The organism is Streptomyces sp. NPDC033178, from assembly GCF_055577685.1.
Genome location: NZ_JBVIPT010000023.1, coordinates 8,482 through 65,569, shown reverse-complemented (window position 1 = coordinate 65,569; position 57,088 = coordinate 8,482). Strand labels below are relative to the sequence as shown.

At 71.2% G+C, this 57,088-nt stretch carries 46 protein-coding genes and 1 pseudogene (1 of these 47 cut by a window edge); 33 read left to right on the top strand and 14 right to left on the bottom strand.

The window, feature by feature from the left end:
• The 6 genes from ACZ5VQ_RS41480 to ACZ5VQ_RS41455 form a co-directional block, all read left to right on the top strand.
• Positions 1-992 carry the 3' portion of a cytochrome P450 gene (locus ACZ5VQ_RS41480; protein WP_469109529.1) on the top strand. 253 nt of this gene lie to the left of the window's left edge, so the window shows 992 of its 1,245 coding nt (coding positions 254-1,245); its start codon lies off the left edge, out of view; its stop codon occupies positions 990-992.
• 57 nt (positions 993-1,049) lie between these two features.
• A complete protein-coding gene (locus ACZ5VQ_RS41475) occupies positions 1,050-1,247 on the top strand; it encodes a ferredoxin (RefSeq protein ID WP_362078206.1) in 198 nt (65 codons plus the stop codon).
• Positions 1,244-2,446, top strand: coding sequence for an NAD(P)/FAD-dependent oxidoreductase (locus ACZ5VQ_RS41470; RefSeq protein WP_469109528.1), 1,203 nt, complete (start codon positions 1,244-1,246; stop codon positions 2,444-2,446). Before ACZ5VQ_RS41475 ends, ACZ5VQ_RS41470 begins: the two co-directional genes overlap by 4 nt.
• A 57-nt stretch (positions 2,447-2,503) precedes the next feature.
• Positions 2,504-3,346 (top strand): SDR family oxidoreductase, encoded by an 843-nt coding sequence (locus ACZ5VQ_RS41465; protein WP_469109527.1) that lies wholly within the window; start codon positions 2,504-2,506, stop codon positions 3,344-3,346.
• Between the two features lie 45 nt (positions 3,347-3,391).
• Complete coding sequence (locus ACZ5VQ_RS41460) at positions 3,392-5,221, top strand: flavin-containing monooxygenase (RefSeq protein WP_469109526.1); 1,830 nt, start codon at positions 3,392-3,394, stop codon at positions 5,219-5,221.
• A gap of 84 nt (positions 5,222-5,305) precedes the next feature.
• Entirely contained in the window at positions 5,306-6,934 is a 1,629-nt protein-coding gene (locus tag ACZ5VQ_RS41455; protein ID WP_469109525.1) for a hypothetical protein, read from the top strand.
• Positions 6,935-6,958: 24 nt separating this feature from the next.
• On the opposite strand, the gene ACZ5VQ_RS41450 is transcribed toward ACZ5VQ_RS41455, so the two are convergent.
• Positions 6,959-7,639: a TetR/AcrR family transcriptional regulator gene (locus tag ACZ5VQ_RS41450; protein WP_469109524.1), complete on the bottom strand. Its 681-nt coding sequence runs from the start codon at positions 7,637-7,639 to the stop codon at positions 6,959-6,961.
• Positions 7,640-7,805: 166 nt separating this feature from the next.
• Here ACZ5VQ_RS41450 and ACZ5VQ_RS41445 point away from each other — a divergent pair, with 166 nt between their 5' ends.
• A complete protein-coding gene (locus ACZ5VQ_RS41445; protein WP_469109523.1) occupies positions 7,806-9,599 on the top strand; it encodes an ABC transporter ATP-binding protein in 1,794 nt (597 codons plus the stop codon).
• 92 nt (positions 9,600-9,691) lie between these two features.
• Here the strand turns inward: ACZ5VQ_RS41445 and ACZ5VQ_RS41440 are convergent, their stop codons facing one another.
• Positions 9,692-9,955: a hypothetical protein gene (locus ACZ5VQ_RS41440; RefSeq protein ID WP_469109522.1), complete on the bottom strand. Its 264-nt coding sequence runs from the start codon at positions 9,953-9,955 to the stop codon at positions 9,692-9,694.
• Between the two features lie 296 nt (positions 9,956-10,251).
• On the opposite strand from ACZ5VQ_RS41440, the gene ACZ5VQ_RS41435 reads away from it, so the two are divergent.
• Both ACZ5VQ_RS41435 and ACZ5VQ_RS41430 read left to right on the top strand, forming a co-directional pair.
• The gene (locus ACZ5VQ_RS41435; protein ID WP_469109521.1) at positions 10,252-12,114 is read left to right on the top strand and encodes a S8 family peptidase; all 1,863 of its coding nucleotides are present in this window, start codon (positions 10,252-10,254) and stop codon (positions 12,112-12,114) included.
• 224 nt (positions 12,115-12,338) lie between these two features.
• The gene (locus ACZ5VQ_RS41430) at positions 12,339-13,016 is read left to right on the top strand and encodes an AIM24 family protein (protein ID WP_143638556.1); all 678 of its coding nucleotides are present in this window, start codon (positions 12,339-12,341) and stop codon (positions 13,014-13,016) included.
• Positions 13,017-13,105: 89 nt separating this feature from the next.
• Here the strand turns inward: ACZ5VQ_RS41430 and ACZ5VQ_RS41425 are convergent, their stop codons facing one another.
• The 3 genes from ACZ5VQ_RS41425 to ACZ5VQ_RS41415 all read right to left on the bottom strand — a co-directional run bounded on the left by ACZ5VQ_RS41425 (position 13,106) and on the right by ACZ5VQ_RS41415 (position 16,584).
• Positions 13,106-14,578 (bottom strand): hypothetical protein, encoded by a 1,473-nt coding sequence (locus ACZ5VQ_RS41425; protein ID WP_469109520.1) that lies wholly within the window; start codon positions 14,576-14,578, stop codon positions 13,106-13,108.
• 32 nt (positions 14,579-14,610) lie between these two features.
• The gene (locus ACZ5VQ_RS41420) at positions 14,611-15,168 is read right to left on the bottom strand and encodes a hypothetical protein (RefSeq protein WP_469109519.1); all 558 of its coding nucleotides are present in this window, start codon (positions 15,166-15,168) and stop codon (positions 14,611-14,613) included.
• A gap of 108 nt (positions 15,169-15,276) precedes the next feature.
• Positions 15,277-16,584 carry a cytochrome P450 gene (locus ACZ5VQ_RS41415; RefSeq protein ID WP_469109518.1) on the bottom strand — a complete coding sequence of 436 codons (1,308 nt, stop codon included), beginning with the start codon at positions 16,582-16,584 and terminating at the stop codon, positions 15,277-15,279.
• Between the two features lie 155 nt (positions 16,585-16,739).
• On the opposite strand from ACZ5VQ_RS41415, the gene ACZ5VQ_RS41410 reads away from it, so the two are divergent.
• The 5 genes from ACZ5VQ_RS41410 (at position 16,740) to ACZ5VQ_RS41390 (ending at position 22,063) form a co-directional block, all read left to right on the top strand.
• Complete coding sequence (locus tag ACZ5VQ_RS41410; protein WP_469109517.1) at positions 16,740-17,729, top strand: ABC transporter substrate-binding protein; 990 nt, start codon at positions 16,740-16,742, stop codon at positions 17,727-17,729.
• Between the two features lie 41 nt (positions 17,730-17,770).
• Positions 17,771-18,550, top strand: a complete 780-nt coding sequence (locus tag ACZ5VQ_RS41405) for an ABC transporter permease (protein ID WP_469109516.1) — start codon at positions 17,771-17,773, stop codon at positions 18,548-18,550.
• Positions 18,551-18,836: 286 nt separating this feature from the next.
• A complete protein-coding gene (locus ACZ5VQ_RS41400) occupies positions 18,837-19,601 on the top strand; it encodes an ABC transporter permease (RefSeq protein ID WP_469109515.1) in 765 nt (254 codons plus the stop codon).
• Positions 19,598-21,307 carry a benzoylformate decarboxylase gene (gene mdlC / locus ACZ5VQ_RS41395; protein WP_469109514.1) on the top strand — a complete coding sequence of 570 codons (1,710 nt, stop codon included), beginning with the start codon at positions 19,598-19,600 and terminating at the stop codon, positions 21,305-21,307. Before ACZ5VQ_RS41400 ends, mdlC begins: the two co-directional genes overlap by 4 nt.
• 9 nt (positions 21,308-21,316) lie before the next feature.
• Entirely contained in the window at positions 21,317-22,063 is a 747-nt protein-coding gene (locus ACZ5VQ_RS41390) for an ABC transporter ATP-binding protein (protein WP_469109513.1), read from the top strand.
• 176 nt (positions 22,064-22,239) lie between these two features.
• Here the strand turns inward: ACZ5VQ_RS41390 and ACZ5VQ_RS41385 are convergent, their stop codons facing one another.
• Positions 22,240-23,532, bottom strand: a complete 1,293-nt coding sequence (locus tag ACZ5VQ_RS41385) for an endonuclease/exonuclease/phosphatase family protein (protein ID WP_469109512.1) — start codon at positions 23,530-23,532, stop codon at positions 22,240-22,242.
• A 309-nt stretch (positions 23,533-23,841) separates the two neighbouring features.
• Between ACZ5VQ_RS41385 and cyc2 the strand changes: the two genes are divergently transcribed.
• Both cyc2 and ACZ5VQ_RS41375 read left to right on the top strand, forming a co-directional pair.
• Entirely contained in the window at positions 23,842-26,028 is a 2,187-nt protein-coding gene (gene cyc2 / locus ACZ5VQ_RS41380) for a germacradienol/geosmin synthase Cyc2 (protein WP_469109511.1), read from the top strand.
• 227 nt (positions 26,029-26,255) lie between these two features.
• The gene (locus tag ACZ5VQ_RS41375) at positions 26,256-26,804 is read left to right on the top strand and encodes a PDZ domain-containing protein (RefSeq protein ID WP_469109510.1); all 549 of its coding nucleotides are present in this window, start codon (positions 26,256-26,258) and stop codon (positions 26,802-26,804) included.
• Positions 26,805-26,891: 87 nt separating this feature from the next.
• Here ACZ5VQ_RS41375 and ACZ5VQ_RS41370 read toward each other — a convergent pair whose 3' ends face one another.
• Complete coding sequence (locus tag ACZ5VQ_RS41370; RefSeq protein WP_469109509.1) at positions 26,892-27,647, bottom strand: phosphodiesterase; 756 nt, start codon at positions 27,645-27,647, stop codon at positions 26,892-26,894.
• Positions 27,648-27,777: 130 nt separating this feature from the next.
• Here ACZ5VQ_RS41370 and ACZ5VQ_RS41365 point away from each other — a divergent pair, with 130 nt between their 5' ends.
• From ACZ5VQ_RS41365 to ACZ5VQ_RS41355, 3 genes are all read left to right on the top strand, one after another.
• Positions 27,778-28,401, top strand: coding sequence for a LysE family translocator (locus ACZ5VQ_RS41365; protein WP_469109508.1), 624 nt, complete (start codon positions 27,778-27,780; stop codon positions 28,399-28,401).
• A gap of 124 nt (positions 28,402-28,525) precedes the next feature.
• A complete protein-coding gene (locus ACZ5VQ_RS41360) occupies positions 28,526-29,650 on the top strand; it encodes an aminopeptidase P family protein (RefSeq protein ID WP_469109507.1) in 1,125 nt (374 codons plus the stop codon).
• 44 nt (positions 29,651-29,694) lie between these two features.
• Positions 29,695-30,624: an aminoglycoside phosphotransferase family protein gene (locus ACZ5VQ_RS41355; protein WP_469109506.1), complete on the top strand. Its 930-nt coding sequence runs from the start codon at positions 29,695-29,697 to the stop codon at positions 30,622-30,624.
• Positions 30,625-30,741: 117 nt separating this feature from the next.
• On the opposite strand, the gene treZ is transcribed toward ACZ5VQ_RS41355, so the two are convergent.
• A complete protein-coding gene (treZ, locus tag ACZ5VQ_RS41350) occupies positions 30,742-32,487 on the bottom strand; it encodes a malto-oligosyltrehalose trehalohydrolase (RefSeq protein WP_469109505.1) in 1,746 nt (581 codons plus the stop codon).
• Positions 32,488-32,668: 181 nt separating this feature from the next.
• Here treZ and ACZ5VQ_RS41345 point away from each other — a divergent pair, with 181 nt between their 5' ends.
• The 3 genes and pseudogenes from ACZ5VQ_RS41345 (at position 32,669) to ACZ5VQ_RS41335 (ending at position 35,339) form a co-directional block, all read left to right on the top strand.
• Positions 32,669-33,226, top strand: coding sequence for a DUF1707 and FHA domain-containing protein (locus tag ACZ5VQ_RS41345; protein ID WP_362086070.1), 558 nt, complete (start codon positions 32,669-32,671; stop codon positions 33,224-33,226).
• Between the two features lie 277 nt (positions 33,227-33,503).
• A pseudogene (locus ACZ5VQ_RS41340) lies at positions 33,504-34,917 on the top strand (M14 family zinc carboxypeptidase).
• The gene (locus tag ACZ5VQ_RS41335; protein ID WP_469109504.1) at positions 34,914-35,339 is read left to right on the top strand and encodes an SSI family serine proteinase inhibitor; all 426 of its coding nucleotides are present in this window, start codon (positions 34,914-34,916) and stop codon (positions 35,337-35,339) included. Before ACZ5VQ_RS41340 ends, ACZ5VQ_RS41335 begins: the two are co-directional and overlap by 4 nt.
• Positions 35,340-35,507: 168 nt before the next feature.
• On the opposite strand, the gene ACZ5VQ_RS41330 is transcribed toward ACZ5VQ_RS41335, so the two are convergent.
• The 3 genes from ACZ5VQ_RS41330 to glgX all read right to left on the bottom strand — a co-directional run bounded on the left by ACZ5VQ_RS41330 (position 35,508) and on the right by glgX (position 41,661).
• Positions 35,508-36,758 carry a M14 family zinc carboxypeptidase gene (locus ACZ5VQ_RS41330; protein ID WP_469109503.1) on the bottom strand — a complete coding sequence of 417 codons (1,251 nt, stop codon included), beginning with the start codon at positions 36,756-36,758 and terminating at the stop codon, positions 35,508-35,510.
• Between the two features lie 173 nt (positions 36,759-36,931).
• Positions 36,932-39,343 carry a malto-oligosyltrehalose synthase gene (gene treY / locus ACZ5VQ_RS41325; protein WP_469109502.1) on the bottom strand — a complete coding sequence of 804 codons (2,412 nt, stop codon included), beginning with the start codon at positions 39,341-39,343 and terminating at the stop codon, positions 36,932-36,934.
• Positions 39,344-39,537: 194 nt separating this feature from the next.
• Complete coding sequence (glgX, locus tag ACZ5VQ_RS41320) at positions 39,538-41,661, bottom strand: glycogen debranching protein GlgX (protein WP_469109501.1); 2,124 nt, start codon at positions 41,659-41,661, stop codon at positions 39,538-39,540.
• 179 nt (positions 41,662-41,840) lie between these two features.
• Here glgX and ACZ5VQ_RS41315 point away from each other — a divergent pair, with 179 nt between their 5' ends.
• From ACZ5VQ_RS41315 to ACZ5VQ_RS41300, 4 genes are all read left to right on the top strand, one after another.
• Positions 41,841-42,656, top strand: a complete 816-nt coding sequence (locus ACZ5VQ_RS41315; RefSeq protein WP_469109500.1) for a Tat pathway signal sequence domain protein — start codon at positions 41,841-41,843, stop codon at positions 42,654-42,656.
• Positions 42,657-42,756: 100 nt separating this feature from the next.
• The gene (locus tag ACZ5VQ_RS41310) at positions 42,757-44,076 is read left to right on the top strand and encodes a copper amine oxidase (protein ID WP_469109499.1); all 1,320 of its coding nucleotides are present in this window, start codon (positions 42,757-42,759) and stop codon (positions 44,074-44,076) included.
• A gap of 102 nt (positions 44,077-44,178) precedes the next feature.
• Positions 44,179-45,411 (top strand): SAV2148 family HEPN domain-containing protein, encoded by a 1,233-nt coding sequence (locus tag ACZ5VQ_RS41305; RefSeq protein ID WP_055616093.1) that lies wholly within the window; start codon positions 44,179-44,181, stop codon positions 45,409-45,411.
• A 93-nt stretch (positions 45,412-45,504) separates the two neighbouring features.
• The gene (locus tag ACZ5VQ_RS41300) at positions 45,505-46,227 is read left to right on the top strand and encodes an exonuclease domain-containing protein (protein ID WP_469109498.1); all 723 of its coding nucleotides are present in this window, start codon (positions 45,505-45,507) and stop codon (positions 46,225-46,227) included.
• Positions 46,228-46,301: 74 nt separating this feature from the next.
• Here the strand turns inward: ACZ5VQ_RS41300 and ACZ5VQ_RS41295 are convergent, their stop codons facing one another.
• Positions 46,302-46,853, bottom strand: a complete 552-nt coding sequence (locus ACZ5VQ_RS41295; RefSeq protein WP_469109497.1) for a YbaK/EbsC family protein — start codon at positions 46,851-46,853, stop codon at positions 46,302-46,304.
• Positions 46,787-47,755, bottom strand: a complete 969-nt coding sequence (locus ACZ5VQ_RS41290; protein WP_469109496.1) for a DMT family transporter — start codon at positions 47,753-47,755, stop codon at positions 46,787-46,789. The genes ACZ5VQ_RS41295 and ACZ5VQ_RS41290 overlap by 67 nt, the downstream gene beginning before the upstream one ends.
• Before the next feature lie 128 nt (positions 47,756-47,883).
• Here ACZ5VQ_RS41290 and ACZ5VQ_RS41285 point away from each other — a divergent pair, with 128 nt between their 5' ends.
• Entirely contained in the window at positions 47,884-48,786 is a 903-nt protein-coding gene (locus tag ACZ5VQ_RS41285) for a LysR family transcriptional regulator (protein ID WP_469109495.1), read from the top strand.
• A gap of 55 nt (positions 48,787-48,841) precedes the next feature.
• Here the strand turns inward: ACZ5VQ_RS41285 and ACZ5VQ_RS41280 are convergent, their stop codons facing one another.
• Positions 48,842-49,693 carry a phosphotransferase enzyme family protein gene (locus ACZ5VQ_RS41280; RefSeq protein WP_469109494.1) on the bottom strand — a complete coding sequence of 284 codons (852 nt, stop codon included), beginning with the start codon at positions 49,691-49,693 and terminating at the stop codon, positions 48,842-48,844.
• 235 nt (positions 49,694-49,928) lie between these two features.
• On the opposite strand from ACZ5VQ_RS41280, the gene ACZ5VQ_RS41275 reads away from it, so the two are divergent.
• The 6 genes from ACZ5VQ_RS41275 (at position 49,929) to ACZ5VQ_RS41250 (ending at position 56,969) form a co-directional block, all read left to right on the top strand.
• Positions 49,929-50,900 carry a carbohydrate ABC transporter permease gene (locus ACZ5VQ_RS41275; protein WP_469109493.1) on the top strand — a complete coding sequence of 324 codons (972 nt, stop codon included), beginning with the start codon at positions 49,929-49,931 and terminating at the stop codon, positions 50,898-50,900.
• Positions 50,897-51,730 carry a carbohydrate ABC transporter permease gene (locus ACZ5VQ_RS41270; RefSeq protein WP_469109492.1) on the top strand — a complete coding sequence of 278 codons (834 nt, stop codon included), beginning with the start codon at positions 50,897-50,899 and terminating at the stop codon, positions 51,728-51,730. The genes ACZ5VQ_RS41275 and ACZ5VQ_RS41270 overlap by 4 nt, the downstream gene beginning before the upstream one ends.
• A complete protein-coding gene (locus tag ACZ5VQ_RS41265) occupies positions 51,730-53,022 on the top strand; it encodes an ABC transporter substrate-binding protein (RefSeq protein WP_469109491.1) in 1,293 nt (430 codons plus the stop codon). Before ACZ5VQ_RS41270 ends, ACZ5VQ_RS41265 begins: the two co-directional genes overlap by 1 nt.
• Before the next feature lie 479 nt (positions 53,023-53,501).
• A complete protein-coding gene (erm, locus tag ACZ5VQ_RS41260) occupies positions 53,502-54,281 on the top strand; it encodes an ErmE/ErmH/ErmO/ErmR family 23S rRNA (adenine(2058)-N(6))-methyltransferase (RefSeq protein ID WP_469109490.1) in 780 nt (259 codons plus the stop codon).
• A gap of 65 nt (positions 54,282-54,346) precedes the next feature.
• The gene (gene mgt / locus ACZ5VQ_RS41255) at positions 54,347-55,564 is read left to right on the top strand and encodes a macrolide-inactivating glycosyltransferase (RefSeq protein WP_469109489.1); all 1,218 of its coding nucleotides are present in this window, start codon (positions 54,347-54,349) and stop codon (positions 55,562-55,564) included.
• Positions 55,565-55,892: 328 nt separating this feature from the next.
• Positions 55,893-56,969 carry a CDP-alcohol phosphatidyltransferase family protein gene (locus ACZ5VQ_RS41250; RefSeq protein WP_469109488.1) on the top strand — a complete coding sequence of 359 codons (1,077 nt, stop codon included), beginning with the start codon at positions 55,893-55,895 and terminating at the stop codon, positions 56,967-56,969.
• Positions 56,970-57,088 lie beyond the last annotated feature (119 nt).

Here is a 57,088-nt window from a genome sequence, read left to right as displayed (position 1 = left end):
TCGTCACGGCGTACCGGCAGCAGATCGCCAAGTACACCCCGGAGCTCATCGTCAACACGGACGCCCCCGAGCACACCCGGCTGCGCCGGATGGTCAACGGGCCGTTCCTCGTCAAGCGGATCGAGGCCATGCGGGCTCCGATCCAGAAGATCGTCGACGGTCTGATCGACGACATGCTGGCCGGGCCGAACCCGGCCGACCTCCTGACGGCGCTCGCGCTGCCCGTGCCCTCGCTGGTGATCAGCGAACTGCTCGGAGTGCCGTACGCGGACCACGAGTTCTTCCAGGAGAACAGCAGCCTCGCGCTCGACCGTGCCGCCGCGCCCGAGGACTCCCGCGCGGCGAGCACCGCGCTCTCCACCTACCTCGACGACCTGCTCGGCAAGAAGCTCACCGACCCCGGTGACGACGTGCTGTCCGAGATGGCGGGGCGGGTCACGGCCGGCGAGATGAGCCGGAGCGAGGCCGTCCACATGGGCGTGGCGATGCTCATCGCCGGCCACGAGACCACCGCCACGATGATCAGCCTCGGCACGCTGGTCCTGCTGGAGAACCCCGAGCAACTCGCCCTGGTGCGCGACTCCGAGGACCCGAAGGTCGTCGCCGGCGCGGTGGAGGAGCTGCTGCGCTATCTGAGCATCGTCCAGGTCGGTCTGCGCCGCGTCGCCACCGAGGACATCGAGATCGGCGGCCAGGTCATCCGCGCGGGCGACGGCCTGATCGTGGATCTGCACGCCGCCAACTGGGACCCCGAGGCGTTCCCCAGCGCCGACCAGGTGGACGTCACCCGGCCCGCGCGCAAGCACAACGCGTTCGGCTACGGCCCCCACCAGTGTCTGGGCCAGTCCCTCGCCCGCCTGGAACTCCAGGTCGTCTACGGCACCCTCTACCGGCGCGTTCCCACGCTGCGCCTGGCGGCCAGGGTCGAGGATCTCGAGTTCGACCACGACGGCACCACGTACGGCGTCGCCTCCCTGCCCGTCACCTGGTGACGGCCCGCACCGGTGAACGCAGTGAGTGAACGTACCGAAGGAGCAAGGAAGAAGACCATGCGTGTGGAACTGGACGAACCGAAGTGTGTGGCGGCGGGTCAGTGCGTGATGGCCTCCCCGGAGGTCTTCGACCAGCGTGACGACGACGGGGTGGCGATCCTGCTGGAGGAGGAGCCCGGCGACGAACTCCTCGACGGGGTGCGCGAAGCCGTGGCGATCTGCCCGGCGGCGGCGATCCGGCTGGTCGACCAGTGAGGCGGATTCTCGTCGTGGGTGCCTCGGCGGCCGGACTCTCGGCCGTCGAGACATTGCGCCGGGAGGGGTACGACGGCACGCTCACCCTGGTCGGCGACGAGCCGCACCCGCCGTACGACCGGCCGCCGTTGTCCAAGCAGATCCTGGCGTCCGAGTGGGAGCGCGACCGACTGACGCTGCGCTCGACCGCCGAACTGGACGCCCTGAAGCTGGACTTGAGACTCGGCAGCGCGGCCACGGGCCTCGACCTCGACGGGTGTGAGGTGCTGCTAGCGAACGGGTCGCGGGTCGCGTACGACGGACTGGTCGTGGCCACCGGGGTGCGTCCGCGACGGCTGCCCGGTGACGGGCACGCGCATGTGCTGCGCACCCTGGACGACGCGCTCGCACTGCGGGACCGGCTGGGGGAGGGACGGCGGCTCGTGGTCGTCGGCGCCGGGTTCCTGGGCGCCGAGGCCGCCGCCGTGGCCCGGGGTCTCGGCTCCGAGGTCACCCTTCTGGAACCGGCTCCCGTGCCACTCGGCCACGCCGTCGGCGACGAGGTCGGACGGGTGCTGTCGGCCGCCCACCTGGAGCACGGGGTGGACCTGCGCACCGGGGTCACCGTCCGCGAGGTGACCGGGGGCGGAGTGCGGCTGGCCGACGGTGAACTGGTCGAGGGCGACGAGGTGTTGGTGGCCGTCGGCTCCCTTCCGAACACCGAGTGGCTGGCGGACAGCGGCCTCACCGTGGGCGACGGCCTGGTCTGCGACGAGTACTGCGAGGCGGTCCGCGAGTCCCCCGGGCCGGCCACCGGGGGTGTGTACGCGGCCGGTGACGTCGCCCGCTGGCACAACCCGCTGTTCGGGGCGCCGATGCGTATCGAGCACCGTACGAACGCCGCCGAGCAGGGCATGGCCGCCGCGCGGAACCTCCTGCACCCGCAGGCGCGCAAGCCGTTCGCGCCGGTGCCGTACTTCTGGTCGGACCAGTACGGCATGAAGGTCCAGGCGTTCGGCTTTCTGCGCGGGCACGACGAAGTCGCCGTCGTTGAGGGGGACTTGTCCGAGCGTCGCTTCCTGGTCGCCTACCGCAGGGGTGACCACCTGACCGGGGTTCTCGCGGTCGGTATGCCACCGAAGGCGATACGCGGCTGGCGGCAGGCCGTGGCCGTGCGCTCCACGTGGCACGACGCCGTACCGGTCACTGGCGTGTTGTAGCCCTCGCGCGCAACCGGGCGCCGCGAAAGGGTAGTTCAACGATCAGGGAGGTTGTTCATGGTCGACCGTCCGAACGAGGAGCGTCGTGACGTGGTCGTGGTCACGGGGGCGGGAGGGATGGGCGTCGCGGTCGCGCGCCGGCTGGGCAACGGTCGGAGCCTGCTCCTCGCCGATGCGTCGGCTCAGGGGCTCGACCGGGCCGTCGCCGCGCTCACCGACGAGGGCTACGTGGTGCGGGGCATGGTGACCGACGTGTCCGACCGTGCGGCGGTGCACAAACTCGCGGAGGCGGCGGCCGCGCAGGGGCGGGTGGCAGCCGTCGTGCACACCGCGGGAGTCTCGCCCGCGACCGGGTCGGCCAAGGCGATCGTCGACGTCAACCTGCTCGGCACGGCCCATGTCATCGACGCGTTCGAGACGGTCGCCACCCGCGGTACGGCCTTGGTGGTGATCTCCAGCATGGCCGGTCATGTCGCGTCCCTGAGCCGCGAAGAGGAGGCCGCCCTCGCGACGACCGCCACCGAGGACCTCCTCGGCCTCGACGTCGTCACCGCCATCGGCGACGACGCGCAGACCGCGTACATCGTGACCAAACGGGCCAACCACGTACGCGTGCAGGCCGCCGCGCTCGCCTGGAACCTGCGGGGCGCCCGGGTGAACAGCGTCAGCCCGGGCGTCATCGCCACCGCGATGTCCCGGGCGGAGGCCGCGTCGCCGTCCGGGGCGCACATGATGGACATGCTGGACGCGAGCGGATCGGGCCGCGTCGGGACGCCCGGGGAGATCGCCGACGCCGTGGCGTTCCTGACCGGCCCCGAATCGTCGTACATCACCGGGACCGACCTCCTCGTCGACGGCGGACAGGCCGCCTGGCTCCGCCTCCACTTCCGCCCGCAGTAGCGACCGGGCGACGACCGCACCCCCTCCACAACAGAAGGGACACGCATGACCACCCCCCACACCCCGTCCGCCGCACCCGAATTCGACCCGCAGGAGCTCGGGTTCGACCCGGAGGCCCTGCGCGCTCGCTACCGGGCCGAGCGCGATCGGCGGATCCGCCCCGACGGCAACGCGCAGTACCACCGCGTCGCCGGTGAGTTCGGCTACTACGCCGACGATCCGTACGTGGAGGAGCCGGAATCCGGCAGAGAGCCGCTGACCGACCGGGTGGAAGTGGTGGTCGTCGGCGGCGGGTTCGGCGGTCTGCTGGCCGGGGCGCGCCTGCGGCAGGCGGGGGTGCGGCGCATCCGGGTCGTCGAGCAGGCCGGGGACTTCGGCGGGACCTGGTACTGGAACCGGTACCCGGGAATCCACTGCGACATCGAGTCGTACGTCTACATGCCGCTCCTCGAAGAGATCGGCTACGTACCTCAGTGGAAGTACGCGCCCGGCGAGGAGATCAGGCAGCACGCACGGGCGATCGGACGGCACTTCGGCCTGTACGAGGACGCCTGCTTCCGGACCCGGGCGACCGAACTCCGGTGGGACGACACCGAGTTGGAGTGGATCGTCACCACCGACCGCGGCGACCGGATGCGGGCGCGCTTCGTGGTGGTCTCCAGCGGCACGCTCAGCCAGGCGAAACTCCCGGGCATCCCCGGCATCGAGAACTTCAAGGGCCACACCTTCCACACCAGCCGCTGGGACTACGCGTACACCGGGGGCGACGCGAACGGGAACCTGCACCGGCTCGCCGACAAGCACGTGGCCGTCATCGGCACCGGCGCGACCGCCATCCAGGTCGTGCCGCACCTCGGCCGCGACGCCGAGCGCCTGTACGTGTTCCAGCGCACGCCCTCCTCGGTCGACGTACGCGGCCAGCGGCCCACGGACCCCGGGTGGGCCGAGTCGCTCGAACCGGGCTGGCAGCGGCGTCGCAGGGACAACTTCCTCAGGACCGTCACCGGGTCCCACGCGGACGAGGACCTGGTGAACGACGGCTGGACCAGCAGTGCCAGGCTGCTCCAGAACCTCATCCCGACCAACAACTACGCGGACCTCCCACAGGCGGAACGCGACCGTGTGAACGAACTCGCCGACTTCCAGAAGATGAACGAGATCCGCGACCGCGTGCACACCGTGGTCAAGGATCCCTCGACGGCCGAGGCGCTCAAGCCCTGGTACCGCTACATGTGCAAGCGGCCCACGTTCAGCGACCACTACCTCGACACGTTCAACCGGCCCAACGTGACGCTCGTCGACACGGCCGACCACGGGGGCGTCGAGCGCATCACCGAGGACGCCGTCGTCGTCGGCGGGGCCGAGTACGAGGTCGACTGCGTCATCTTCGCCACCGGATTCGAGGTGGGAGTCTCGGGGATCCTGTCCGGTCAACTCCCCGTGTACGGAAGGGACGGCGCCACGCTGCCGGGGGCCTGGATGCAGGGCGGCCCGAAGACACTCCACGGCTTCTACAGCCACGGCTTCCCGAACCTCTTCCAGCTCGGCCCGCTGCAGAACGCCAGCGCCGTGAACTACGTCCACATCCTCGACGAACAGGCCGGCCACGTCGCCGAGGTGGTCGCCGAGGCACGAGGGCGCCGCGCCCGGTACGTGGAGCCGTCCCCCGAGGCCCAGGACGCCTGGGTGGCGACGATCCGTCAGAAGGCCGCGGACCTCTACAAGTTCCAGGCCGAGTGCACCCCCGGCTACTACAACAACGAGGGCAGGCCCAGGAAGCGCAGCGAGTCGTACGGCGACGGACCGGTCGCGTTCCACGAACTGCTCAGGCGCTGGCGAGCGAACGGCGGCATGAACGACGTCATCGTCGAGTGATCCGCCCGGGGCGTCGGCGCAGGGCGCGCCGACGCCCCGACCGCGTGAGCGACCATCACCGGACCCAGGGACGGGGAAGCGACGATGCGGCCCAGCCGATACGACGAGACAGGCAACACGCGGCCCACGAGCAGGCGTTGGGACCTGCGCAGACTCAACCCGCCCAACCGGCTGTGGGGTTCGAACGGCGTCACCTTCGGGCCCGACGGACGGCTGTACGTGGCACAGTTCCTCGCCGGGCAGATCAGCGCCGTCGACACGGCCTCGGGGGACGTCGACGTGGTGGTGCCGCTGGACGGTCCGGTGCAGGCGCCCGACGACCTCGCCTTCGGGGCGGACGGCTCCATGTACATCGCCGACCTGACGCCGGGGCGGGTCTGGCGGCGCAGCCCCGAGGGCGCGTACAGCCTCGTCTCCGACCAGGTGCAGGTACCCAACGGCATCACCTGCGTAGGAGACCGGCTCTTCGTCAACGAGATGAAGATGAACGGCCGCCTGCTGGAGCTGTTCCCTGACGGCGGCGACCCGGTGGTGCTGACCGACGGGCTGGCCCTCGGCAACGCGATGCAGCTCGGCCCGGACGGCTGTCTGTACTACCCGCACATGATCGGCAACCAGGTCTGGCGGATCCCGCCGGACGGCGGCACACCCGAACTGTTCGCCGAGGAGGTGGACGACCCGGTCGCGGTCCGCTTCGACAAGGGCGGCGTCCTGGTCGTCCTGTCGCGGGGCCCGGCCGGCATCGTGACCCGCATCGATCTCGCCACCGGAGCGCGGTCGGTGGTCGTCAGCGGCGTCCTCGGGCTCGACAATGCGGCCTTCGACGCGGAGAACCGCATGTTCGTCTCCAGCTTCGGCAGCGGCGGGGTCACGGAGATGCGCGAGGACGGCCGGACCAGGGAGATCGTTCCCCGCGGGCTCAGCGGCCCCTTCGGGGTGACCGTCGACCTCGGTGGCACGGTCTACGCGGCGGACCACTACCGCCTGGTGAGCCCCGGCGACTCCGGGGAACACGACTCCAGCGGCGTGATCACCCACGAACTGCAGCCCTTCATCCACGGCATCACCGCGGACGACGGACTCCTGCACTTCGCCTCGGAGTACGGCGACGTCTGTACGTACGATCCCGTGCGGAAGACCACGCGGGTACGGGTGCAGGGGCTGAACGAGCCCACCGGAATCGAGCGCTCGCCCGACGGAGCCCTCGTCGTGGCCGAGTCGGGCGCAGGCCGCGTCGTACGGATCGACGGGCGGATCGACGGGGCGGACACCGTCACCGTGCTCGCGGAAGGGCTCCGGCACCCCGTCGACGTCGCCTTCGACGCCGAAGGACGCTGCTACGTCAGCGACGACGAACTCGGGGCGGTGCTACGGATCGACGACGGCGAGGCGGTGGCCGTCGCGGAAGGCCTCGGCGCGCCGCAGGGGCTGGCCGTCCGCGGGGACGAACTGTTCACGGTGGACGTCGAGCACCGGTGCCTGCGGGCCGTGTCCCTCACGACGGGGGAGACCCGGATCGACGCCGAGGACCTCGCGGTCGGCCTGCCCCCGGGCATCACCCGTACCGAACCCGCCCTGTTCGCCGCGGGCATGCCCGGCTCGCCCCACCGCTTCGCGGGCCTCGCCGTGACCCCGGACGGCTCCCTCCTCCTCTCGGCGAACGGCGAGGGAAGCGTCCTGCGCCTGTCGGCACGATCGCCTTCGGAGGGGTGAGGAACGCGGTGTCGAACCCGGCCGTCAGGCCGTGGCCGGCCTGCCCGCCGTCGGCGGGGGGCCGGAGATGCCGCCCAGACAGAACCGCCAGACCTCCTCGGAGGTGACCGGCTCGGCGTGACCGTCGGCGGGCGCACCATGGGCCTGCGCGGCGAACATGACGGTCTGCAGGACGAGCGCGGCCTGACGGCGGGGCCGCCCGGCCGAGATGACGCCCGCGTCGGCGGCCCGCTCGATGAGCTCCGCGAACACCATGAGCAGCGGCCGGTGGGCTGCCGCCACCTGGGAGGGGTGCTTCACCAGCAGTTGCAGGGCGAAGCCGCCGAACAGCTGCCGCGGCACGTCGGGGCCCGGCCGCGCCCGCTCGTGGAGCATCTCCACGGCCAGACGCAGCGCCCGGAGCGGATCGCTCTTCGACGAGGCGGCTTCCCTGATCTCGTTCGCCGACTTGGCGAGCGTGTCCTCGAACAGGGCGAGCAGCAACTCGTGCTTCCCGTCGAAGTACTGGTAGAAGCTGCGCAGCGACTGCTTCGAGCGGTTGACGACCTCCTGGACGGTGAAGTCCGTCGTGCCCTTCTCGGCGATGAGCTCGTAGGCCGAGTCCAGAAACCTCTGTACGCGTTCCTCCGCGCGCAGCTTCGCGGCCCGGGTGGATCGCTCGACGGCACGCCGGCGCCACGCCGGTTGTTCGGGGGCAGCGGTCATTCATCGAACGTTACTCGACGGGTCTGTCCGGAGAACGCCGGTCGAAATCCCCTTCGGCACTGTCAGTGGCATCGGCGATACTTCATCGATCCCCCCTCGCTCCGGACGAGGCCCCGGAGAAGACTTCGGTCGAGCGCGGGAGGGGAGCCGATCGAGGGGGAGCACCGTGCCACAGCCCGACCCGTCCGAAACACCGTCCACACCGCCGTGGCGGCTCCTGCTCGGTTACGTACGCCCGTATCGCTGGACGCTGCTGCTCGGGGCCGTGCTGTCGCTGCTGACCGGCGCCGCCGGGCTCGCGCTGCCGCTGGTCGCCCGAACGCTCATCGACGACCTGGGGCACGACCGGGCGATCACCGGCGCGCTGCTGGCCATGTCGGGTCTCGTGGTCGCCAACGCCGCGATCGGGGCGCTGGGCGGGTACGTGCTGCGGTACACCGCCGAGTCCGTGGTGCTCGGCGCGCGGCGGGGCCTGGTCTCGCATCTGCTGCGGCTGCGCATATCCGCCGTCGACCGCAGCGAGCCCGGCGATCTGATGGCCCGGATCACCTCGGACACCACACTGCTCAGGGAGGTCACCACCGACTCGCTGGTCGGACTCGGCACGGGCGGGCTCACCCTGGTGGCCACGCTCGCGATGATGGGGTTCGTCGATCCGGTGCTGACGGGCGTCACCCTGGGCGTGGTCCTGGCCGCGGGCACGGTGATCGGTGTGATCGTGCCGCGGATCAACCGCGCCAGCAGGCGCGCGCAGGACGCCGTCGGAGCGATGGGGGCCTCGCTGGAGCGGACCCTCGGCGCGCTCAGGACCATCAAGGCCTCGGGCGCCGAGCACCGCGAGGAGCAGGCCGTGCACGCGGCGGCCGAGGAGTCGTGGCGCCAGAGCGTACGGGCCGCCAAGTGGTCCGCGCTGGCGGGGAACACGGCCGGCCTCTCTATGCAGGTCGCCTTCATCACCGTGCTCGCCGTCGGTGGCGCACGGGTCGCGACCGGGGCGGTCGACATCGGCACCCTCGTCGCGTTCCTGCTGTACGTCTTCTACTTGATGGCGCCGATCCAGCAGGTCGTCGGAGCCGTCGCCCAGTACCAGACCGGCTCGGCCGCCCTGGCCCGGATCGAGGAGGCCAGGCTGCTGCCCGCCGAACCGGCCGCCGAGCCCTCGCCGCTGCCTCAGCCGGGCTCCGAGCCCGCCGCGATCGCCTTCGAGGACGTCCGCTTCCGCTACGACGACGACCTGCCGTACGTGCACCACGGCGTGACCTTCGCCGTCCCGCCGCGCGGCATGACCGCCTTCGTCGGCCCGTCCGGCGCCGGGAAGACCACGGTGTTCTCGCTCATCGAACGGTTCTACGACCCGGAGGAGGGGACCATCGCGCTGGACGGCCGCGACCTCACCGACTGGGAGGTCTCCGCGCTCCGGTCCGCCATCGGCTATGTGGAGCAGGACGCGCCCGTCCTCTCCGGCAGCCTCCGCGACAACCTCCTGCTCGGCAACCCCGACGCCGACGACGGCGAGGTGCTCCGCGCGCTGAAGACCACCCGCCTCGACTCCCTCGTCGACCGGCTGCCGAAGGGGCTCGACACCCTCGTCGGCCACCGCGGCACCAAACTCTCCGGCGGTGAGCGCCAGCGCGTCGCCATCGCCCGCGCCCTGCTCAGGCGGCCCCGGCTGCTGCTGCTCGACGAGGCCACCAGCCAGCTCGACGCGGTCAACGAAGCCGCGCTGCGCGACACCGTCGCCGATGTCGCCCGCACCACCACGGTCCTGGTCGTCGCCCACCGGCTGTCCACCGTGACCATGGCCGACCGGATCGTCGTCATGGACGCGGGGCAGGTACGGGCGGTGGGCACCCATCGCGAACTCGTGGCCGGCGACCCGCTGTACGCCGAACTCGCCGCCACGCAGTTCCTCGCGGCCACCGACGACGGCCTGAAGACGCCCGAGCCCGTCGACAGCTGAGCCCAACGGCTGAGCCCGACGACTGCGCCTGACGACTGCGCCCGGCGGCAGGCTCAGCCGACGTCAGCCGAGCCCCTCGCGCGGAGCGCCGGTTACGAGGTCGCGGGCTCCAACTGCCGCAGCGCCGCCGCCAGTTGCTCGATGCGCGGTGCGTACCCGGCGTGGCTGTACCGCTCCTCGACGGCCCACGGGAACGTCCGGTCCGCCCGTACGGCGGGCAGCCGGGCCCAGGTCGGCTTGGTCTTCTTCAGGTCGGCCGGCTGGAGGCTGCCGTCGCGGTTGTCGACGAGGATCGTGCACTCGATGCCGAGGTCGTGCAGGGCGGCGGCCGCGCGGACGAAGGCGACCAGGGGCATCGGCGTCCGCTCCGCCTCGGCCTTCGTGCCGCGGTCGTCCTTGAACCGCCAAACGTCCGGAAAGGGTGCTTTCCCGCCAACTGGGCGGTCCCCATAGGGGGTTCTCGGCCATGGATCGAGGGTTTTCCCCGTATCCGCGGGACAAGGGCTCCGCCTAGTGTTCGACCACAGCCGAACCACAGGTAACCCCTGATTGGAGGCTCGCGCACGGCCGGCCCCAGCGCCCTCTCGATTGCACCCCCGCCGCTTCGACGACGAAGCGAATCGAACTGCTGCTCCGCACCGCACGGCACCGCATGCACCGCATCGCACCGCCCGTTTCGCGCTGCCCGGAGCCGGCCACGAAAGGCACTCACTTGCGTACTCCTCGACCCGCGAGACGGAAGCTGATATCCGTCGCCGCGATCTCCGCGACGCTGCTGACCGGGACCGCCACGTCCCTCGCGCTGGCCGGTCCCGCCACCGCCAAGGTCCCCGCCGAACAGGCCGCGAAGACCGCCGCCGCTGCCGTGTCCGCCCCCGCCGAGCGACTGATCGTCGGCTACAAGTCGGGCGCCACCGAGGCCAGGTCGAACAAGGCCGCCTCCGCCGACGCCGAGGCCAAGGGCAAGGAGGCCGGCGAGAGCCTGGACTTCCAGCGCCGCCTCGGCACCGGTGCCGCGCTGGTCGACCTCGGCGAGCAGCTGAGCAAGGCCGATGTCGCCGACGTCGTCGCCGAGTACCAGGCCGACCCGCAGGTCGCGTACGTCGTGCCGGACCGCCTCAACAAGCCGCAGGCCGACCCGAACGACACCGAGTACAGCAAGCAGTGGGACCTCTTCGAGACCACCGCGGGCATGCGCGTGCCCGGCGCCTGGGACACCGCGACCGGCAGCGGCGTGACCGTCGCCGTCATCGACACCGGTTACGTCACCCACTCCGACCTCGCCGCCAACGTCGTCGCGGGCTACGACTTCATCTCCGACACCGCGGTCTCGGTCGACGGCAACGGCCGTGACAGCAACCCGGCCGACCCGGGCGACTGGTACGCCGCCGGCGAGTGCGAGCAGACCACGGGCAGCTCCTCCTCCTGGCACGGCACGCACGTCGCGGGCACCATCGCGGCCGTCACCAACAACAGCAAGGGTGTCGCGGGCATCGCGTACAACGCGAAGATCTCCCCGCTGCGCGTCCTCGGCAAGTGCGGCGGCTACGACTCCGACATCATCGACGCCATCACCTGGGCGTCCGGCGGTACGGTCTCCGGCGTCCCGGCCAACGCCAACGTCGCCAAGGTCATCAACATGAGCCTGGGCGGTGGCGGTGCCTGCACCACGGCCACCCAGACCGCGATCAACAACGCGGTCGGCCGGGGCACCACGGTCGTCGTCGCGGCCGGCAACAGCAACGCCAACGCGGCCAACTACTCGCCGGCCAGCTGCAGCAACGTCATCTCGGTGGCCGCGCTCAACCGCACGGGCGCCAAGGCCAGTTACTCCAACTACGGCTCGGTCGTCGACATCGCGGCACCCGGTGGCCAGACCAGCACCGGTACCGCCAACGGCATCCTGTCCACGCTGAACTCCGGTACGCAGGGCCCCGGTTCGGAGTCGTACGCCTACTACCAGGGCACCAGCATGGCCGCCCCGCACATCGCGGGTCTCGCCGCGCTCGCCAAGTCGGCGAACTCCGCGCTGACCCCGGCCCAGATCGAGTCCGCGATCAAGACCAACTCGCGTGCTCTGCCCGGTACTTGCTCGGGCGGATGTGGCGCGGGCCTCGCGGACGCGGCCAAGACGGTGCAGGCGGTGAGCGGGTCGGGAGGCTCCACGGGGGGCACCACCTTCACCAGCACCACGGCCGTCTCCATCCCGGACGCCGGTTCGGCCGTCGAGTCCTCGATCGCCGTCAGTGGCCGCACCGGCAACGCGCCCTCGGCCCTCCAGGTCGGTGTCGACATCACCCACACCTACCGCGGTGACCTGGTGATCGACCTGGTCGCCCCGGACGGCACGGCGTACCGGCTGAAGTCCTCGGGCTCGGACTCGGCCGACAACGTCAACACGACGTACACCGTGGACGCCTCCAGCGAGACCGCCAACGGCACCTGGAAGCTGCGTGTGCAGGACGTGGCCTCGGCGGACACCGGCACGATCAACAGCTGGAAGCTGACCTTCTGACCGTCGAGCGGCTGTCGGACGGCTGATGACCCAGACGGACGGCGGCTGATCGACGACTGACGAACCACCCCCCACAGGGTGGGGCCGAAAGGCCCCCGCAGGGGCGGCCGACGCGAGCGGGCGTCGGCCGCCCCGCCTTTCGTTCCACGGACGTATACCTTCGTCGCCGCCTTTCATCCCGCCGCTGGATGGTGGAACCCGCGCGTCCGGGACAGGATGCCCGCATGAAGGGTGATCTGTTTTCCAGCGAGTACATGGTGCAGCCGGCCACTGCGGCGGGCATGAGCGTCGAGAACGCCAAGTCGATCAAGTACGCCGTCAACGGCGAGATGCTCGCCCGGCAGGGCGCGATGATCGCCTACCGGGGCAATCTGCAGTTCGAGCGCAAGGGCCAGGGCGTCGGCGGCATGCTCAAACGGGCCGTCACGGGCGAAGGGCTGGCGCTCATGGCGGTGCGCGGGCAGGGGGAGGCCTGGTTCGCGCACGAGGCGCAGAACTGCTTCATCGTCGACATCGACCCCGGTGACGTCTTCACCGTCAACGGCCGCAACGTACTGTGCTTCGACGCCTCGCTGAAGTACGAGATCAAGACGGTGAAGGGCGCGGGCATCACCGGCGGCGGGCTGTTCAACAGCGTCTTCACCGGGCACGGCAGGCTCGGTCTCGTCTGCGAGGGCAACCCGCTGGTCATCCCGGTCTCGCCGCAGTGGCCGGTGTACGTCGACACGGACGCGATCGTCGGCTGGACGGCCAACCTCCAGACCTCGCTGCACCGTTCGCAGTCCATCGGCTCGATGATCCGCGGCGGCTCGGGCGAGGCCGTGCAGTTGATGCTCCAGGGCGAGGGATACGTCGTCGTACGGCCGAGCGAGGCGACACCGCAGAAGGTCCAACAGCACTGATACGGGCCCTTGTCGGGCCTGTTCGCGGTTGTCGGACCTTCCTGTGGTGCCGGGTGTCCGCCTGTCTCCTTCGCGATCCTCCGACGGGTCTACGTCGTGGCCCGTCGGCGGCGCCACAGCACCGCGGCGGTGCCGGTGGCGAGCAGCGCCGCGGTGCCGGCCGCGGCGGGCAGGAGCACGTCGGTGCCGGTGGAGGCGAGCGACCCGTCGCCGGTGGCGTCGAGCGAGCCGCCACCGGTCGTGGTCTGCGCGCCGCCGCCTTCCGTGCCACCCGCGCTGTTGCCGTCGGCGCTCGGACCGTCGACGGGAACCGTGGTCCCGGAGTCGGTCGGGTCGGCGTCCGGTCCCGAGTCGCTGGGCGACGGCTCGGACGTTCCGTCCGAGGGGCTTGGCGAGGCCGGGTCCGAGGGCGACGGCGACCCCGGGTCGGACGGTGACGGCGACTCGGAGGGCGACGGCGGCACCGGCGCCCGGAACACGGTGAGCGAGGCGTCGGACGGGCTCGCGACGAACACCGAGTCGCCGCCCGGCGTCACCGCGACGGACGAGCTGCCCAACTGGCCGTTGACACCCGGCAGTTCGGCACCCATGTCGAGGTCCTTGAGTGTCGCCGTGTCGTACACCGCGAGCTGCCCCACGCCGTCCCCCTCCTCCGGCGGGTTGCCCCAGTCCTGCCACACCGCGAACGCCCGGTCGGAGCGCGGGTCCACCGCGACATCGGCGATCGTGTCGCCCGGTTGCGCGTCGAAGGAGGCGGCCAGTTTGCCGGTGGCGATGTCGTACGCCTCCAGCACGGTGCCGCGCCCCGCCCACAGCACTCCGCGCTCGGTGTCCCACTCCAGGAAGGACACCGCGGCACCGGCGGCCAGCGGGATCTCCTTGCCGTCCGGCGTGAAGTCGGCCGAACCGACCCTGCGCAGCAGGCTGTTGGTGTTGTCGGCGACCCAGATCTGCCCGGCGGCGGTGTCCACGGCGAGCGGCCCTCCGGCGGCCGGCAGGGTCAGCGAGCGCTCAACGGTCACCGACGTCTCGCCGACGGCGACCTCCTCCAGTTTCGTCCCGCGTACGACCACGACCGTGCCGGCTTTCGCCCCGGCCTTGGCCTGCGTGATCGTCGTGCCGGTGAGCCAGCCCCCGCGCCCCGCCGTGTCCCCGTCCTTCACGGCGGCGATCCCGCGCAGCCCGACGAGATAGTGCACCCCGTCGCCCGGCAGCGGCCCGGCGAGCCGTTTGCCCGGAAGCTGGGCGGGCGCGCCCGTGCTGCCGGGCGAGGTCTTCACCCAGTTCAGTACGTTCCCGGAGGCCGGGTCGACGACATAGACGCCGGCCAGGCTGCCGCCCGTCGTACCGGCGACGGTGTCGGATCCGACGTACAGCTTCCCCGACTCGGGGTGCACCAGCAGGTCGAGCGGTTTGCCGACGGTCGTGAGGCGGGCCGTCTGCTCGTAACCCTCCGTCCCCGGCGGGTCGTCGGCGCCGACGGCGGGCGTGCTGACGACGACGGCGGTGAGGACCACCGCCGTGATCCCCACGAGGGCGCCCGCCGCCCGGGGGCGGAGCACATCGCTCCGCCCCCGGGTTCTGAGAGGCGCGGTCACGAGAAGGTGACCGGGATGTAGACGTCGTACGAGCGGGTGCCGCTCGCCGTGTGGTCGGCGCGCGTCACGATGGCGCAGTCGACGTCCGTGCCGCAGACCTGGCCGGAGGCGATGTTGGGGTTCACGTGCACGCTGACGTTGAAGGAGCCGCCGGAGCCGTAGGCAGAGCTGTTCGCGACCGTGCCGCCGCCGAAGTTCGACACCCAGTGCGAGGCGCCCGTCGTGCCGGACTGGTCCGCGCCGCCCAGGCAGGGGGTCGGCCGGGAGGTGTACGTCGACGGGTCACCGGGCACGACGCCGTCGGGTATCACGCACAGGCCGACGTAGACGCCCTGGATGGTGTTGTAGCCACTGCCGGAGACGGTGATGTTCTGTCCGGCGGCCGACAGGGTGTCGGGGGCCGTCAGGGACAGGTTGTACGTCGTTCCGCTCACCGTCACGGACCGCGTGGCGGTGGCGGCCGAGGCGGAGGTGGCGAGCCCGACCGTCAGCGCGGCGGCGGTGGCACCGACGGCGGCGATTCGGGTGGCGCGGGCGAACACGGCGGATCTCATGGGCAGTTGGCCTTTCGGAGGCGAAAACCACTTAGGTAAGGCAAACCTAAGTTGCAGGTCAATGGATCGTCAACCCGTACCTCAGGGAGCCCAGCCGAACCGGCGCACTCAGGCCACGTGCAGCGGCAGCGACTTCAGGCCGTTGATGAAGTTGGAGACGAGCCGCCGGGGAGGTCCGGCGACGCGCGGAGCCACGGGCAGGGCGCGCAGCGCCTCCTCGTACAGCACCCGCAGCTGCAGCCGGGCGAAGTGCGCGCCCAGGCAGACATGCGGCCCGTCCCCGAAGGAGACGTGCGGATTCGGCGTACGCGCCAGGTCGAGCCGGTGCGGCTCGGCGAACACCCGCTCGTCGTGGTTGGCGGAGGCGTGGAAGACCACCACCTTGTCCCCGGCGCGGACCGGCGTCCCGGCCAGCTCGGTGTCGTGCGCTGCCGTGCGACGGAAGGTGAGCACCGGCGGGTGCCACCGCAGGAGTTCGTCGACGGCCGACTCCAGGTCGACGTCTCCGGCGCGCAGTTGGGCGTACGCCTCCGGATGCCCGGCCAGTGCCAGCATCCCGCCGGGAGCCGCGCCGCGAACCGTGTCGTTGCCCGCGACCGTCAGCAGGAAGAAGAACATCTCCAGTTCCGCGGTGGCGAGTTCACCGTCGGCGGCGAGTACGGTCATGACGTCGTCACCGGGATGCCGCCGCTTGTGACCGGCCAGCTCGCGGGCGTACGCGAACATGTCCCGCAGCGCCGCGGGGGAGCGGGGGTTGACCTGTCTGCCCACGGCGTCGAGGACGGGCGGGCCCGCCTCGTCCGGGTCCTGGTAGCCGATGACCCGCTGGGTCCAGTGCAGCAGCAGCCCGCGGTCGCTCTCCGGCACACCGAGCAGATCCGCGAGGTTGAGCAGCGCGTAGTCGTCGGTGACGTCGGTGACGAGGTCGCACGTCCCGTCGTTCTTACGGGCGGTCGCCACCGCCTGCTCGAACAGCGAGCGGGCCCGGGTGCGGGCGACCGACGCGAAGTGGTCGACGCGACGAGGGGTGAACGCCCGGCTGACGAGACGCCTCAACCTCCCGTGCCCCGGCGGATCCTGATTGAGCATCATCCGCCGGATGAACGGCAGGTCCTCCGGATCCGGATCCCTGATCTGCGTCGCCCCGAGGTATGAGGAGTACGTCTCCGAGTCCTTCAGCACCCGGACCACGTCGGTGTGCCGGGTGACCGCCCAGAAGCCCGGCCCGGCCGGCCAGCCGAGAACCTCGTGCTCCTGCTGCCAGGCCACGGGGTGGTGGTCGCGCAGGACGCGATAGGCGGCGTGGGGGACACCGGCGGCGTACTGCCGGGGGTCGAAGACGTCGGGGCCGGCGTCCGGGCCGGCGTCCGGACCGGGTTCCCCGGCGGGTGGCGTGGGCGTCGCTCGTGAGGTCACGCCACCACGGTGGCCCGGCCGTGGCGGGGCGGCAAGGGCGTGCGCGAGGGCTCGCGCGACCGGCTGCGCGAATGTGCTTTCGCATTTTCCCGAGGACCGCGGGAACGGCGCATAAGTGTGTGGTGATCACGTCAAGTCGGGGGCATCATGCGCGCATGCCGACGCGCCGATCCCGAATCCGTACGGGAAAACCGACCGTCGCCGCGATCGCCCTGGTGATGACCCTGGCGGCCTGCGGCGGCGACTCCGACGACTCCGATTCCAGTAACGCCGGGGGCAACGGGCTGGAGAGGTCGAGCATCACCGTCGCCGCGCTCCCGCTGGCCGACGACGCACCCCTCTACATCGCGCAGAACCGGGGCCTGTTCAAGAAGGAGGGCCTGGACGTGCGCATCCAGCCCGTCCAGCAGAGCATCCAGGCACTGCCCGCCCTGTCGAAGGGGCAGGTCGACGTCATCGCGAGCGCGAACTACGTCACCTTCCTCCAGGCCCACGAGAAGGGCACCCTCGACCTCCGCATCCTCGCCGAGGGGGCGCGCGTCGCGCCGCACATGATGGACGTCCTCGTGCCCCAGGACTCGGACATCAGGAGCGTCGCCGACCTCAAGGGCAAGAAGGTCGCCGTCAACATCCTCAACAACATCCAGTCACTGACCCTGAACGCGATCCTCGACCAACAGGGCGCCGGCCGCCCCGAGTACCGGCAGATCGCCTTCCCCCAGATGGGACCCGCCCTGGAGAAGGGACAGGTCGACGCCGTCCACGCGGCCGAGCCCTTCAACAGCGCCATCCAGAACGACCTCGACGCCCGAGTCCTCGTCGACGGCGGCTCCGCGCCCGTCGAGTCCATACCGATCAGCGGCTACGTCACGACCCGCGGTTACGCCTCCGAGAACCCGAACACCGCGGCGGCTTTCAAGCGAGCCATCGCCGCGGCCGCGGAGATCGCCACCCAGGACCAGAGCGCCGTACGCGAGGAGTTGCCCAAGTACGCCAAGGTGACCGCGGACCAGGCCGAGTCGATCCGCCTGCCGGCCTACCCGGCGACCACGGACGTCACCCAGCTGCGCCGCCTCACCGAACTCATGAAGAAACAGGGCCTGTTGAAGAAGGCGATCGATCCGGGAACGTTGCTCGTCAAGTGAGCCCAGTGAGCCCAGTGAGCCCAGTGAGCCGAGTGAGTCACGTGAGGAGACGTCGTCAGGAACTGGTGCTCGGGGCGCTCGGCGTGCTGCTCGCCTTCGGCGTGTGCGAGGCGGTCGGCCGGGCCGGTCTTGTGCGCCGCAGCTATCTGCCGCCCGCCTCCGAAGTCCTGGTGCGGGCGGTGGAGTTGGCGGGCGATCAGGTCTTCCTGGACGGGGTCGGAGCGACGGTCCGGGCCTGGGCCTACGGCCTCGGCCTCGCCTGTGCGATCGCCGTCCCGCTGGGGCTGCTGCTCGGCAGTGTGCCCGTGGTCGACGAAGCCGTGCGCGCGATCGTGGAGTTCCTGCGGCCCCTGCCGTCCGTCGCGCTGATCCCGCTGGTGTCCCTGCTGCTGGGCTCCGGTACGGAGACGAAGGTCGCCCTCATCACGTACGCGTCCGTCTGGCCCGTCCTCTTCAACACCGTCTACGGCCTCGGTGAGACCGATCCCCTGGCCAAGGACACGCTGCGCGCCTTCGGCTTCGGCCGTCTCTCGGTCCTCCTGCGCGTCGAACTCCCCGCCACCGCGCCCTTCATCGCCGCGGGCGTCCGTATCTCCGCCGCCATCGCCCTCATCCTCGCCGTCGCCACCGAGATCCTCGCGGGCTTCGGTGAGGGCCTCGGCATCTTCATCGCCCAGTCCGGCCTGTCGACGGACGGCACACGGGACGTGCTGGCGGGGGTGGTGTGGGCCGGGGCCCTTGGGCTGGTCATCAACAGCGTGCTGGTGTGGGGGGAGCGCAGGCTGTTCCCTTGGACGCCGGAGCATCGGGGGATGCGGTGAGGTGGGTGGGGGGTTGGGTTCTCGCCACCGCCGCCCCTACCCATTCCCGTCACTACTCGGGGGCGCTGCCCCCGAACCCCCGCTCCTCAAACGCCGGAGAGGCTAAATACTTCGCAGCCCGGCCGACACACTCAGCCCGTCCGGCGTTTGAGGACGAGCGCGTTCAGCGCGATGTGGGGGTCTGGGGGCGGAGCCCCCGGAAAGGGACGGGAATGGGTAGGGGCGGCGGGGGCGAGATCCAGGACGGAGAGGTCGGGCGATGAGGGGTGGTAAGGCGGCGCGGAGCGTGTTGCTTCGGTGGGGGGTGCTCGCCGTGGTCGTAGGCGTCTGGCAGGCAGTCACCCGCACACACGACAGCGTCTATTTCCCGCCACCCTCGGAAATCGCCCGCCACACCCACGACCTGTGGTTCTCGGGCCCGCCCACCCACGCCTTCCTCACCCCGGAGGCCACCGAGAACATCCTCCCCAGCCTCGCCCGCATGACCACGGGCTTCGCCCTCGCCGCAGCCGCGGGAATCGCCCTGGGCACAGCCCTGGGCCGCTCCCGTCGCGCCTACGCCCTCTGCAACCCGGCCCTGCAGTTCGCCCGAGCCGTCCCACCCCCGGCCCTGGTCCCCGTCTTCGTCGTGATCTTCGACTTCGGCACCCAGATGCAACTCGCGTCGATCGTCTTCAGCGCCATCTGGCCCGTACTGATCAACACGGCGGAGGGCGCCCGCAACACAGACCCCCTACGCATCGACGTGGCGGCCGTACTGCGCCTGACCACGCCGCAACGACTCTGGCTCCTGTTCCTGCCCTCGGCCCTCCCGCGCATCTTCGCGGGCCTGCGTCTGAGCCTCTCGCTCTCCCTCATCCTGATGGTCTTCTCGGAGCTGCTGCCCGGCACGGCGAACGGCATCGGCTTCACACTCACCGACGCCCAGTCGCGCTCCGACCTGCTCACCGTGTGGGCCGCGCTGGTGCTCCTCGGCGCCCTTGGATACGTACTCAACACCGGCCTGTTGGCGGTCGAGAAGCGACTGCTGGGCAAAGGGAGGCCTGCATGAAGCCGAAGCCGAAGCCGGAGTCCGAGTCGAAGCCGGACGCGGGTCCGGCCCGCGCGGCGGAAACCGTCACCGTCCTGGAAGCTGTCATCCGGTTCTGCCGAGACACCGGCATGACCACCGTCTTCGGCAACCCGGGCTCCACGGAACTGCGCATGTTCCGCGACTGGCCCGACGACTTCACCTATGTGTTGGGACTACAGGAATCCGTCGCCGTGGGCATGGCCGCAGGACACGCACTGGGCACGGGCCGCGCCGCCCTCGTCAGCCTCCACTCGGCCGGCGGAGTGGGCCATGCCCTGGGCGCGGTCTTCAACGCCTACCGCGACCGCGTGCCCCTCGTCGTCCTGGCCGGCCAGCAGTCGCGCGCCCTGACCCAGCTGAGGCCGTTCCTCGGAGCCGACGACCCCGTACAGTTCCCGCGCCCGTACGTGAAGTCGAGCCGCCAGCCGGACCGCGCGGCCGACGTACCGGCTGTGCTCGCCGAGGCCCACCGCCTCGCCATGTCGCATCCGCGCGGCCCCGTCTTCGTGTCCGTCCCCGAGGACGACTGGGACCGGCCGGCCGCGCACGTCGAACCGCGCACGCTGCACGGCGCGTTCACCGCCGACGCGGGGGCCCTGTCCACCCTGGCGACGCGCCTGGACACCTGCGAGCGGCCCGCGCTGGTCGTCGGCCCCGGAGTCGACGACGAGCAGGCGACCGCCGAGGTCCGCGCCCTCGCCGAACGCACCCGCGCCGCCGTCTGGATGAGCCCGATGTCCGGGCGCTCCGGCTTCCCCGAGTCGCACCCGCTCTTCCAGGGGTTCCTGCCGCCGGCGGCCGACCGGCTGGCGGCCTGCCTGGAGGCGTACGACGTGGTGGTGGCCCTGGGGGCGCCCCTGTTCACGTACCACTTCCACACGGAGAGCCCGCCGTTGCCCGCGCGTACCGAGCTCTTCCACCTCGACTGCGACCCGGGGCAGGCGGCCTGGCTGCCGACGGGCACGAGCATCGTCACGACGCTGAAACCGGCCGTCGGCCAACTAGCCGCGCTGGTGCGGGAGTCGGACCGCAAACCGCCACCCTCCCGCCCGATCCCCCTCCCGGCGCGCGCCTCCGGCGAAGGCGACGGCGATGGGAACGGGAACGGGAACGGCGACGGCCCGATCACACCGGAGCTCGTACTCGACCTGCTCCAGGAGCGGCTGCCCCGCGACCGCGTCCTCGTGGAGGAGACGCCCAGCCATCGCGAAGCGCTCCACGCGCGCGTGCGGATCGAATCGGCGGGCGGGTTCCTCACCACCGGCAGCGGCGCGCTCGGCTGGGGACTGCCGCTCGCCGTGGGGCGCGCGCTGGCCGACCGGCGGCGGGTGGTGTGCCTGGTCGGCGACGGCTCGGCGCTGTACTCCGTGCAGGCACTGTGGACCGCCGCACGCCATCGGGCGCCCGTCACGTACGTCCTCCTCGACAACGGCGGATACGCCGCCGTACGCGCCCTCGGCCGCCGCATCGACATCGCACCCGTGCCCGGCACGGACATCGGGGACATCGACTTCGCCCGGGTGGCGACGGGCTTCGGCTGCCCGGCGGCGTACGTGGAGGAGTCCGCCGACCTCCCCGCCGCACTCGACCGCGCGCTGGCCGGCCACGGTGACGACGACGGGCCCTTCCTGCTCCACGTCCGGGTCGACGACGGCGCGTTCGACTCCGACTCCAGGGACAGGTGACCGCCCCGCATGCTCCGCCTCGACTCGCTCAGCCAGTGGTACGGCGACCATCCCGTGCTGCACGACATCACACTCACCGTGCCCGACGGTCAACTCCTCTGTGTCGTCGGGCCGTCCGGGTGCGGCAAGTCGACACTGCTCCGCACCATCGCGGGGTTGCAGCCCGTGCGGGAGGGCTCCGTCAGCGTCGACGGGGAGCCCGTCACCGGTGTGCCCGACCGGCTCGCCGTCGTCTTCCAGGACTACGGGCGGTCGCTCTTCCCCTGGCTGTCCGTCCGGGAGAACGTCGCCCTTCCCCTGCGTCGGAGGGGCCTCGGACGGGCCGAGCGGCGGGACGAGGCCGAGCGGATGCTGGAACGGGTGGGGCTTCCCGGCGCCGGGCGGCGGCATCCCTGGCAGCTCTCCGGCGGTATGCAACAACGCGTCGCGATCGCCCGCGCCCTCGTCTGCCGCCCCTCCCTCCTCCTCATGGACGAGCCCTTCGGCTCCCTCGACGCCCAGACACGCGAGGACCTTGAGGACCTCCTCCTTGAGGTGCATCAGGCCGAGGCCCCGACGATCGTGTTCGTCACGCACGACATCGACGAGAGCGTGTACGTGGGGGACCGCGTGGTCGTCCTCTCGTCCGGCCCCGCCTCCCGGATCGTCCTCGACCTCCCCGTCACCCTCCCGGGCAAGCGCGACCAGATCGCGACGCGGGGGTTGCCGGAGTTCGTGGGGTTGCGGGCGGAGGTGGGGAGGGCGGTACGGGGGTGAGGGGACGGGTGCGGGTGTGCTGTGGCTGGTAGCGCAGTTCCCCGCGCCCCTTTAAGGGGCGCGGGGAACTGCGCAGTCCTTAGCCCCTCCGGCGTTTGAGGAGCGGGGGTTCAGGGGCGGAGCCCCTGAGTAAGGGACGGGAATGGGTAGGGGCGGCGGGGGCGAAAGAAGCCCCGTCACCCCAGCCGGACGTCCTGCCAGACCATCCGATGGTCCGACGTCGGGACCACCGTCCCGTTGCCGACCAGCCGGTAGAGCGGATCGTCGGCCGTGGGCCAGAAGACCCCGTTGCCGACAGGGATCAGCCCACGGGACGGAATGACATGGTCGACGCGCAGATTGCCGGGCGAGGCGTCACCGAAGTCCGCCGTGTCGTACGCCGGGTTACCGACATGAGAGGCATTGGCACCCCCCTGAAGCCGCGAGGCCTCGACGCCACCACGAGAGGCGGGCGGCACGCCAGGCTCCCGCACAGCCGAGTGATCGAGGAGCTGACGCACCGCGTTGTCGTAACTGTCCCCGTCGAACGGATCGGCGTTGAGATCACCCGCGATCACGAACCGGGCCCCGCCCCGCAGACCGCCCCGTACCCCCCGGTCGTCGTACAGGTACGCCCCCCGCCGCCGCCCCCCGATGTAGTCCGCCCACAGCCGGATCTCGTCGTGGTTGCGCCGCCCGTTGCGGTCCTCGGCCCCGTCGAAGGTGGGCGGAGTGGGATGCGAGACGAGGAAGTGCACGGTGGAGGAGGAACCGTGGCCGAGCCGGACCGGCAGATCCCAGTGGCTCTTGGAGGACAGCCGCAGGACCGCCGTGGCCTCCGCGCTGTAGTAGCCCTCCGGCATGACGTTGCCCGGCATGTCCTTCCACAGGAAGCGCTGGAAGGTACGGGCCGCCCGGACGTCGATGGGGTACTTGGAGAGGACGGCCATGCCGTACTGGCCGGGGAACCAGCCGTACCCGAAGGCGTCCTGCCCGTACGCGTCGGAACCCGGCGTGGTGACGGCGCCGTTCCTGCCGTCGAGGTCCACCCCGGAGGCGACACCGGTGTTGACGGGCGCGGTGAAGCGGTACGGGAAACGCACCGGCTTCGCGCCGTTCTGGCCCACGGCCAGGTAGTTGCGGAGGAACAGCCGGACCGCGGTGCCGTCCTCGTCGTAGTCGAACTCGTTGATCAGCAGAACGTCGGGGTCGACCCGCTGGATCGTCTCGGCGACATTGCGGGCCTGCTGGTTGTCCGGCGTGGACAGGTCCGTGACGAGGGCGCCCTGAGTGCCGCGGTTCAGCGAGGCGTTGAAGGTGGCGAAACGGACGGCACGCCGGGACGAGCCTGCGGACGCGGACGCGGACGCGGAGGGGGAAGCGGAGGCGGAAGCGCCGAACGCCGTCGTGCCGGCCAGCGCGGCTCCGGTGAGACCGGCGAGCGCGGTGCGGCGGGAGAACGACGGGCGGTGCGGTCTGGGGTGGTTCATCGGTACTCCGGGGGAGGGAGGAGAGACGAGGAGGGCACGTGAACTCCCGTAGTCTGCGCGCGTAGATGCGGGTGGCACAAGGGTCTGCCGACGACTCGCGGACGACGGTGAAGCGGGGCTTTCGGACGGCCGACGCCCTGGTGTACGCACGTCGTACGGGTTCACCGCACACACTCTTGAGCCCGCCCGCAGGGCGCGGAACAGCACACCTTTCCCCGAACCGCCTCCCGACACTCATCCGTTCACGCGATGGTGCGATCATGTGCCGCCGTACGGATGCCTGTGGGAGGCCGCGGGTAGGGCCGGGCCATGACGCAGCCGTTCGAACTCCCGCACTTCTACATGCCGTATCCCGCGCGGCTGAACCCGCATCTCGACGAGGCGCGCGCCCATTCGAGCGAGTGGGCGCGCGGTATGGGCATGCTGGAGGGCTCCGGTATCTGGGAGCAGGCCGACCTCGACGCGCACGACTACGGCCTGTTGTGCGCGTACACGCATCCGGAGTGCGACGGACCGGCCCTCTCGCTCATCACCGACTGGTACGTGTGGGTCTTCTTCTTCGACGACCACTTCCTGGAGACCTTCAAGCGCAGCCAGGACCGCTCCGGCGGCAAGGACTACCTGGACCGGCTCCCGCTCTTCATGCCGCTCGACCTGTCGGCCCCCGTGCCGGAGCCGCGTAATCCCGTCGAGGCGGGACTCGCCGACCTGTGGGCACGCACGGTTCCCTCGATGTCCCTGGGCTGGCGCAAGCGGTTCGCCGAGTCCACCGAGCATCTGCTCAACGAGTCGATGTGGGAGCTGTCCAACATCAACGAGGGGCGGATCGCCAACCCCGTCGAGTACATCGAGATGCGCCGCAAGGTCGGCGGCGCCCCCTGGTCGGCGGGGCTCGTGGAGTACGCGACGGCCGAGGTCCCCGAACCCGTCGCCGGCACACGGCCGTTGCGCGTGCTGATGGAGACCTTCTCCGACGCCGTGCACCTGCGCAACGACCTCTTCTCCTACCAGCGGGAGGTCGAGGACGAGGGCGAGTTGAGCAACGGCGTGCTCGTCCTGGAGACCTTCTTCGGCTGCACCACCCAGCAGGCCGCCGACACGGTCAACGACATCCTCACCTCCCGGCTGCACCAGTTCGAGCACACCGCGCTGACCGAAGTGCCCGCGCTGGCCCTGGACAAGGGCCTCACACCGGACGAGGTCCGGGCGATCGGCGCGTACGCACAGGGGCTGCAGGACTGGCAGTCGGGCGGCCACGAGTGGCACCTGCGGTCGAGCCGCTACATGAACGAGGGGGCTCTCGCGACCTCACCGCTGAGCGGCCTCACGGGTCCCGGCACCTCCGCCGCCGACGTCGGTGCGCTGCTCGCCGCCGCCGGTGCCGAGCGACTGCGCGCGTACACCCATGTGCCGTACCAGAAGGTGGGGCCCTCCCAACTCCCTGATTTCTACATGCCGTTCCAGGTCCGTCTCAACGCCGATCTGGACGGGGCCCGGCAGCGCATCACGCCGTGGGCCCACAGCATGGGCATCCTGGAGGAGGGCGTCTGGGACGAGGACAAGCTCGCCGCCTACGACCTGCCGCTGTGCTCGGCGGGCCTCGATCCCGACGGTACGCCGGAGGCCCTGGACCTCAGCGCGCAGTGGCTCGTGTGGGGGACGTACGGCGACGACTACTACCCGATGGTGTTCGGGCACCGGCGTGACGTGGCCGCGGCGAAGCTGTGCACCGAGCGGCTCTCCGCCTGTATGCCCCTCGCGGGCGAGGAGATCCCGCCCCCGGCCAACGCGATGGAGCGCGCCCTCGCCGATCTGTGGCGGCGCACGACGGTCACGATGACCCCGGAGGCGCGCCGCACCTTCCGGGCCTCGGTGGACGTGATGACCGAGAGCTGGGTGTGGGAGCTGTCCAACCAGCTCCAGAACCGCATCCCCGACCCCGTCGACTTCCTGGAGATGCGTCGCGCCACCTTCGGCTCCGACCTCACCAAGAGTCTGTGCCGCCTGGGCCACGGCCCGGCGGTGCCTCCCGAGGTCTACCGCAGCGGTCCGGTCCGTTCGCTGGAGAACGCCGCGATCGACTACGGGATGCTCATCAACGACGTCTTCTCGTACCAGAAGGAGATCGAGTACGAGGGGGAGGTGCACAACCTGATCCTCGTCGTGCAGAACTTCTTCGGCTGCGACTACCCGACGGGACTCGGCGTCGTCCACGACCTCATGACCCAGCGGATGAAGCAGTTCCAGCATGTCGCGGCCAACGAGTTCCCTCTCCTCTACGAGGACTTCCAACTCTCCGACGAGGCCCGCGAGATCATGGAGGGCTATGTGGTCGAGCTGCAGAACTGGATGGCAGGCATCCTGAAGTGGCACTACGACTGCCGCCGTTACGGGGCCGCCGACCTGGCCCGCCGCGCCCACGGCTTCGTACCAGGACAGCTCCCGGGCCTGCCGGTCGCCACGAGCCGGCAGCGGGCGTCGATCGGAGCCCTCTGACGGGACCGCCGCCTCGCATCACCCGTTCGAGGATCGTGGCGTGCCGGTGCGGAGGGTAGGGCTCTGGCCGGAGGCGATCATCCATGGAACAGACTGCGTTGCGTCCCAAGCCGATGCCGGGCCGGGGGGGGGGGGGGGGGGGCCCCCCCCCCCCCCCCCCCCCCCCCCCCCCCCCGGTCCGCCGCCCGCACGCCGCACGCCGGCGCGGGCGACGGCTCATCACCCTGTTGTTCAGCCTGTTCGTCGGGGCGGTCCTCGTGCTGTCGGGGATCGGCCTCGGCACCGTGGGCGCCACGGTGATCGGGATGAGCAAGCTGGCCGACCTGCGGAGGGAGGCGGGTGGAGCGGGCGGCGCCCAGGGGGCTTCAGGCCCGGCGCAGGGGTCGGCGGAGGGTCCGGCGCAGGGATCGAAGCAGGGGCCGGGCGGCACCGAGTCGGCCCCGGGCGCGGGGAGTTCGGCCTCGCCGAAGAATCCGTCCCGGGATCCGCGGAACGACTCGCCCGAAGAGCGGCCCACCCTCGGCGTGGAGGCAGTCGACGCCCCCGACGGCCCGGGCGCGCTCCTCATCGGCGTGCACGTCCCCGGCCCCGGGTACACCGCGGGTCTCGTACGGGGTGACGTCCTGCTCGTCTTCGGCAGGACCCGTGTCGACTCGGCCGCCGACCTCGCGCGGGCCGTCGCCGCCGCGCGCCCCGGCACGGCGGTCACGCTCACACTGCGGCACGCGAGCGGCGGCTACCAGCAGTTGTCGGTGACCCCCGGGGTCGTCACCTGACGGGCCCCGGCGTCACACGGCCACACCGGCCCCGGCGTCACACGGCCACACTGGACTCGGCGTCACACGGCCACACCGACCCCGGCGTCACACGGCCACCCGGAAGTGGGTCGTCAACCGGCCCTCGTCGTCGAGCACATGAAAGGCGAATCCGGGAGGCGCCTCCCAGTCCGCCGCCCCCTCGCCCTCCCACGGCAGCCGCAGCGTCCACGTCACTCCGGGCCCGACGACCAGTGGCAGCCCGCCGAACGTCGTGGCCGCGGGCGTGTGGGCGTGCCCGGTGATGATCCCGGCGACCTCGCTCCTGCGCTTCAGCAGCGCGGCCAGCGCCGACGGCCGGCGCAGTTGGCACGCGTCCGGCAGCGGATGATGCAGCGCCACCGGCGGGTGGTGGAAGGCGAGCAGCGCCGGCAGTGTGCCGTCGAGTTCGTCGAGCGTCTCCTCGATCCAGGCGTACGTCTCCTCGTCCAGCTCTCCCTCGTCGCTGCCCGGCACGCTGGAGTCGCACATCAGGACGGCCGCGTCGTCGAAGACCCGCACGCTGTTGACCGGCCCGTCGCCCGCCGGTTCGCCGAGCAGCGCCTTGCGGTAGGGGGCACGGCTGTCGTGGTTGCCCGGACAGGTCAGTACGGGGAAGGGGGCGCCGCGGTCCCGCAGCCCCAGGATGCGCGCCGCCTCCTCGTACTCGGCCTCCGTCCCGTGGTCCGCGATGTCCCCGGTGACCAGCAGGGCGTCCACCGGGCCCGGCAGCTCCCACAGCCGGTCCCGTACCCGCTGGGCGCGCTCCGTCGCCCGCTCGGTCCCGTCGAGATGCAGGTCGCTGATGTGTGCGAGCACGAGCATGGTGGTTCCGCCTCCCCCAGGTTGCTACTTAATGGTCTGAACGCATCCAAGCATTAGAACTAATGGTTGGGCAATCGAGGATCGTTAAATGTCTTGGCCGCGCCCCCTCCACCGGGCCACGATGGGCCCCATGCTGAGCACCCTTCTCGCCTTCCTCGGCGCCTGCACCCTGATCGCCGCCTCGCCCGGACCGAGCACGGTGCTGATCATCAGGCAGTCCCTGCAGAGCAGGCGTTCCGGATTCCTGACGGTGCTGGGCAACGAGACCGGCGTCTTCGTCTGGGGAGTCGTCGCCGCGTTCGGCCTCACCGCACTGCTCGCCGCCTCCGAAATGGCGTACGACGTGATGCGCGTCGTGGGCGCCGTCGTGCTCGTCGTCTTCGGCGTACAGATGCTGTGGCAGGCGCGGCGCGCCAAGGGCGCCGCGGACGACGGCCTGGGTCGGAGCGGCGGGAAGAGCGGCTGGGCCTCCTACCGGACCGGGCTGCTGATCAACCTCGCCAACCCCAAGGCGGCGATCTTCGCGATGTCCTTCCTCCCGCAGTTCGTGCCGGAGGGTGCCCCGCACCTGCCCACCATGGTGGGGCTCGCCGCCCTCTGGGCGGTCTACGAGATCGGCTACTACGGCCTGTACGTCTGGTTCGTCGGCCGGATGAAGACCGTGCTGTCCCGGGCCGGTGTGCGGCGCAGGCTGGAACAGGTCTCCGGAGGAGTGCTGCTGCTCCTCGGCGCCCGCCTCGCCCTGGAGAGCTGATGCCGTCACCGGAAGGTGCTGTCGCGGAAGGCGCTGTCGTGAAAGTCGCGGTGACCGGCTCGCGCCGCCCCCGCTGTCCGGGCAGGATGCTGCCCGTAGCCCCTTTTGACCCACGGAGGCCCGGATGACCGGCACGCCCGCGCCCTTCACCGCCGACGACTACCAGGCGCGGATGGAGCGAGCCGCGCGGGCCGCCGCCGACGCGGGGCTCGCCGGGGTGCTCGTCGCTCCCGGCCCTGACCTCGTCTGGCTCACCGGCTACGCGCCGCCCGCGGCCACCGAGCGGCTCACCCTGCTGGTGCTCGCCGCCGGACAGGAGCCCGTACTCGTCGTGCCCACCCTGGAGGCCCCGGACGCCGAGAAGGCGGCGGGCGCGCCCGCGCTGACCCTGCGCGACTGGACCGACGGCAAGGACCCGTACGCGACGACGGCCCCGCTCCTCGACGCCGGGGGCCGCTTCGGGGTCAGCGACAACGCCTGGGCGCTCCACCTGCTGGGCCTCCAGAAGGCACTGCCCGGCACCTCGTACGTCTCCCTCACCGAGGGACTGCCGATGCTCCGGGCCGTCAAGGACGCGGCGGAACTGGAGCGTCTGACGGCGGCGGGAGAGGCCGCGGACGCGACGTACGAGGAGATCCTCAAGGTCTCCTTCGCCGGTCGCCGCGAGTCGGAGGTCGCCGGTGACCTCGCCGGGCTGCTGCGGCGGTTCGGGCACTCACAGGTGGACTTCACGGTCGTCGGGTCGGGACCGAACGGCGCCAACCCGCACCACGAGGCGGGCGAACGCGTCATCGAGAACGGCGACATGGTCGTCCTCGACTTCGGAGGACTGAAGCACGGCTACGGCTCCGACACCTCCCGCACCGTGCACGTCGGCGAGCCGACCGCCGAGGAGCGGCGGGTCCACGACGTCGTCCGCGAGGCCCAGGATGCGGCGTTCCGGGCCGTACGGCCGGGCATCGCCTGCCAGGACGTCGACCGGGTCGCCCGCGCGCACATCACCGAGGCCGGGTACGGCGACCGCTTCATCCATCGCACCGGGCACGGCATCGGCGTCACCACCCATGAACCGCCCTACATGATCGAGGGCGAGGAACAGCGGCTCGTGCCCGGGATGTGCTTCTCCGTGGAGCCCGGAATCTATCTGCCGGGCCGTTTCGGCGTACGCATAGAGGACATCGTGACGGTCACCGAGGACGGCGGACGCCGCCTCAACAACACCTCCCGGGAGATGGCAGTCGTGCACTGACCACCCCCAGGAGAACCGGACCCCGAACGGCAGACGGCGCGACCATGACCCAGGCAGCGACACCCACCGCGGACACCGTGCGACGCCTCGTCCGCTCCCTCCTCCCGGACGGCGGCGGGCCCGAGATCCGGCCCGTCGCCGAAGGCGGCGAGCACTCCACCTGGTTCGTGGGCGCACGCCATGTGCTGCGGCTCGCCCCGGACCGCGAGGCCTCCCTGCGCCAGCGGCGCGAACTGCGGCTGCGCGACCTGGTGCGCCCCCACATCGGCGTCTCCGTGCCGGTGAGCATCGCGCACGGCGAGTGGGCGAGCGGTCTGACGTACACGCTCGACACACTGATCCCGGGCGGCTCCGGCGAGCGGCAGGACGTCTCCGCCGTGGGCGAGGCCGACCTGGCGGGACTGCTCACGGGACTGCGCGAGGTGCCGGTGCGCCAGGCCGAGGCGTTCGGCGTGCCCCGGGCCGCGCCCCGGTCCCTCGAAGTGCTCCGGACCGCCGCCGAACGCGCCGCCGAACAGCTCGCCGCCGCCGACGAGTTCGACCCCGCCCGGCTCCACCAGCTGACCGCGCCCGCGGCCGGCCAGCTCGCCGCGCAGCCCGGCGCCGCCTTCCTCGTCCACCACGACCTCAAGGGCGAACACCTCGTGGTCAGCGCCGACGGGCGCGTACGAGGCGTCCTCGACTGGACCGACGCGGTGGTCGGCGACCCGGCCGAGGACATCGCGGGCCTCGCCCTGGCCGTCGGCGCCCCCGCCGCCGTCCGCGCGGCCACCCTCGCCGGTTATGGCGCCCGCCCGTGTCTGCGAGGCCTGTGGCTCGCCCGCTGCGACGCCCTGACCCGCCTCGCCGACCGCCTCCGGAACCAGGACGACAGCCCCTTGCCGCTCCTCCGCTCCCAACTGCGGCGCTCCTGGGAGGCGATCCTCCTGGAACGGGTCACGGAACTGCGGGACGAGACGGACGAGACGCTTTAGGCGGAGTTCGGGAGCTGGGCCGGGGGTGGCGCGCGTAAACGCTTGCGCAAGCGTTTACGTGACCCCGGCGCCGGGCGGGGCACCATTCCCGCCGGCGCCCCGCCCGCCGCACCCCCGTCACCCCTGCTGAAGCACCACGCACGACTCGCCCGGCAGGCTCAGTACCCCGTCCGCCCCCGGCACCTCCACCGGTTCCCACGCCGCCAGTACGCGGGCCTGCCGGGTGCCGAGGGGGATCGCCGCGGGGTCCTTGCCGAGGTTCACGGCCACCCGGACGTCACCGCGCCGGAAGGCGAGCCAGCGGGTGCGCTCGTCGAAGGCGACCTTGACGTCCGCGAGGTCCGGGTCGGAGAGGTCCGGCTGGGTGTGCCGCAGGGCGATGAGTTCGCGGTACCAGTCGAGCACGCGCGCGTGGAGCCCGTTCTCCGGCTCGGACCAGTCCAGGCAGGAGCGGTCACGGGTGGCGGGGTCCTGCGGGTCGGGGACGTCCTCCTCGGCCCAGCCGTGCGCCGCGAACTCCCGGCGCCTGCCCCGGCGTACGGCCTCCGCGAGCTCGGGATCCGTGTGGTCCGTGAAGAACTGCCAGGGCGTGCCCGCCGCCCACTCCTCGCCCATGAACAGCATCGGCGTGAACGGCCCGGTCAGCGTCAGTGCGGCCGCGCAGGCCAGCAGGCCGGGGGAGAGGGACGCCGAGAGCCGGTCGCCCTGGGCGCGGTTGCCGATCTGGTCGTGGGTCTGCGCATACCCCAGGAGGCGGTGTGCGGAGACCTTCGTGACGTCCAGCGGGCGGCCGTGACGGCGACCGCGGAAGCTCGAATACGTACCGTCGTGGAAGAAGCCGGAGGTCAGTGTCTTGGCGACCGAGGCGAGCGGGGACCGGCCGAAGTCCGCGTAGTAGCCCTGCGCCTCACCGGTCAGCGCGGTGTGCAGCGCGTGGTGGAAGTCGTCGTTCCACTGCGCGTGCAGGCCGAGCCCGTTCTCCTTGCGGGGCGTGATGATCCGCGGGTCCGCCAGGTCCGACTCGGCGATGAGGAACAGCGGCCGCCCCTGCTCCTCGGCGAACGTGTCCACGGCGGCCGACAGCTCCTCCAGGAAGTGGCACGCGCGCGTGTCGTGCAGCGCGTGCACGGCGTCCAGCCGCAGCCCGTCGAACCGGTAGTCGCGCAGCCACGCCAGCGCGCTGCCGAGCAGAAACGCACGCACCTCGTCCGAACCGGGCGCGTCCAGGTTCACGGCCGAGCCCCAGGGCGTGTGGTGCGTCTCCGTGAAATACGGCCCGAAGGCGGGCAGGTAGTTGCCGGACGGCCCCAGGTGGTTGTGCACGACGTCCAGGACGACACCGAGCCCCAGCTCGTGCGCCCTGTCGACAAAGCGCTTCAGCGCCTCGGGGCCGCCGTACGACTCGTGCACGGCCCACAGCGACACGCCCTCGTACCCCCAGCCGTGCCGCCCCGGGAACGGGCACAGCGGCATCAACTCGACGTGCGTCACGCCCAGTTCCACCAGATGCCCGAGCCGCTCGGCCGCCGCGTCCAGGGTTCCCTCGCGCGTGTACGTGCCCACGTGCAGCTCGTACAGCACGGCGCCCGGCAGCCCGCGCCCCGCCCACTCCGTACGCCACGCGTACCGCTCGTGGTCGACGACCGCGCTCAGCCCGTCGGGCCCGTCCGGCTGCCGGCGCGAGCGCGGATCGGGCAGTACGGGGCCGTCGTCCACCGCGAACCCGTACCGCGTCCCGTCCTGCGCCTCGGCCTCCCCCGTCCACCACCCCACGCGCTCCGGATCGGGCTCCAGCGCGCGCGTGGTGTCCGCGCAGTGGAGCGTCATGCGGTCGGCCTGTGGTGCCCACACCTCGAACTGCACGGACGGTTCTCCCTCGTCTGCTCACCGTGACGTCGCCGGTCCCATGGTGCGTCAAACGAGATCAATTCACCTTCGAATCCTCCGGATCGAACGACTTGAAAGGACCGGATCCGACGTAGGTGCTCCTCTGAAGTGCTGCGTTTTCTGGACACTCCGGCCGTGCTGCCAGACAATCGGCTCCGTGACGTCGTCCTCCGAGTTCCACACCTATCCCGCTCCCGCGCGGCTGTCGGACGCCGAGCGCGACCGGGCGCTGAGGGTGCTGCGGGAGGGCGTCGCCCTGGGAAGGCTCTCGCACGACACGTTCGTCCTGCGGATGGAACTCGCCTTCGCCGCCCGCACCTTGGACGAACTCGCCGCGCTCACCGCCGACCTCCGGACGGAGAACCGTTGGTCGCGGGCGCTGTTCGGCGCGGTCGAGGCGGTCTCCGGCTTCACCGTGCGGCTGCGCAGGGCGTGGCAGGCCGAGAAGCTGCCCAAGCTGCTGCTGCCCCGGCCGGAGAACCGGTACCCGCTGCGCATCGGCCGCGACCCGGCCAGCGGTCTGCGGCTCAGTCACGAGACGGTGTCCCGGGTGCACGCCGAGCTCACCCGCCAGGGCGGTATGTGGGTGCTGCGGGATCTGGGCTCGACCAACGGCACGTCCGTGAACGGGCGGCGTGTGATCGGTGCCGCTGTTGTCCAGGTCGGTGACCAGGTCAGCTTCGGGCGGATGGCGTTCCGGCTCGCTGCGGACTGACGCTTCGCTGTGCGGGAGGGTGGTCCTGCAGCTGCTCGTTCGTCGGGTGCGGGTTCGCTGTGGCTGGTCGCGCAGTTCCCCGCGCCCCTGAAGGGGCGCAGGTACCGGGCCTGCTTGCTCCACCCCGACGGAACCGAAGCCTCCGCCGGACGGCCCAGGCCGATGTGAACGTTTCGGCCGTGCCGTGGTGTTGACGTGCCTCCGTAGTCGTGACTCACTGTGCGTACGCCATGCACACCAAGTGAATCGATGGCTCTTCACAGCGGAGGTCAAGACGCTGCCGCCACTCCTCCGCTACCTGTCCGTCGACGAACTTGGCGTGCGGGCGGCCGCGCTCGTCGACCGCCGCCCACGGGACGCCCGGCTGCGCCAAGTGGGCACGTCACGGGCCGGACTGCCCCTGTTGCTGCTGTCCGTCGGACACGGCAGCCGCCAGGCCCTGATCGTCGCGGGACCCCACGCCAACGAGCCGGTCGGCGGCGCCACCGCCCTGCGGCTCGCCGAACGGGCCCTCGCCGACCCCCGGTTGTGCGACGGCGCCGACGTGACCTGGAACCTGCTGCTGTGCCTCGACCCCGACGGCGCCCGCCGCAACGAGGGCTGGCTGTCGGGCCCGTACACCCTCGGCCACTACTTCCGGCACTTCTTCCGCCCGGGCTTCCTCGAACAGCCCGAGTGGCTGCCCGACGGCGCGGCGGCGGCAGCCCTGCCGGAGACCCGCGCGCTGCTCGCCCTCCAGGACGAACTGCGGCCCTTCTTCCAGTGCTCCCTGCACGGTGTCGACGTGGGCGGCGGCTTCGTCGAGCTGACCCGCGACCTGCCCGGGCTGGCGCCGCGCCTCGCGCACATCGCGGGGCGCCTGGGCATCCCGCTGGAACTCGGCCCGTACGACACGCTGTACTGGCCCACCCTCGGGCCCGCGGTCTACCGGATCCCGCCCCCGCGGCGCGGCGACCTGGCCGCGGCCATCACGGAGGCGGCGGTCGAGTCCACCTGGTTCCACCCGCACCGGTACGGCACGGTGACCGCCGTCGTCGAGGCGCCCATGTGGGGCGTGGCGGCCGTGGGGGACGGCTCGGTGCCCGCGGACACCGACGGGGCCCTGCGGGCCGTCAGCCGCACGCTGCGGCGCGACACGGCCCTTCTGGAGGTCCTGCTGGCCCGTATCCGCCCCTCCCTTGACACGGCTCCGGACGCGGACCGTCTCCTCGCGCCGGTCGACGACTATTTACTGGTCTGCCCCGGCCTCGCCGACTCCTGGGACCCCGACACCGGTCCGGACACCGACGCGGACGGCGGCGCCCGTCCGCTGCCGCCGCTCGACACGGCCCGGCTGACCGCGCTGCGCATCTCCGGGCGGCGGATAGCGCTGCGCACGGCGGGGCTGCTGCGCCAGTTGGTGGCCGCTGCGGGGCAGGACCCGTCCGGTGCGACGGCCGACCTCGACCGGCTCATCGACGAGTGGTGCGCGGACTACCACGACGGCCACGGGGCTCGCTGGATCCCGGTGGCGCGGCAGGTCGAGTACCACGCGCGCGTGGTACTCGCCGCGTTCGACCTGGCGCGGCACCAGGCACCCGTCGCGCCGCCCGGCGCGAGTCCGCTCGGCACGCCTCCGATGAGGGCCGAAGTGCCGTTCGAGTGAGTCGGGGTGGGCTGCGGGGCCCGGTGTGCCGATGCACTGGCAATGACGAACACTCACAAAGCGACGGCGGCCGTACGGGCCTGTCTGCTGACCGTCTGTGCCCTCCTCGTGGCGGGTTCGGTGCCGGCCCGGGCGGCGGCGCCTCCGGAGTCGCTCGCGGGCAACTGGCTCTACGTCACCGTCACCCGGGGCGACGCCCGCTCCAGCGACACGCGCGGCACGCTGCTGCTGTGCGACCCGCCCCAGGGCCACGCGCACGCGGTACGGGCCTGCGCGGAACTCCGGGCCGCGGGCGGCGACATCGGCCGCATCCCGCCCAAGGAGGTCTACTGCCCGATGATCTACGCGCCGGTGGCCGCCTCCGCGCGCGGCGAGTGGGGCGGCCGCGCGGTCACGTACGAGGAGACGCACTCCAACTCCTGTGTGATGGCGGCACGGACGGGATCGGTGTTCGCCCTGTCGGACTGAGCCGTTCGCAGGGAACCGCCGGATACGCGTGCGCGCCGACCGCCGGGCACGCGCGCGAGCCGACCGCCGGGCACGCGCGCGTGCCGCACGAACTGGCCCACGCGCGCGTGCGGCGACGAAGAGACCTACGCGCGCGTGCCGCAGAAACGGCCTCCACGCGCGCGTGCCTCAAGCCGCCCGGTCCCGGGCGTGCCGTGCCGCCGCCACCACCGTGCGGCTCTGGTGCTCGACCTGATGCTCCAGCGGCACCCAGCGCGCCCGGAAACGCTCCGCGAACGCCTCGCTCCAGGACGCGACCAGACGCTCCAGAGGGGGCGCGGCGCGGTCGTCGGCCTCCTGGAGGACCCGCAGGAGCATCGCCGCGGCCCGCAGCGGGAGCCGTCGGCCGAACGCGTCCACGCTGCCCACGTACGCCATCGTGGAGTCCGCGGGCGGCACCTGCGCCCAGTCGCCCGCCAGTCCCGGCACCAGCTCCAGCGCCCACTTGGAGGCGCGCAGCAGCGGACCGTCCGGTCCGGGAAGGCGCGGCAGCGCCTCGGCGAGGACGCTCTCGACCTGGATCGCGTCCTGGCGGAGGCGACGCGCCAGCCGTCGCATCGCCGCCGCCGGGGCGGGATGCGGCGCGGGATCGTCGACCAGGTCGCTCGCCCACATCGGCACCTCGACCACCGCGGTCAGACCGCCGTACCGGTGGGCGTGGTACCAGGTGCTGTGCCGGGCGTCGTCCGGCATGCTCGGGTACGCCAGGTCCGAACCCGGGGCGGGCATCACATGCACACCCGGCCCGGAGGTGGGCCAGCCGGCGGCGTCCGAGGCGCCCGTCTCGACCGGGATGTTCAGCTCCGCCGCGGACTTGGCGAACGGTTCGGCGAGCCCCGGGATGTCCTTGGTCAACTGCACCCAGCTGCCGCCGAGATCCGTTCCGTGGAGGGTGACCTGGAGGTAGGGGCGGAGTTCGTCGATGACCCGGGTCAGGGCCCGCGTCTCGGGCGGCAGCCGGTCGGGCGGCAGCACGGACGGCGACCACTCGGGCTGCTCGGGCCCCGCCGGACGGAAGAAGCCGAGGTGGTAGTCGAGCAGGGTGCGCGGCGCCGGCGTCACATGGAGACTGGCGCCGTCCGGGTCCGCGCAGAGCAGGAAGTGCCAGGAGGTGTCGGCCCGCAACTCCCGCTCGCGCAGCACCCGTTCGGCCAGCGACAGGAGGGTAGAACCGCCCGTGGGCTCGTTGGCGTGGGCGCCCGCGACGACCAGCACCGCGCGCGCGGCGTGGCCCACGGAGAGCACGTGCAGGGGCCGGCCGGCGCGCGAGGAACCGACCTGTCTGAGCAAACACAGGCCCGGCCGGTGGGCCGCCAACGCCCGGGCCGAGGAGACGATTTCGGTCACACTGGGGTAGCGCAGCTCCGGCAGGAGACTCACCCCCGACTAGGTCCGCCCGGCGTCGCAATCCGCAGTACTCCACGGACCGGATGAACTGTCAAGGATGTGAAGGGGCGCCACCAGGGAGCGCCCAGCAGCATTTACCGGTAGCCGGGGGGCAATTTGCCCCCGGACGGCGGGCGCGGCCCGTGCACTCCGCCGGGCGCCGCCGGTCAGCCGCCCACCCCGGATCCGCCGCCGGAGTCGTCGATCCGCTCCAGCAGCACCACGGGCAACGGTCCGAAAAGCTCCTCCACGCGCGCGTGCCCCGTGAACTCCCGCCCCGGAGCGAGCAGGTCCGCCCACCGCCCCGCGGGCAACGCAAGTACCGTGTCGCGCCAGCCGCCCGCCTCCTCCAGGCGCAGCGACAGCCGGGTGACGGCCGTGACCACCTCCCCGGAGCGCACGAACGCCACACAGTGCGCGGCGCCAGGACCCTGGGCGAGAAGCGGCGTGTACGTCGCCGACTCGCCGAAGACGGCGGGCCGCCGCCCGCGCAGCCGCAGCGCGGCCCCGGTGAGCGCGGCCTTCTCCGCGGAGAGGCCGTCCGGGTCGACCGGCGGGAAGTCCGCGGGCCGCCGGTTGTCCGGGTCCACCAGAGCCCGGTACTCGACCTCCGTGCCCTGGTAGAGGTCCGGCACGCCCGGCATCGTCAGATGGACCAGCGCGGCCCCCAGGACGTTCGCGCGCACATGAGGCTCGACGGAACTCCGGAACCCGGCCACCAGCTGCCCGGGCGTCCCGCACGGCCCCGCCTTGAGGAACTCCGTCACGGCGGCCTCGTACGCGGGATCCTGCTCGGTCCACGAGGTGCCGAGGCCCGCCTCGCGGACGTGCTTCAGGAGCGCGCCCTGGAGCCGCTCCCCGGCCGCGGGACCGAGCCCGACCGCTGTCTGCCATGCGGCCCAGGCCACCTGCGGATCCGGCGCGCCGACCCCTTCGGCCGCCGTCCACCCGGTCACCTCGGCCAGCAGGTCGGCCCAGCGCGACGGCATCTGAGTGAGCACCGAGATCGCCGCCCGTACGTCGGCGCTGCGCTTGGTGTCGTGCGTGGACAGGACGGTGCCGGTGGCGGGCCAGTCGCGCTGCACCCGCGCGCAGTACGCGTGGAAGTCCTCCGGGGACACGGCCGGGGACCCCGGTTCGCCGCCCACCTCGGTCGCCGACAGCAGCGGAACGTAACGGTAGAACGCGGTGTCCTCCACGGACTTGGCCCGCAGCGCCGACGCGGTCTGCGCGAACCGCGCCCGGAACGCCTCGTGCTCGGGCCCGTCGCCGATCCGGCCGAGCACCAGGCCCCGTACGAGATCGACCGCCTGGGCCTCCTCGGGCACCTGGAAGGCCTGGCGTGCCTCGTCCGCGGCCTCCTCGGTGACGACCGTCGCGGCGTCCCCGGAGGTGTAGGGCCGGTAGACCTCCAGGCGGACGAGGAGTTCCCGCAGAGCGGTGCGCAGGGCCCAGGGGGCGCGGTCGCGCAGCGCGGGGTCGGGCGAGGTGCGGCACAGACGGTCCGCCTCGCGCGTGAGCCGGTCGACCTCGGCGGCCAGCTCGTGATGGACCACCTTGTACGCGGCCCGCCGCACGGTCGCCTCCCAGACGCCCCCGCGGTCGGCCTGGGGGGCCGCGAACCGCCGGTACTGGCCGAGGAGTTCCCCCGCGCCCGCCGGGTCCGTGAAGAGGCCGTCCACGTGCCGCAGCGCGTCGTATCCGGTGGTGCCCGCGACCGGCCAGGCGGCGGGCAGCGGCTCGCCGTCCGCGAGGATCTTCTCGACGACCGTCCAGCGCCCGCCCGTCGCCTCGTGGAGACGGCGGAGGTAGGCGTCGGGGTCGGCGAGGCCGTCCGGGTGGTCGATCCGCAGCCCGTCGACCACGCCCTCGTCCAGCAGCTGGAGGATCTTCCCGTGCGTGGCCGCGAACACCTCCGGGTCCTCGACGCGCACCCCGATGAGCTCCGAGATGCTGAAGAACCGCCGGTAGTTGAGCTCCGTGCGGGCCAGCCGCCACCACCCCAGGCGGTACCACTGCGCGTCCAGGAGCCGGGGCAGCGGCAGCTTCTCCGTGCCTGCCCGCAGCGGGAACACGTGGTCGTAGTAGCGCAGGACGTCCCCGTCGACCTCCAGGGCGCCGCTCTCCGCACCGAGCGGCTGCCCCAGCACCGGCAGCAGCATCCGTCCCTCGTGGGCCCGCCAGTCGATGTCGAACCAGCGCGCGTACGGCGAGTCGGGGCCCTCGCGCAGCACCTCCCACAGGGCGTGGTTGTGGCGCGGGGCCATCGCCATGTGGTTCGGCACGATGTCCACCACGAGACCCAGACCGTGCTCCCGCGCGGTGCGCGACAGGGACCGCAGCCCGGTCTCGCCGCCGAGTTCGTCGCGTACGCGCGCGTGGTCCACGACGTCGTAGCCGTGCCCCGAACCCGGAACCGACTCCAGGACCGGCGACAGATGCAGATGCGAGACGCCGAGCGAGGCCAGATACGGGACGGCCGCCTCGGCCGCCCCGAAGGGGAACTCCGGTTGCAGCTGGAGCCGGTAGGTGGCGGTCGGCGCGGCGGGGGCCACCGGGTCGGGACGCTCAGGTGTCATGGGAACCTACGTACCCGCCCGGGGGCGGTTTGCGCCATCGACACGCTTGCGCTCCGCGTCTCGCTCCGCGGGGTGCGCCGATTGAAGGTGCGGGTTCGCTTCGGCTGGGGTGCGCAGTTCCCCGCGCCCCTGAAGGGCGGCGGTACCCGCGCGCCCTCGTAGGCGCCCGGGTACCGCTGGACCTTTCCCTGCTTCTACGCCGGTCGCTGTAGCACCATCATGCTGTGGTCCACCAGTGACAGGCGGTCGCCCGCCTGGACCTTCGCGCCCGTGCCGCGTTCCAGGCCGGACGGCCGCGCCGTGTCGACGACGACCTGCCACTGGCGCCCGTGGTTGACCGGCACCACGAACTCCAGCGTCTTCGGCGAGGCGTTGAACATCAGCAGGAACGAGTCGTCGCTGATGCGCTCACCGCGCGGCCCCGGTTCCGAGATCGCGTTGCCGTTGAGGAACACCGACAGGGCCCGCGCCTGTGTGGAGTTCCAGTCGCGCTGGGTCATCTCCTCGCCCTCGGGGGTGAACCAGGCGATGTCCGACAGCTCGTCGTGGGTGCCCTCCACGGATCGGCCGTGGAAGAACCGGCGCCGCCGGAAGACCGGATGGTCCCGGCGCAGCCACACCATCGCGCGGGTGAACTCCAGCAGCTCGGCATCGCCCTCGCCCTCGGCGTTCTCGGGCCACGGCACCCAGGACAGCTCGTTGTCCTGGCAGTACGCGTTGTTGTTGCCGCTCTGCGTGCGCCCGAACTCGTCGCCGTGGCTCAGCATCGGCACGCCCTGGGAGAGCATCAGCGTCGCGGTGAAGTTGCGCATCTGACGCGCCCGCAGCTCCAGGACCCCTGGATCGTCGGTGTCGCCCTCGGCCCCGCAGTTCCACGACCGGTTGTGGCTCTCGCCGTCGCGGTTGTCCTCGCCGTTCGCGTCGTTGCGCTTCTCGTTGTACGACACCAGGTCGTGCAGCGTGAACCCGTCGTGGCAGGTGACGAAGTTGATGGACGCCAGCGGGCGCCGCCCGTCGTCCTGGTAGAGGTCCGAGGAGCCCGTGAGCCGGGACGCGAACTCCGCGAGCGTCTGCGGCTCGCCGCGCCACATGTCCCGTACGGTGTCGCGGTACTTTCCGTTCCACTCGGTCCACAGGGGCGGGAAGTTGCCCACCTGGTAGCCGCCCTCGCCGACGTCCCAGGGCTCGGCGATCAGCTTCACCTGGGAGACCACGGGGTCCTGCTGCACGAGGTCGAAGAACGACGACAGCCGGTCCACCTCGTGGAACTGCCGGGCCAGGGTCGCCGCCAGGTCGAAGCGGAACCCGTCGACGTGCATCTCGGTGACCCAGTAGCGCAGCGAGTCCATGATCAGCTGGAGCACGTGCGGGGAGCGCATGAGCAGCGAGTTGCCCGTCCCCGTGGTGTCCATGTAGTAGCGGGGGTCGTCCGTCAGCCGGTAGTACGAGGCGTTGTCGAGCCCCTTGAAGGACAGCGTCGGCCCCAGGTGGTTGCCCTCGGCGGTGTGGTTGTAGACCACGTCGAGGATGACCTCGATACCGGCCTCGTGCAGTGCCCGGACGGCCGACTTGAACTCCAGGACCTGCTGTCCGCGGTCGCCCCAGGAGGCGTACGCGTTGTGCGGGGCGAAGAAACCGATGGTGTTGTAGCCCCAGTAGTTGTTGAGGCCCATGTCGACCAGACGGTGGTCGTTCACGAACTGGTGAACGGGCATCAGTTCCAGTGCCGTGACGCCCAGTTCGGTCAGGTGTTCGATGATGACGGGGTGGGCGAGAGCCGCGTACGTGCCGCGCAGCTCGTCCGGCAGCCCCGGGTGCCGCATCGTCAGGCCCTTCACGTGGGCCTCGTACAGGAGCGTGTGGTGGTACTCGGTGCGCGGGCGCCGGTCGTCGCCCCAGTCGAAGTACGGGTTGACCACCACGGAACTCATCGTGTGGGGAGCCGAGTCCAGGTCGTTGCGCTTGCCCGGAGACCCGAAGTGGTAGCCGTACACCTCCTCGCCCCATTCGATGCCGCCGCTTATGGCCTTCGCGTAGGGGTCGAGCAGCAGCTTCGCGGAGTTGCAGCGCTGCCCCCGCTCGGGCGCGTACGGACCGTGCACACGGAAGCCGTACCGCTGGCCCGGCATGATGCCGGGCAGGTACGCGTGCCGTACGAACGCGTCGGTCTCGCGCAGCTCTATCGCCGTCTCCGAGCCGTCGTCGTGCAGAAGGCACAGCTCGATCCGGTCGGCGGCCTCCGAGAAGACCGCGAAGTTGGTGCCGGCGCCGTCGTACGTGGCACCGAGTGGGTACGCCTGTCCAGGCCAGACCTGCATGGATGCAACTCTTCCAGTTGTGCGACGTCGCCGGGGGCGACTCCCGCCCGAGTCTCCCCGAAAGTGATGGAACCACCTATGACTTACGTCCCTCTTACCGAACGACCAGTGCATACGCGGTATGCCGAACCAGTGGGACTCGAGCGACTCCTATAGATGCAGGGGGAGTAGGGGGAAATGTGCGCACGATAGTGCACCGCCATCTGGGCAAGGTGGTGGCGGGTGCGGCCATCGCGGTCGCCGGGACCGCCGTCATGGTCGGGATCACCCTGCCGGGCTCGGCGGGTGCCGACGACTCCGGTGGCGGCAACGGGACGGGCCAGACCTCCCAGCAGGCCGGACAGAGCCAGGACCAGGCTCAGGGGGCCGTACAGCCCGGCGTCGTCGAGGACGCCCCGGCCGAGGGCGACAAGGGCAAGGGGCGCGACCCGCTCACCGACGACGAGACCGAGCGTGTCGAGAAGCTCGCCCTCGACCGGCAGCTCTTCCGCACCAGCGAGAACGTCGAGGGCGACAAGGGTCCCCAGCGGATCACCGTCGACCTCGCCGAGCCCGACGAGAGCGAACTGGACGACCCGAACGCGCCGCGCCGCGCCGAGGTGTCGTTCTACGACTACAAGGACGACTCGCTCGTCACCAAGACCGTGAACCTCGACACCGGCAAGGTCGAGGGGACCGACACCCAGCACGGCGTCCAGCCGCCGCTCAGCCGTGCCGAGACCGTCGAGGCCGCACAGCTCCTGATCGCCGACCGGCTCGGCGCCGGCCTGAAGGCCGACTTCAAGGACGCCACCGGCAAGGAGCTGACCACTCCCGACCAGCTGTTGCTCAACAGCATGGTCTACCGGGCGAACGCCGGTACGCCCGCGGCCCTCGCCGACTGCGGCAAGCACCGCTGCCTGCGGCTCTTCGTGAAGGCCAAGAACGGTCCCTGGATCGACAGCCGTGACCTGGTGGTCGATCTGAGCGCCCGGAAGATCGCCAAGGTCGGCTGACCCGCCCTTCCGTTCGGCCTCTCGCGTTCACCGGCCTCGGAGCACCGGGGGTCGGTTCACCTTTCCAACTTTCCTGCTTGTGCAAGGGAGTCATTTCTTCATGCGCGTGAACAACATCGGTCGCGCCCGCAGGCGGACGGCGGTGGGCCTCTCGGTGGCCGCCCTGACCGTCGGCGCCACCACGGCCGCGGGACCGGCCGTCGCCCAGCCCAAGGTCGCCCCCGCGGCGGCCGCCGACTGCAGTGCGGCGTACAAGATCGAGCAGACGCTCGCCACCGGCACCAAGTGGTCGATGTGCTGGCACTACGAGAGCGAGGCCGGGCTCGTCCTGGAGAACGTCTCGTACCAGCCCAAGGGCGAGGCCGCCCCCATACGTGTCCTGACGAGCGCGAAGCTCGCCCAGATCCACGTCCCCTACGACGACGGCTCGGTCGAGTACGACGACCTCACCGGCGCCGGATTCGGCCAGGGCCTGATGAACATGGCCCCCGGGGAGTGCCCCGGCGGCACCATCAAGACGGTCAAGGTCCCGGACTCCTGGGACCCGGAGCACCCGAACGTCAAGGGCCTGTGCACCACGACCCGTTCGCGCGGCCACGCCTACCGCATGCAGGGCGACTCGGCGAGCAAGGTCTTCCAGCAGCAGGGCAAGGACCTGCTGGTCTACACCGTCAACCAGGTCGGCTGGTACGAGTACATCACCGAGTGGCGCTTCTCGGACGACGGTGCGATCAACATGAACGTCGGCGCCACCGGCAGCCTCTCGCCCGGTGACTACGACGCCGGTGACGGCCGCGGCTGGCCGATCGGCAAGGGCGCCAAGTCGTACGCCACCAGCCACAGCCACAACGTCTTCTGGCGGCTCAACTTCGGCCTCGACGGCAACTCCAAGAACAAGGTCGAGCAGTACGACTCCGTGGTCAGCCCGCCCGCCGCCAACGGCGAGGCGCCGCGCAACAAGACCACCCGCACGCCGATCACCAAGGAACTCGCGGGCGACGCCAAGAACATGCGCTGGTGGCGTGTGGTCAGCACGACCGGCAAGAACAAGGACGAGCACGCCCGCTCGTACGAACTCGTCCCGGGCGCCACCTCCAAGTACCCGGGCCGCAGCTACACCAAGCACGACGTCTACTTCACCCAGTACAAGAAGTGCGAGCAGTTCGCCAGCAACAACCTGCGCAACTGCGGTACCGGAGCCGGTAAGTCCGTCGACAAGTGGGTCAACGGACAGAACCTCACGCACCCCGTGGCCTGGGTGAACATCGGTTTCCACCATGTCGCCCGGGACGAGGACCAGCAGCCCATGCCGGTCCACTGGCAGGGCTTCTCGCTGGCCCCGCGTGACGTCACCGCTATGAATCCGCTCACTCCGCCGGAGCTGGCCGATCAGAACGGCCAAATAGAACGCGGTAGTTGAGAAACGACCTGTCCATCCGGCTGCACCGTCCGCCGCTCCCGGAGTACCCTTCCTTGATCGTTGGCTGGGGGAGTGCTCGGGGGAGCGGAAGGCGGTGCGCGGGTGGGGTCCGGAGGGCTGGAGTTGCCCCCTGGTGACGGCGGTCACGAGGGGAGCTCCACGGATGCCCCACCGGGCGCGGTGTCCCTGGCGCGACCGATGGAGATCGGAGCGGAGCTGGACTGGGGCGCCGACGCCTGGCGCGAGGTGCGTACGCGCGCCCAGCGGGCGGGCCGGGCCTACATCTGGCTGAACCTCGTCGAACAGCGGCTGCGCGCGGTCGTGGCCGCTGTTCTGCGCCCGATCTACGAACCCGTCCACGGTGAGGACGACTGGGTGGTCGCCGCCGCAGGACCCGCTGGGCAGGAGTGGGTGCAGCGCGCCGTCGCCGTACGCGAAGTCAGCCGCCGCAAGGGCTACTTGCTCGACCCCGCCGACGACAACGTCCTGAGCTTTCTCACGTTGCCCCAGCTGCGCGAGCTGATGGTGCAGCACTGGCCGTGCTTCGAGCCGTACTTCGACGAGCGCCGGGACGTGGAACTCGCCCTGGACGAACTGGAAGTCACCCGCAACGTCGTCTCGCGCAACAGGGCGCTGTCCGAGGCCGTCCTCGCCCAGGCCGAGCGCGCCTCCGCGAAGCTCCTGGAAATACTCGGCGCGGGCAGCGACGTACCGTCCGCGCGCCGGCTCCCCGTCGACGCGGTCGAGAACCTGGTCGGCGACCGGTACGCGGACGTGGTGGGCGTGCACTCGGACCGGGTGCGGCTGATGCGGCAGTTCCCCGCCGAGGACATCTTCGGCGGAGCCCGCCGGCTCGACGCCATCGGTATCGGCCTCAACCTCCTGGTGCAGAACTTCTCGGGGCGGCGGCTCGTCAGGCTGGCCGAGTCCGGCTGCCGGGTGCGGCTGCTGTTCCTGAACCCGGCCTCCAGCGCGGTCAAGCGCCGTGAGCGTGAACTGGGCATCAAGCGGGGTGAGTTGAGCCGCTCCGTCGAGATGAACATCCTGCACATGCGCCGGGTCCGGGCCCGGCTGCGCGATCCCGGCGCCTTCGAGATCCAGGTCTACGACGAGACGCCCCGCTTCACGGCGTACCTCGTCGACGGGGACGGCTCGGACGGCATAGCGGTCGTGCAGTCGTATCTGCGGCGGACGCGCGGGATGGAGGCGCCGGTGCTCGTGCTGCGCGGCGGGGGACGGGTGTTGAAGCCGGACGAGGTCGGCGAAGAAGGGCTTTTCGGGACGTATCGCGAGGAGTTCGAGGTGGCTTGGGCCGATTCGCGACCTGTGTCCTGACGGGCGTCAAGCGGAATGCGGTCGTCGGATTGTCAGTGGCCCATGGGATCGTGGAGGTCATTGGGGGATCGCACCACGAAGAAGGGGGCCGGCATGGGTTGGCACGGGGAGCTGCTGGTCGGCTTCGACCTGGAGACGACCGGGACGGATCCGCGCGAGGCGCGCATCGTCACCGGGGCCGTGATCGAGGTCAGGGGAACGGAGCCGGTCGGGCACCGCGAATGGCTCGCCGACCCGGGAGTCGAGATCCCGGCGGACGCGGTGGCAGTGCACGGGATCAGCAACGAAAGGGCGACGGCCGACGGCAGGCCCGCCGACCAGGTGGCCGACGCGATCGCCTCGGTCCTCGTCTCGTACTGGCAGTCGGGCGTCCCGGTCGTCGCGTACAACGCGGCCTTCGACCTGACCCTGCTCTCCGCCGAACTGCGGCGGCACGGACTGCCGTCACTGCGCGACCGGCTCGGCGGAGTCGATCCCGCGCCGGTCATCGACCCGTACACGATCGACCGCTCCGTGGACCGCTACCGCCGCGGCAAGCGGAATCTCGAAGCGGTCTGCGCGGAGTACGGCATCGCGCTCGACTCCGCCCACGACGCCTCGGCGGACGCCCTGGCCGCGGCCCGTCTCGCCGGCGCGATAGCCGCCCGCCACCCCAAGGTCGCCGCCCTCGGCCCGGCGGAGCTCCACCGCCGCCAGATCGAGTGGTACGCGGAATGGGCGGCCGACTTCCAGAGCTTCCTGCGCCGCAAGGGGGACGTGACGGCGGTGGTCGACGGGACGTGGCCGGTACGGGACCTGGCGGACGAGCGGGTCTGAACCACTCGTTCACGCGGGTCGTTCACGCCGGTCGTTCACGCGGGTCGTTCACGCCCGTTGTTCGCGCCGCTCGTTCACGCCTGGTTCGGGGTCGGGTTCAGGCTCGGGCTCGCGATGGGCTCGATGCGCGGCTCGGCCAGGCGGGCGTAGTCGGAGCCCGACATGACGAGGGAGCGGTCGAGGCGGGCCGCGTTGAAGTAGAGGCGCGGCCGGGCCACGACCTCCGGGTCGGCGACGACCTCCAGTTCGGGATCGAAGCTGAACGGCAGCACGGTGCCGGGTACGGAGCGGGCCAGCCGCTCCGCCGTGGCCGCGTCGCTGAACCCGGCATAGCGGGCGGAGTAGAGCGCACGGATGGCATCGAGGTCCACGCGCCGGTCTCCGGGGACCACCGCGAGGACGTTGCGGGTGGTCCTGCGGTCGACCTTGACCCGCAGGACGATGCACTTCGCGGCCTCGGACTCGGGGTGGCCGCGCAGGGCACAGACGGCTTCGGTACTTCCTTCAGGCTCGTGGTCGATGAGTCCGTAAGCGACGGAGGCGGTGTCGAGGAGGGCGATCAGACGCTCGTAGGTGTCGTAGGTGTCGTGGGTGCGGTCGCGATCGAGGGTGTCGTGGTCAGGCATGCGGTGTCCTTCTCCGGAGGGGCGGTGGACCGGTGGGCGCGCTCGACTGCCTGGCCCCAGTACGTTCCGGTGACCAGCAGGGTCGCGCCGAGGGCGGTGACGGGCGTGAAGTGGTCGCCGGCGAGGGCGATGCCGACCGCGGCGGCCCAGATCGGCTCGGTGCCGAGCAGGAGGCTGGCCCGGCTTGCCGAGGTGCGCTGGACGGCCCAGGTCTGCGCGAGGAAGGCGAACACGCTGCAGAACAGGGCGAGATAGAGCAGCTGGGCCCAGCCCGCGAAGCCGATGTGGGCGAGCGTGGACAGTTCGCCGGAGGCAGGCAGCAGGAACAGCGCCGAGCCGACGAGGGTCTGCACGGTGGTCAGCCGCAGTGGGCGGATCGCACGGTTCACGGTGAGCCGGCCGACGAGTGCCACATGCACCGCCCGGATCAGCGCCGCGGCGAGCATCAGCAGGTCGCCGAGGCGGGGCGCGTGGAAGCCGTTGCCCGACATGAGGAGGCCGACGGCCAGCAGGCACACACCGGCTGCCGCGTAGAAGGACAGCGGGAGGCCCCCACGGTGGCCCGAGCGGTCGAGGAGAGGAGTGATCACGATGGTCAGGCTGATGATCAGCCCCGCGTTCGCGGCACTCGTGTGGGCGACGCCGTATGTCTCCACCACCAGGACGGCCGCCTGGGTGACCCCCAGAGGCACACCGATCCGGAGTTCGTCGCGGGTCCACCCGCCGGACTTCCGGTCGGTGGCGACCAGACCGAGACAGGCGATCGCGGAGAGGGCGTACCGCGCGAACAGCACCACCAGGACGGGCAGCACGGCGGTGGCCGTCTGGGCGGACAGATAGCTGGAACCCCAGACGAGGGCGACAAGGAGGAGTACCGCATCGGTACGGCGGGCATCGGGCACGCGCTCACCCTGCACCGTCCACGTCCCTGAAGCCCAGAGCCAACTTCTTAAACGATCCTTTAGCATTCCTACATCGGGAACGAAGCGATCCCTGGGACGAGGACGGGGACGCGGACTGGGATGAGGACATGGACGAACGGCAGCTGAGGATCCTGCGTGAGCTGGGCGAACTCGGCAGCGTCACCGCGGTCGCCGAGGCGCTGCTCGTGACGCCCTCGGCGATCTCCCAGCAACTACGGCTGCTCCAGCGCGCGATCCCCGTCCCGCTCACCGAGCGCCAGGGGCGGCGGCTGGCGCTCACCGACGCCGGGCAGGCGCTGGCCGGGGCGGCGATCGAGGTGGAGACGGCGCTGGAGCGCGCCCGGCACACCGTCGCGGAGTTCGTCGACCGGCCGGACGGCGAGGTGTCGGTGGCGGCCTTCCACAGTGCGGCCTCGGCGTTCTTCCCGCTGCTGCTCCAGGCGCTCGCCGCGCCCGGCGGACCACGGCTGTCCCTCGCCGACGCGGATGTGACGCAGGACGACTTCCCGCCGCTGACCAGGGAGTACGACCTCGTGCTCGCCCACCGCCTCGAACACACCCCTGGCTGGCCGCGCACGGTCACCGCCACCACCCTCCTGCGCGAACCGCTCGACGTGGCGATGCCCGCCGACCACCCGCTGGCCGTCAAACGGCGGCTCACCCCGCGCGATGTGGCCGACGAGCCCTGGATCACGGCACACGACGGCTTCCCGGTGGTGGCGACCATCGACGCCATCGCCACGGCCGCGGGCCGTCGCGTCCGTCTCGCCCACCGCATCAACGAGTTCGCGGTGGTCGCCGAGGTCGTGGCCGCCGGAGGGGGCCTCGCCCTGATGCCGCGCTGGACGATGCGCCCGCACCCCGCGCTGGTGCTCAAACCGCTCAGCGGTGTTCAGGCCCGTCGGCACATCGACGCGCTCCACCGCCCCGAACGCACGGCCCGCAAGGCCGTACGGACGGTGCTCGCCGAACTGGACCGGGCGGCCGGGACGATCCGGGGCCGAGGCTGACCCCCCTTTTCTTGCGGCTCGGTGCGCCCTGAAGGGAGAAGCCCAAGGGAGGGCCTCAGAAGGGATACCAGCGAACCGTTTCGTCGCCGTCCCGCAGTGACGCCACCCGGCGCTCGAACTCCGCCAGTGCCTTCGGATTGCTGGGTGCGTGCTGGGAGACCCAGGCGCAGCTGGCCGTCTCGCGGGCCCCGCGCAGCACCCCGCAGCCTCCCCACTCGCGCACGTCCCAGCCGTACGCCTGAGTGAACGCGTCGTACGCCTCGGCGGGCAGCCCGTACCGGTCGCGGGAGAGCGCCATGACCACGAGGTCGTGTTCGCGCAGGTCGGTGGAGAAGGTCTCAAGGTCGACCAGGACCGGCCCGTCGGGGCCGATGTGGACGTTGCGGGGCAGCGCGTCGCCGTGGATCGGGCCCGGCGTCAGATGCGGGGTGAGTGCGGCGGCGGCCGTGGCGAAGCCGTCGCGCCGGTCCCGTAGGAACGCGGCGTCCGCCGGGTCGATCGCGTCGCCCGCGAGCCGCAGCCACCGCTCTACGCCGCCCAGCAGTTCGCGGCGCGGCAGCGTGAAGACGGGGGAGGGCAGGGCATGCACCAGTCGCAGCAGTTCGGCGAGATCGCCGGGTTCGGCGGGGCGTACGGGAGCGGGCAGCCGGTGCCACACCGTCACCGGGTGACCGGACACGGACCGCGCTCCGGACTCGGCGGCCCGCACCGCGGGGACGCCCGCCTCGGCGAGCCAGACGGCGATGGCCAGTTCCCGCCGCGCCCGGTCGAGGAGTTCGGCGTCGCGTCCCACCTTGACCACCAGGTCGCCGGCGGCGAACACGGCGTTCTCACCCAGCGCGAGCAGCTCCGCGCCCCGGTCGAACCCCGCCTCGGCGAGCACGTCCCGCGCCTGTGCCTCGTCCATCACTCGCCTCCCGTGGAGCCCTTGGTTCTCGTCCGGTTCTCGTCCGGTTGACTTCCGGTTGTCGTCGCGTCGGCGGTCGAGATCACGCCATACGCCGCCCAGTGTCGCATTCGCACTGGTGGGAGCCCTCAGGAGGGTGTGCGCGCTGCCTTGACGGCGTGTCAGTACGTCAGCACGATGACGAGGGCCGCCGGGACGGCCAGACCCGTACGAGTCGCCCGAAGGAGCTGATTCCGTGACATCGGCGACCGTGAGGAAGCGGTCAGGGAAGCGGTCAGCGAGGGGTGCGCCGGGCGGAGGCAGAGGAGGAGGGGGAGGCGGCGGCGCGGGGAACCGCCTCGTCGACCACGGCGCCTGGTTCCTGGTGTTGCCCGCCCTGATCCCGATCCTGGTGCTCAGCGTCGGACCGCTCCTCTACGGCATCGCGCTGGCGTTCACCGACTCCCAGTCGGGCCGCACCGAGCCCACCCAGTGGATCGGGACCCTCAACTTCCAGGACCTGCTGCACGACACCCTGTTCTGGGACTCGTTCCGGATCGGTCTGCTGTGGGCGGTGGGGGTCACGGTCCCGCAGTTCCTCCTCGCCCTCGGCCTCGCCCTGCTGCTCAACGAGAACCTCCGCTTCCGCTGGCTGGCACGGTCGCTCGCGATCATCCCGTGGGCCATGCCCGAGGTGGTGGTCGGCATCATGTGGCGGCTCGTCTACAACCCGGACGCGGGCATCCTCAACGAGACGATCCGCGACCTGGGCCTGGGCGATGGCCGCGACTGGCTGAGCGGCCTGGCCACCGCCCTGCCCGCGGTGATCGTGGTCGGCGTCTGGGCGGGTATGCCCCAGACGACGGTCGCCCTGCTCGCCGGACTGCAGAACACCCCGCGCGAACTGCACGAGGCGGCGGCGATGGACGGCGCGGGCGCCTGGCGCCGCTTCCGCACGGTGACCTGGCCCGCCCTCAAACCGGTCGCACTCGCCATCACTGCGCTGAATTTCATTTGGAACTTCAATTCCTTCGCCCTGGTGTACGTCCTGACTAACGGCGGGCCCGGCGGGCGCACCCGGCTGCCGATGCTGTTCGCGTACGAAGAGGCCTTCCGCTACGGGCAGTTCGGGTACGCGGCGGCGATGGGGTGTGTGATGGTCGCGGTGATCTCGGTGATCCTCGCCCTCCACCTGGTCGGCCGGCTGAGGGGAGGCGAGGACGCGTGAAGACCCGGAAATCGGCTCGCACGGGCCAGTACCTCGCGCTTCTCGCGTATCTCGTCTTTCTCGCCTTCCCCTTCCTCTGGCTGATCTCCACCGCCTTCAAACCGCCGCGGGAGCTGGGGAGTCTGCATCCGACCTGGATCCCCAAGGACCCGACGCTCGCCAACTTCCGGCAGGCCTTCGACGAACAGCCGCTGCTGGACGCCGCGTTGAACTCGCTGATCGCGGCGGTCGGCGCGGCGGTGATCGCCGTACTGATCGCGACCCCGATGGCGTACGTCATGGCCCGGCACCGCACACGGCTCGCGAGGGCCGCGACCGGCTGGGTCGTGGTCAGCCAGGCCTTTCCGTTCGTGCTGGTGATCATCCCGCTGTTCCTGGTCCTGAAGAACCTGCGGCTGATCAACTCCGTACCGGGTCTGATCATGGTGTACGTCGTGTGGGCGCTGCCGTTCGCACTGTGGATGCTCGTGGGGTACGTACGGGCCGTGCCGACCGAGCTGGAGGAGGCCGCGGCCGTCGACGGCGCCGGCAGGCTGCGGACACTGGTCTCGATCACCGCGCCGCTGCTCGCGCCGGGGATCGTCGCCACGGCACTGTTCGCCTTCATCAGCGCGTGGAACGAGTTCTTCTTCGCGCTGGTGCTCCTCAAGACCCCGGAGAAACAGACTCTTCCGGTCGTCCTCACGCACTTCCTCGGTGCGGAGGGCGTGGCGGACCTCGGGCCCCTCGCGGCCGCCGCGTTCCTGGCGACCCTGCCCTCGCTGGTCGTCTTCGCGGTCATCCAGAAACGGATCACGGGCGGGATGCTCGCCGGGGCGGTGAAGAGCTGATGCGGACGAAACGGCTCGTCGCGATGGTGGTGGCGCTGCTGCTCACGGGCAGTGCGGCCTGCACCGGCGACGACAGCGACTCGCAGGACGGCAGGATCACCCTCCGCTTCCAGTCCCTCGCCTGGCAGGAGGAGTCCGTCGACGTCAACAAGGAACTGGTGAAGGAGTGGAACGCCGCCCATCCGGACGTCAAGGTCGAGTACGTACAGGGGAGTTGGGACAGCGTCCACGACCAGCTGCTCACCTCCTTCGAGGGCGGTGAGGCGCCGGACATCATCCATGACGCCTCGGACGACCTCGCGGACTTCGCGTACGGCGGGTATCTCGCGGATCTGCGTGAACTGCTGCCGGAGCGGCTCAAGTCCGATATTCCACAGCGGAGTTGGGAGACCGTGACCTTCGGGGACGGGGTCTACGGCGTGCCGTTCCTCCAGGAGCCGCGCGTCCTGATCGCCAACGCAGAGTGGCTGAGGGAGTCGAGCGTACGGATTCCCACGCCCGAAAAGCCCTGGAGCTGGGACGAGTTCAGGTCGATCACCGATGAACTGGGCGATGGGGAAGGCAAGTACGGTGTGGCCTGGCCGCTCAAGGAGCCCGTGTCGGCGACCCTGAACCTGTCGCTCTCGACCGGCGGGCAGTTGTTCCACCGGGGTGCCGACGGCAAGGTGCGCATCCGGTTCGGCGCGGGCGACGAGGTGGTGCCGCGCACCATCCACGACCAGGTCAACACCGATGGCAGCGCGTCGAGTTCGACACTCGGCAGCGGTGGGTCCGACACGTTGCCCGGCTTCTTCGGCGGCAAGTACGCGATGGTTCCGCTCGGGTTCTCCTACCGGCAGCAGATCGTGCAGCAGGCGCCGAAGGGTTTCGAATGGCAGGTGTTGCCCGCGCCAGCCGGTGCGGACGGGCTCACCCAGGGGGTGAGTCCGCAGACCCTGTCCGTCGCGGAGGACAGCCCGCACAAGAAGGAGGCCGCCGCGTTCATCGACTTCCTGCTCCAGCCGCGGAACATGGTGCGGCTTGCGCTAGGCGACTGGATGCTGCCGACCGGTACGGAGGCGCTCCGGGATCCGGCGCTGCGGGTCGAGGAGGACGGGTGGGCGGTCGGGACAGCGCTTGCGCGGTATCTGCGGTCGGCGCCGGCGCAGTCCGTGCGGGGGTATCCGGAGTGGAAGGACAAGGTGGCCACGCCTGCGTTTCAGGAGTACTACAGCGGGGCCATTGGGCTTGGTGAGTTGCGTGAGCGGTTGGTGGGGGACGGGAATCTGGTGCTTGCGCGATATCAGAGGTGACGGGGCGCTGCCGCTGGGCTTGGGGACGGGGTGGTTTGTTGGGTGCCGGGCGGTGGGGCTGGTTGCGGCGTTCCCCGCGCCCCTAAAGACTGCGCAGTTCCCCGCGCCCCCAAAGACTGCGCCGTTCCCCGCGCCCCTTAGGGGTGGGCCCCTGGAGGAACGTGCGGGTGAAAATCGGTTGTCCGGGGTGGCCCCGGCCGCCTAGCGTGCCGGGTGTGGGTATCAATGCGATTTTTTCTTCCGGTCTCGGCCGGGGCTGCGCGTACTCCATTCGGATGCGTTGCGCCCCCGGTGCCCTGACCGGCCCGGGGATCTGCGCCCGCTGACGGCATTCGCCGCAGGGGTGCCCCCTCTCACGTACGCCTTGAAGCAGGTACGCGGCTGACGCGTGCCCGTTTGTGCGCGTCCTTTTTCCTCCCTTCCGGTCGGGGCCTTCGTCTGCCCGTTTTCACCCTCACGGAAGACAAGGACCGCAGGCCATGGCCCGCCCCACCCACGTTTCGCGCACGCTCTCGCAGAACTTCCTCACCGACCGTGCCACCGCGGACCGCTTCGCCCGGCTCGCCGTACCGCCGCGGCACCCGCCCCTGGTACTCGAAGTGGGCGCGGGCAAAGGCGCGTTGACAGAGGTGCTCGCCCCCCGCTGCCGGGAGCTGCTCGCCTACGAGATCGACCCACGACTCGTGCCCGCCCTGCGCGCCCGTTTCTCCGGGACGCCCCAAGTGCGGGTGATCGGCGGCGACTTCCTCGCCGCGCGGCCTCCGGGCAGCCCCTTCTCCGTCGCCGGGAACGTGCCCTTCTCACGTACCGCGGACGTCGTCGACTGGTGTCTGCGCGCGCCCGGCCTCACGGACGCCACGCTCCTCGCCCAGCTCGAATACGCCCGCAAACGCACCGGGGACTACGGGAGTTGGACCCTGCTCACCGTCCGTACCTGGCCGCGCTTCGAGTGGCGGTTCCTCGGGCGGGTCACCAGGACCAGGTTCCGGCCCGTACCCCGGGTCGACGCCGGAATCGTACGCATCGAGCGACGCCGTACCCCGCTGCTCGACCGGACCTCGTACGACGACTGGCGGCACCTCGTCGAGCTCGGTTTCTCGGGGGTCGGCGGCTCGTTGCACGCCTCGCTGCGCCGGGCCCATCCGAGGCGCCGGGTGGATGCCGCGTTCCGGGCCGCGCGGCTCGACCCTCGTGCGCTCGTCGGGGAGGTGCCGCCCGAGCAGTGGCTGGGCCTCCACGACGTGCTGGCGTCGCGGTGAGCCGTGGACGGCGGACGGCCGCAATTAAGTTGCACGAGACGTATCGTCTCGTTTATGGTCGGCTCATGACCACCTCACGCCCCGCCCACATCGCCATGTTCTCCATCGCCGCCCACGGGCATGTGAACCCGAGCCTTGAGGTGATCCGGGAGCTCATCGCCCGCGGGCACCGGGTCACGTACGCGATTCCGCCCGTCTTCGCCGAGAAGGTCGCGGAGACGGGCGCCGAGCCGAAGCTCTGGAATTCGACCCTGCCGTCCCCGGACGACGACCCCTCGGCATGGGGGACCACACTCCTGGACAACGTGGAGCCCTTCCTGGCCGACGCGATCCAGGCACTTCCGCAGCTCATCGAGGCGTACGAGGGCGACGAACCGGACCTCGTACTGCACGACATCACCTCGTACCCGGCCCGTGTCCTCGCCCACCGCTGGGGCGTCCCGGCCGTCTCGCTGTCGCCGAACCTCGTTGCCTGGGAGGGGTACGAGGAGGAGGTCGCCGAGCCCATGTGGGCGGAGCCGAAGCAGACCGAGCGGGGCAGGGCGTACTACGCGCGCTTCCACGCCTGGCTGGAGGAGAACGGGATCACCGAGCATCCAGACCCGTTCACCGGCCGCCCCGCCCGTTCCGTCGTGCTGATCCCGAAGGCCCTGCAGCCGAACGCCGACCGGGTCGACGAGTCGGTGTACACCTTCGTCGGCGCCTGCCAGGGCGACCGTGCCGCCCAGGGTGAGTGGCGGCGGCCCGCCGGTGCCGAGCGTGTCGCCCTCGTGTCCCTGGGGTCCTCCTTCACCAAGCAGCCCGCCTTCTATCGCGAGTGCGTGCAGGCGTTCCGCGATCTGCCGGGCTGGCACGTGGTGCTGCAGATCGGCAAGCACGTCGACCCCGCGGAGCTCGGCGAGGTTCCGGGGAACGTCGAAGTGCGGGACTGGGTACCGCAGTTGGCGATCCTCAAGCAGGCCGACGCCTTCATCACGCACGCGGGCGCCGGCGGCAGCCAGGAAGGACTGGCCACCGCCACGCCGATGGTCTGTGTGCCCCAGGCCGTCGACCAGTTCGGCAACGCGGACATGCTTCAGGCGCTCGGCGTCGCCCGGCACCTGCCGATGGAGGAGGCGACGGCCGAGACCCTGCGCGAGGCCGTACTCACGCTCACCGAAGACCCGGACGTCGCGCGGCGGCTCAAGGAGATCCAGGCGGGAATGGCGACCGAGGGCGGCACGGCACGCGCGGCGGATCTGATCGAGGCGGAAATCCCCAACAGCGCCACGGCACATGACTGAACCTTTACCGAGACCGGAAGGGGTGTGATCGGGTAACCGTCCGCGAAATCGAGTGACCCTCCGCGAACCGGGGTGACCGTCCGCGAACTCGGAATTCCCACGGGTCACGGTTGTAGGGCCAACGGTGAAGCCATGGCGCCCTTTGGATAACGGGACGGTCATTCGATAACGCTCGGGTAACGCGGCATCCGCCCGGTCAGGGCATGGACAGGGTTATGGGGTTGGACGGTTACCCCCTGTCGAAGGTTGCACGGGTCACTTCTTGTTCCTTGCATGAACACCTTCCTAGCGTGAGGTGAACTCACTACGAACGCTGGGAAGTTGATCAATGCGCCGAGACATACCGCCCCTCGCCGAGGTACGCCGCCTCACCGAGAAGAAGCGTGACGCGTGGTGGACCGTGCTGCTCGTCGACCCGGTGGCCACGCCGCTGGTGAGGCTCACCGCGATGCGTACGAGGATCACGCCGAACCAGATCACCTGGGGGGCGTTCCTGCTCGGCCTGGTCTCGGCGGCCTGCTTCGCCCTCGGCGACTGGCGGTGGCTGATCGCCGGCGCCCTCGTCTACCACCTGAGTTTCATCCTCGACTGCATGGACGGGAAGGTGGCCCGGCTGACCGGCCAGGGCTCCGTCTTCGGGGCCTGGCTGGACTTCGTCTTCGACCGTATCCGGGTGGCGGTGTGCGGGGTCGCGCTGATGGCCGGACAGTACGACCGCACCGGTGACACCATCTATATCTGGCTGGCCCTCGCGGTCGTCGGCCTCGACACGCTGCGGTACATCAACTCCCTGGAGATCTTCAAGATCCGCTACAACATGCGCAAGCAGATCAAGGCGCGGGTGCGGGAGGCCCGCCGCGCGGAGAACTCCGCCGAGGTCGCCTTCATGGAGGACCTGCTGCGCAACAATCCGTCGGCGGACATCGAACACGACATCCTCAAGACATCGACCGTGTCCGCACCGGGCTCCGGTCCGGTCCAACCGGCCCTCGATCTCGCCCAGCCTGCCTCCGGCCTCGCCGACCCGGCCTCCGACCCGGCCGCCCCGGGCTCCGACCAGGCCGACCTGGCCTCCGAAGAAACCGCCGACGCTCCCCGGAAGCCCCAGGGCCAGGTCATCGACCTCCAGCAGGAGTTCCGCCACCGCTTCCCGGTCTATCTCCGGATGCGGTCCTTCCTCCTGCGCCACCGGATTCGTACGCACCTGGTGAGCGGCATCGAATTCCAGATGGGCGTCTTCATCGTCGGCCCGCTCCTCGACGCGGTCATCGAGGCGACCCTGGTCTCCGGCGCCCTGCTTCTCGTCTTCGAACTCGCCATCATCTACAAGCTGTTGCTCTCCACCCGTGACTTCACCCGCACCATCGACTCCTTCGAGCGGGACGAGGTGGCCACGGCGGCCTGATCCGGCGTGGCGCACACGACGGCGTGGGGGGGGGGGGGGGGGGGGGGGAGGGAGGGGGGGGGGGGGGGGTGGGGGGGGGGTGGGGGGGGGTGGGTGGCGCCAGGAATCGTCGGAACCAT

Excerpts from the sequence above, each read along its gene's own strand:
- ACZ5VQ_RS41475 (WP_362078206.1), top strand. The coding sequence starts at position 1,050 with ATGCGTGTGGAACTGGACGAACCGAAGTGTGTGGCGGCGGGTCAGTGC.
- ACZ5VQ_RS41465 (WP_469109527.1), top strand. The coding sequence starts at position 2,504 with ATGGTCGACCGTCCGAACGAGGAGCGTCGTGACGTGGTCGTGGTCACG.
- ACZ5VQ_RS41460 (WP_469109526.1), top strand. The coding sequence starts at position 3,392 with ATGACCACCCCCCACACCCCGTCCGCCGCACCCGAATTCGACCCGCAG.
- ACZ5VQ_RS41455 (WP_469109525.1), top strand. The coding sequence starts at position 5,306 with ATGCGGCCCAGCCGATACGACGAGACAGGCAACACGCGGCCCACGAGC.
- ACZ5VQ_RS41450 (WP_469109524.1), bottom strand. The coding sequence starts at position 7,639 with ATGACCGCTGCCCCCGAACAACCGGCGTGGCGCCGGCGTGCCGTCGAG.
- ACZ5VQ_RS41440 (WP_469109522.1), bottom strand. The coding sequence starts at position 9,955 with ATGCCCCTGGTCGCCTTCGTCCGCGCGGCCGCCGCCCTGCACGACCTC.
- ACZ5VQ_RS41435 (WP_469109521.1), top strand. The coding sequence starts at position 10,252 with ATGCACCGCATCGCACCGCCCGTTTCGCGCTGCCCGGAGCCGGCCACG.
- ACZ5VQ_RS41430 (WP_143638556.1), top strand. The coding sequence starts at position 12,339 with ATGAAGGGTGATCTGTTTTCCAGCGAGTACATGGTGCAGCCGGCCACT.
- ACZ5VQ_RS41420 (WP_469109519.1), bottom strand. The coding sequence starts at position 15,168 with ATGAGATCCGCCGTGTTCGCCCGCGCCACCCGAATCGCCGCCGTCGGT.
- ACZ5VQ_RS41410 (WP_469109517.1), top strand. The coding sequence starts at position 16,740 with ATGCCGACGCGCCGATCCCGAATCCGTACGGGAAAACCGACCGTCGCC.
- mdlC (WP_469109514.1), top strand. The coding sequence starts at position 19,598 with ATGAAGCCGAAGCCGAAGCCGGAGTCCGAGTCGAAGCCGGACGCGGGT.
- ACZ5VQ_RS41390 (WP_469109513.1), top strand. The coding sequence starts at position 21,317 with ATGCTCCGCCTCGACTCGCTCAGCCAGTGGTACGGCGACCATCCCGTG.
- ACZ5VQ_RS41385 (WP_469109512.1), bottom strand. The coding sequence starts at position 23,532 with ATGAACCACCCCAGACCGCACCGCCCGTCGTTCTCCCGCCGCACCGCG.
- cyc2 (WP_469109511.1), top strand. The coding sequence starts at position 23,842 with ATGACGCAGCCGTTCGAACTCCCGCACTTCTACATGCCGTATCCCGCG.
- ACZ5VQ_RS41370 (WP_469109509.1), bottom strand. The coding sequence starts at position 27,647 with ATGCTCGTGCTCGCACACATCAGCGACCTGCATCTCGACGGGACCGAG.
- ACZ5VQ_RS41365 (WP_469109508.1), top strand. The coding sequence starts at position 27,778 with ATGCTGAGCACCCTTCTCGCCTTCCTCGGCGCCTGCACCCTGATCGCC.
- ACZ5VQ_RS41360 (WP_469109507.1), top strand. The coding sequence starts at position 28,526 with ATGACCGGCACGCCCGCGCCCTTCACCGCCGACGACTACCAGGCGCGG.
- ACZ5VQ_RS41355 (WP_469109506.1), top strand. The coding sequence starts at position 29,695 with ATGACCCAGGCAGCGACACCCACCGCGGACACCGTGCGACGCCTCGTC.
- ACZ5VQ_RS41335 (WP_469109504.1), top strand. The coding sequence starts at position 34,914 with ATGACGAACACTCACAAAGCGACGGCGGCCGTACGGGCCTGTCTGCTG.
- treY (WP_469109502.1), bottom strand. The coding sequence starts at position 39,343 with ATGACACCTGAGCGTCCCGACCCGGTGGCCCCCGCCGCGCCGACCGCC.
- glgX (WP_469109501.1), bottom strand. The coding sequence starts at position 41,661 with ATGCAGGTCTGGCCTGGACAGGCGTACCCACTCGGTGCCACGTACGAC.
- ACZ5VQ_RS41310 (WP_469109499.1), top strand. The coding sequence starts at position 42,757 with ATGCGCGTGAACAACATCGGTCGCGCCCGCAGGCGGACGGCGGTGGGC.
- ACZ5VQ_RS41300 (WP_469109498.1), top strand. The coding sequence starts at position 45,505 with ATGGGTTGGCACGGGGAGCTGCTGGTCGGCTTCGACCTGGAGACGACC.
- ACZ5VQ_RS41295 (WP_469109497.1), bottom strand. The coding sequence starts at position 46,853 with ATGCCTGACCACGACACCCTCGATCGCGACCGCACCCACGACACCTAC.
- ACZ5VQ_RS41285 (WP_469109495.1), top strand. The coding sequence starts at position 47,884 with ATGGACGAACGGCAGCTGAGGATCCTGCGTGAGCTGGGCGAACTCGGC.
- ACZ5VQ_RS41280 (WP_469109494.1), bottom strand. The coding sequence starts at position 49,693 with ATGGACGAGGCACAGGCGCGGGACGTGCTCGCCGAGGCGGGGTTCGAC.
- ACZ5VQ_RS41265 (WP_469109491.1), top strand. The coding sequence starts at position 51,730 with ATGCGGACGAAACGGCTCGTCGCGATGGTGGTGGCGCTGCTGCTCACG.
- erm (WP_469109490.1), top strand. The coding sequence starts at position 53,502 with ATGGCCCGCCCCACCCACGTTTCGCGCACGCTCTCGCAGAACTTCCTC.
- mgt (WP_469109489.1), top strand. The coding sequence starts at position 54,347 with ATGACCACCTCACGCCCCGCCCACATCGCCATGTTCTCCATCGCCGCC.
- ACZ5VQ_RS41250 (WP_469109488.1), top strand. The coding sequence starts at position 55,893 with ATGCGCCGAGACATACCGCCCCTCGCCGAGGTACGCCGCCTCACCGAG.